The sequence below is a fragment of the Deltaproteobacteria bacterium genome, from assembly GCA_005879535.1.
In the GTDB taxonomy this organism is placed as follows: domain Bacteria; phylum Myxococcota; class Myxococcia; order Myxococcales; family 40CM-4-68-19; genus 40CM-4-68-19.
Map to the genome: position 1 here is coordinate 1 of VBKI01000063.1, position 56,534 is coordinate 56,534.

Below are 56,534 nucleotides of genomic sequence, written 5' to 3' on the forward strand. Positions count from 1 at the left end.
CGCTGCGCCTCGCCCTCGACCCCGCGACCCGGCGCGCCATCCCGGCGACGCTGGAGATTTTCTCGAAGGTCGCGATGGAGCGGGTGCGCGAGGAGCTGATCAAGCTGCTGGTGCGGGGCGCGCCGCCGAGTCGCGGGCTCCGGCTGTTGCACAGCACGGGTCTACTCGCGCGCATCGTCCCCGAGTTGCTCGAGTCGGTGAGGTTCGCGCAGAACCGGTATCACCGCTGGGACGTCTGGCAGCACACGCTGCGGTGCGTGGATTTCGCTCCGGCGGACCTGGTGGTACGGCTGGCGGCGCTGCTCCACGACGTCGCGAAGCCGCGCTGCGCCGCGCCGAAGGAGGGCGCTCCGGGCGAGCACACGTTCTACGATCACGAGAAGGTCGGCGCGCAGCTCGCCGCCGCGATTCTGCAGCGGCTGAAATTTCCGCGCCGCGAGACGGAGCGCGTGGCGCTGCTGGTGGCCGAGCACAACTGGCACTTCCTCCCCGAGTGGAACGACGCCACCGTCCGCCGCGTGCTGGCCCGCATCGGGCCCGCCGAGATACCCGCTCTCTGGGCGCTGCGAAGGGCGGATCTGAAGGCCCGCGGGCGTCTCGTCGAGGAAGGGCTGGCGAATCAGGCGGAAGCGGAAGTCCGCTTCCAACGGGAGATCGATCGCGCTGCGGCGCTGAAGGTGTCGGATCTCGCCATCCGCGGCGAGGACGTGATGCGCGAGCTCCACATCGGGCCCGGACGCGAGGTCGGCGAAGTGCTCGCGCGGCTGCTCGAGCGAGTGATCGACGACCCGGATCTGAACACCCGTGAGGCGCTACTCCGACTTCTGCCGGAGGTCACCGCAAGTTATCCACAGTGAATTCACAGTGATGCTTTCCTTCGGTGACGCTCTGCGGCGCAACGACGTGGTGCGACGATGTGGGCGTGAATGCGTGGCCGTCCAAAAACGTCCGAAGTCCAGAGAGGTAGGAGGTGACGCCAGCGCCGGGCCCCACCTCCATGCGCCCTGTTCAGGCGATGGCAAGATTGCGGCCGCGGGAGGAACGACCCTGTGGACAGGATGTGGACGAGGGAGGGCGGACAGGGCCTCCATGCGCACAGCGGGCGAGCAGAAAGCGGCCGGCGCGCTCCTTTCCGGGCAGTCGACCGGATGCTAGACTCCGCGCCGCGCGACCTACGGGCCCCCACGCAACCCGGACGTTCATCGATGGCCGAACAGGCACCCCCGCCCCATCCGCGCATCCTCTACATCGAGGACAACCCGGAAAGTCGGGCACTCGTCCGCAACGTCCTGGAAGCGCGAGGATTCGACGTTCTCGAGGCTTCCGATGGCATCGCCGGGATCGACCTCGCCATCTCGGCGCACCCCGACCTGATCCTCTGTGACATCGAGATGCCGGGGATCGACGGCTACGAGACCGCGACGCGGCTGCGCTCGTACCGCGGCCTCGATGGCTGCCCCATCGTGGTGCTCACCTCCCACGGGGATCGCGGGCTGTCGCTGAGCATCGGCTGCGACGGCTACATCGAGAAGCCCATCGACGTGGAGAAGTTCCCCGGTCAGCTCCGGGAGTTCCTCAAGGGCAAGCGGGAGAAGGTGAAGACCGCCGAGGAGCGCCGCTATCTGCGCGAGTACTCGCAGTCGCTGGTCGAGCGCCTGGAGGCCACCGTTCGCGAGTTGACCGCGGCCAACTCGCGCCTGCGGGCGGCGGCCCGGAGCAAGACCGAGTTCATGCAGAACCTCTCCCACGAGCTGGCGACGCCTCTCACGCCGATCACCGGGTACCTCAAGATCCTCAAGTCGGAGAAGACGGGCGCGCTCACCGAGCCGCAGCGGAAGATCCTCGACTCGATGCAGACGGCGTCCGAGCGCCTCTCCAGGACGATCGACAACCTGGTCGACTTCGCGACCCTGGAAAGCGGGGGATACGCGATCCACCGCGACACCTTCGATCCCCGTGCAGCCGCGAAGTCGGTGCTCGACGAGGAGAAGCCAAAGGCAAAGGCGCGCCGGATCACGCTCGAGCTTTCCGTCGATTCCCTTCCGGAGACGGGCTGGGGCGACGAGCGCAAGCTCAAGCAGGCGCTGGGGAACGTGATCGACAACGCGATCAAGTTCAGCCCCCACGGCAGCCACGTGCTGGTGCGGGTCGCCTCCGACAGCCAGCAGCTCTCTTTCGAGGTGTACGACCAGGGCGAAGGCATGCTCGCCGACGAGGCGGAGAAGGTCTTCGACCCGTTCTTCCATGCCGATCGCGTCGGGGAGGAGCGCGCGCCCGGAGCTGGTCTCGGGCTGCCGGTGGCGAAGCAGATCATCGAGGCGCACGGGGGAAGGATCTCCGCCGAGAGCCCGCCGAAGAACCAACCGGATTCCAAGGCGCACTTCTCCGGCACCAAGCTCTCGTTCTGGATCCCGCTGCGCGCGTTCGCGCCCAAGGAGCCGCACCCGACTCCTTTTCACGAGAGTGCGCCCGAGGGCGGAACGTCTTAAAGTCTCGCCGCCGTGATCTCGATGATCGCCATGTCGGGCGGGGTCGACTCCTCCGTCGCAGCGGCGCTGGCTGCGGACCTGCGCGGCAGCGATGCCTGCGCCGGTGTCGCCATGCGGCTGTATTCGACGGCCGACGATGCGGCGCGCACCGGCCGGACCTGCTGCGCGCCCGACGATTTGTACGACGCCCGTCGCGCGGCCGCGAAGGTCGGAATCCGCTTCTACGTCTACGATGCGGAGGAGCGATTCCGCGCTCAGGTGATCGAGCCGTTCATCGACTCCTATGCGCGCGGCGAGACGCCCAATCCCTGCGTGCGCTGCAACGATCACGTGAAGTTCGACTGGCTCCTCGACCGGGCCCGCAGGCTGGGAGCCGGGGAGCTCGTCACCGGCCACTACGCGCGCGTCGAGCGGCACGACGGCCGCTTCCGGCTGATGCGCGCGGCCGACGCGTCGAAGGACCAGAGCTACTTCCTCCACGGCCTGACGCAGGAGGAGCTGTCGATGGTGCAGTTCCCGCTCGGCGCGCTGACCAAGGTGCAAGTGCGCGGCATCGCGCGTCAGCGCGGACTTCCCAACGCCGACAAGGCGGAGAGCATGGAGGTCTGCTTCGTTGGCACCACGCCGCTGCGGGAGTTTCTCGAAAGGCACGGGGTCGAGCGGGCGCGCGGCGAGATCGTCGACATGGAGGGGAACGTGCTCGGAGCGCACGACGGCGTGCATCGGTTTACCGTCGGGCAGCGGCGGGGAATCGGCTCAGGCTTCAAGCTGCCGCTTTATGTCGCTGCCCTCGATGCTGGCCGCCAGCGGGTGGTGGTCGGGAGCCGCGAGGAGGCCCAGCGTCGCGATTTCCGTGCACTGGAGGCCTCGTGGGTCCAGGACCGGCCCCTGCCGGGGACGCGCTGCGAAGTCCAGATCCGGCACCGCGGCAAGCCTCTGCCGGCGGTCCTCGATCCCTCCGGCGCGCAAGTGGAGGTGAAGCTGCTCGAGCCGGCCCTCGGCGTCGCACCGGGGCAGAGCGCGGTCTTCTACCAGGGCGACGAAGTCCTGGGCGGCGCGACAATCGCCGGAAGCTGACTCTTCAGATCAACGCCAAGCAAGATCTTTCTTTTTCAGGCCAACGCGGGTGCGGTGTGGGCCGCGCTGCCGAACTGCAGCGCCTTCGCGGCGTAGCCCAGAGCGTCGACGAGCTGGACGCGCACGTTGCGCGCGAGCTTCCGCGGCTCCCGCAACACGCGCAGGCAGTCCAACGTCGAGGGCCTCTGCTCCAGCTTCGCCAGCACCAGCGAGCAGAGCACTGCGTGCGCGCGGGGGTCCACGGGCCATTCGCCGCGTTCCCAGTAGCCGATGAAGTCTTCGGAGACGTCGAGGATGTGCGCCAGCCCTTTGGGCTCGAGCGAGAGCGCCTTGCGCAGGTACGCGAAAGCTTCCTTGTCCCGGAGGCCCGCCTTGGCCAGCTCGACGGCGACGCGGAGCTCGAAGAGCCTCAGGTCGTGACCGTCGATGACGACCTGGCCGCATGCCTCGCATTTTTCCGCCGGAAGCTGGGCAGTGAAGGTGTGGCCGCAAGCCTCGATGTTGTCGTCCAGCGTGATGGCGACGATCTTCTGCCGCTCGCAACGCCCGCATGTCTTCATGCCCCGCCTCCCGCGCTCGCCCGGCTGTCTGGGAAAAGTTTGGGAACGGCCGTGGAAGGGAGCAAGGGCGATTGGCACGGCCGCTTGCAACCGGTTTCGCCGAACGTCAAGGAGCCGCCCCCGCACGAAGGGCGGGCATGCGGCTATGTTCTAGACTGTACACGCTTCGCCGTCGATCCACGGATCCGGTCCGCGCTGCTCCCGGATCGCGGCGCGGTCGAGGAGGTGCTCCGGCATCACGTTGCCCATCGCTCCCAGGATGGAGGCTCGGACTCCGGGATGCTCGCTTTCCAGCTCCGCGAGCAGTCGCTTCACCCGCTTGCGCTGGAGGTTCTCCTGCGAGCCGCAGAGGTCGCAGGGGATGATCGGAAACCTCATCTCCGCGGCGAAGGCGGCGATCTCGCTCTCCGCCGCATAACACAGCGGCCGGATGACCACGTTGAGGCCGTCGTCGCTCCGCAGGCGTGGCGGCATCGACCGCATCTTGCCTGAAAACAACATCGACAGTAGCAGCGACTCGATCAGGTCGTCCCGGTGGTGGCCGAGGGCGATCTTCGTGCAGCCGAGCTTCCGGGCAGCGCCATAGAGGATGCCGCGGCGCAGCCTGGAGCAGACGGAGCATGCGGTCTTCCCCTGAGGGACGAGCCGCTTGACCACCGAATACGTGTCCTCCCGCAGCATCAGCACTTCGGCTCCGGTCGAGCGCAGGTACCGCTGGAGGTCGGCGGCGGGAAACCCGGGGTGCCCTTGGTCGAGGTTGCAGGCGACCAGCGAGAAGTCGATCGGCGCGCTGGCCTTCAGGATCTGGAGCAGGTGGAGGAGGGTGAAGGAATCCTTGCCGCCCGAGACACCCACGAGAATCCGATCGCCGGCCTCGATCAGGTTGAAGTCGGCGATGGCGCGACCCACGTCGCGGAGCAGACGCTTCTCCAGCATGGACATGGGGCGCGCTTACACCGGAATCGCCAGGCGCGGCAACGGAAAGCGCGGCGGCGGCGCACCCGTTAGACACCCGTCATGGCGCGGCGCGAGCTCGCGGTCGCGGAGAATGTTCCGGGCGACCTGTTCGTCGATGAGACCTGCATCGAGTGCGACACCTGCCGCGAGCTTGCGCCCGAGGTCTTCGGCAGCCTGGAGTCCGGACAGTCGTTCGTCCAGCATCAGCCCTCCGATGATTCCACCTGGCGCCGGGCCTTGCACGCGGTCGTGAGCTGCCCGACCGCCTCCATCGGCGCCGAGCGCAGCGCGAAGGAAGCGGCGCGGGACCTCCCGGTCCAACTCGAAGGATCGATCCATCGCTGCGGATACTCGAGCGAGTCGTCCTATGGCGCGCAGAGCTACTTCATCCGCCGCGAGGACGGGAACGTCCTCGTCGACTCGCCGCGATTCGCCGGGCCGCTCGTGAGACGCATCGAGGAGCTGGGCGGAGTCCGGCGCATGTTCCTGACCCACCGCGATGACGTGGCGGACCACGCCCGGTTCCGGGAGCGCTTCCGCTGCGAGCGGATCATCCATCGCGACGACGCCGTGATCGACGCGGAAGTCCTGCTCGACGGCGATCGGGATCTCGCGCCCGGCTTGCAGGTCATCCATCTGCCTGGACACACCCGCGGAAGCTGCGCGCTGCTGGTCGACGAGCGGTATCTGTTCACCGGCGACCATCTCTGGGCCTGGGAAGGTCGGCTGGAGATGGGACGCAGCGTCTCCTGGTACTCGTGGACGGAGCAGAAGAAGTCGTTGCGCAAGCTGCTCGATTATCAGTTCGAGTGGGTCCTGCCGGGCCACGGGCGGAGCCTCCATCTTCCGCCGGACCGCATGCACGAGGCCGTCGCCGACCTACACCGCCGCCTTCGCTGAGGACATTCCCGCTCGGATCAACGCGCGGGACATGCGCGGCGTATTGCAGGCCCAGCCGAGGCGGCCGTCCCGGCCGGCGACGATGATGCCGCCCTCGCCGTGGGCGCGCGCCCGCAGAAGACCGACGGCGTCGATGGCCGCCCGGCGCGGAGAGACCCCATCCCGGACGAATGCGCACGCCTCGCGGGCCATCGTGACCTTGAGAATCGCCTCTCCCAGGCCCGTCGAGCTGGCCGCCGCTTCGTGATCGTCGGCGTAGGTGCCGGCGCCGATGATCGGCGTGTCGCCGACGCGGCCAGGCCGCTTGTACATGGTGCCGCCAGTCGAGGTGCAGGCCGCGACGTGGCCCTTGGCGTCCACGGCGACGGCGCCGATGGTGCCGATCTTGCGGCGCACGCTGTCGGCGCCTTCCTTGAGCGCCAGCGCGTGCAACTCCTCCCAGCGGGCGCGCTGCCGGGCCGTGATCAGCGACGAATTCGCAATCGCGGGGATTCCGCACTCGCGTGCAAACGCCTCCGCCCCGGTGCCGCAGAGAAGAACATGGGGCGTGTCGTCGCAGACGCGGCGCGCGGCGAGGATGGGGTTCTTCACCGTCTTCACGCAGGCGACGGCACCCGCCCGCAGCGTCGTCCCGTCCATGCAGCTCGCGTCCAGCTCCACTTCGCCTTCGCTGGTGAGCGCGGCGCCGGTGCCGGCGTTGAAGAAGGGATCGTCCTCCAGGACCACCGCTGCCGCCTGGGCGGCGTCCAGGGCGGAGCCTCCCTGAAGAAGCACGCGCAATCCCGCCTCGGTGGCCCGGCGCGTGCCCTCGAAGTAGGGCGACGGATCCACGTCCGGCCGCGTTCCGGCCCCGCCGTGGACCACCACCGCCGGGCCGCCCTTGCGGTCCAGCAGGGTGTCGAACTCCGCCTGCGTCAGATCTCCCGCGTAGGACATGGGGGCGCCGACATAACACAAGCCCGGCGGCTTGACAGCGCGCACCCGGTTATGAATGTTCCGCCCACTTTCAGGAGATGGACATGGCCGCAGAGCGGAAGGTGCAGGAAGTCGTGATCGTCGGCGCCGCCAGGACTCCCATCGGCGCGTTCCAGGGATCGTTGTCGAGCCTGCCCGCTCCCCGGTTGGGGGCGGTCGCCATCAAGGCGGCGCTGGAGCGCGCGGGCGTGAAGCCCGAAGAGGTGAAGACGGTCTTCATGGGCCATGTGCTGCAGGGCGGCGTCGGTCAGGCCCCCGCGCGGCAGGCCTCGCTGTACGCCGGCATCCCGAAGACCGTGCCCTGTGTGACGGTGAACAAGGTCTGCGGGTCGGGCCTCGAGGCGGTCATCGAGGCAGCGCGCGTCATCGCGCTAGGCGAGGCCGACGTGCTGGTCGCGGGCGGCATGGAGAGCATGTCGAACGCGCCGTACTTCACGCACTCGATGCGCAACGGCGCGCGCATGGGGAACGTGGAGATGAAGGATCTCATGATCCACGACGGTCTCTGGGACCCGTACAACGACATGCACATGGGAATGTGCGGCGAGAAATGCGCTGCCGACTTCCAGTTCTCCCGCAGCGCCCAGGACGAGTACGCGCGCGAGACCACGCTGCGCGCGCAGAAGGCGCAGAAGGAAGGCGCCTTCAAGGCGGAGATCGCGGCGGTCGAGATCGTCGACAAGAAGGGCGGCAAGACCGTCGTCGACGAGGACGAAGGCCCGAAGCTCGCCAAGCCGGACAAGATCGCGTCGCTCAAGCCCGCGTTCAAGAAGGACGGCACCGTCACCGCGGCAAACGCCTCGTCGATCAACGACGGAGCGGCGGCGGTGGTGCTCATGTCGGCTGAACGGGCGAAGCGGGAAAACCGTACCGTCCTCGCCCGGCTCGGCGACTTCGGTCACGCGGCGCGCGACCCGGTGGAGTTCACCATCGCCCCGGCCGACGCCATCAACCAGGCCCTCGGCCGCGCCCGGCTGAAGGCGACGGACATCGATCTCTGGGAGATCAACGAAGCGTTCGCCGTTGTAGCGATGGCGAACAACAAGCTGCTCGGGATCACGCCGGACAGGGTGAACGTCCGCGGTGGCGCGGTGGTCCTCGGACACCCCATCGGGGCGTCGGGGTGCCGCCTGCTGGTCACGTTGCTCTACGCGATGAAGGATCTGAACAAGAAGCGTGGCATCGCCTCGCTCTGCATCGGCGGCGGCGAAGGCATCGCGCTCATCGTCGAGCGGGATTGAGCCATGAACAAGGTCGTCGCCAACGCGGACGAGGCCATCCGGGACATGCAGGATGGCGCGGTCATCATGTCGGGTGGGTTCGGCCTCTGCGGGAATCCGGAGAACCTGATCAAGGCCATCCACCGCAAGGGCGTGAAGAACCTCACCATCATCTCCAACAACTGCGGCACCACCGACAAAGGCCTGGGAGTCCTGCTGCAGAGCAAGCAGGTCAGGAAGATGATCGCGAGCTACGTCGGCGAGAACAAGGAGTTCGAGCGCCAGTTCCTCCAGAAGGAGCTGGAGGTGGAGCTGAATCCGCAGGGCACGCTCGCGGAGCGCATCCGCGCCGGCGGCGCCGGGCTGGGGGGCTTCTTCACCCCCACCGGTGCCGGCACGCAGATCGCGCAAGGCAAGGAGAGCCGCGTCATCGACGGCAAGGAGATGATCCTGGAGAAGCCGCTCAAGGCCGACTACGCCATCGTCCGCGCCTGGAAGGGCGACAAGTGGGGCAACCTCGTCTTCCGCAAGACGGCGCGCAACTTCAGCCCGATGATGGCGACGGCCGCGCGGATCACCATCGCCGAGGTCGAGAACCTGGTCGAGATCGGCGAGATCGACGGCGACGAGGTCCATGTCCCCTCGGTCTACGTGAAGCGGATCTTCAAAGGGACGAGCTACGAGAAGCCGGTCGAGAAGCGCACGGTGAGGAAGGCCTGACATGCCGCTGACACGCGAGCAGATCGCGGCGCGCGCCGCGCAGGAGCTTCGGGACGGGTTCTACGTGAACCTTGGCATCGGCATCCCGACGCTGGTGGCGAACTACGTGCCCAAGGGAATGGACGTGATCCTGCAGTCGGAGAACGGCATGCTCGGCATCGGGCCGTATCCGACCGAGGACGAGATCGACCCCGACCTGATCAACGCCGGCAAGGAGACGGTGACCGAGCTGAGGGGAACCTCCTACTTCTCCAGCGCCGATTCGTTCGCCATGATCCGCGGTGGCCACATCGACGTGGCCATCCTCGGCGCCATGGAGGTGAGCGAGCAGGGCGACATCGCCAACTGGACCATCCCGGGCAAGGTGCTGAAGGGGATGGGTGGCGCCATGGACCTGGTCACCGGCGCGAAACGCGTGATCGTGGCGATGGAGCAGGTGGCGAAGGACGGCTCGAAGAAGCTGCTCAAGGAATGCCGCCTGCCGCTCACCGGCAAGAAGTGCGTCAACACCGTGATGAGCGAGCTGGCCGTCATCGACATCACGCCGCAGGGTCTGCTGCTGCGCGAGATCGCTCCCGGCGTCACCCCTGACGACGTCCAGAAGGTCACCGAGCCGAAGCTTCGGGTCTCCCCGGAGCTGCGGACCATCAAGGTCTAGAACGACGATTCTTGGCGTGCTTGGCGGTTGATCTGCAGCCGGCCATGTTATCCTCAGATGGATGACCAATGCATCCAAGCCTGCGTCGCCGACCCGCCGCAACGCGCGGGTCCATCACGAAGTGATGGTCGGGGTCACTTCGGAAGCAGGCACCTTCAGCGGGTGGGGCACCAACCTGTCCGTCGGGGGCGTCTTCGTGAATTCGCAGCACGCGGCTCCCGCCGGTACACGCGTCCAGATCCTCCTGCAGCTTCCCGGCCACGGTGAGTGCAAGCTGGCCGGGCGCGTCGCCTGGGCCCAGCCGAGCGGTCCCGGTGTGGACGAACCGGGGATGGGCGTCGAGTTCCTCGAGGTCGACGAAAAGACGCTGACGCTGGTCGGCAAAATGGTGGAAAAGCTCTCCCAGGATCTCTCGCGCGCGCCGGCGTGAAAGTCACGCTGAAGGCCGAGTCGGTGGTGCATGGCGGCGAGACGCTGGCCCGACACGACGGCCGCGTCGTCTTCCTGCGTGGCGCCGCGCCCGGGGACCGCGTCGAGGCAGAGCTGACCGGAGAAGGTCGTTTCGAACGGACGCGCGCGCTGCGCGTCGTCGAGCGGAGCACCTCTCACGTCGATCCGCCTTGTCCCATCGTCGAGCGCTGCGGCGGATGCCCGCTGCAGCACGTGACGTATGAAGCGCAGCTCGCCGCCAAGGAGGAGCTGACGGCCGACGCACTGGAGCGCATTGGCGGGTTTCCGCGCGGGAGCTACGAGCTCGAAGCCATCGTTCCCAGCCCGACACAGTTTCGTTACCGTCGGCGGGCGCGGCTGCATCGCGCGGCCGGCGGCGCCTGGGGATTCGCGCAGGCCGGCGCCGCGACCGTCGAGCCGGTCGACGAATGCCTGTTGTTCGAGCCTTTGCTGGAAGAGCTGGCGCAGGTCGCGCGGAGAGCGGGCGAGTTGCCCGGTGTCGTCGATCTCGGTCTCCTGACCGGCGAGAAGAAGGGAGCCATCGACCTTCGCATCGAGGGGCCCGCCGCTCCGGGCTTGCGCAGGCGGGCTGAAGAGCTCCTCCAGCACCCGCTGGTGCGAGGTGTGACGCTGGCGGGGAGCGCGATCGGCGATCCGGTGATCGTCGATGCTCCGCTGCCGAACGGCGCCCGGCTGCGCGCTCGACCGGATGCGTTCGCGCAAGCGAATCGGTCCATGCTTCCAGCGCTGCAGCGCGAGGCGCTCCGGGCAGTCGGCGATGCCGAGCGCGTGCTGGAGCTGTTCTGCGGCAGCGGCACGCTGACGTTGCCGCTGCTCGGACGAGGGCAGCAGGTCACCGCGGTCGAGAATGCAGGCCCGTCGCTGGCGCTGCTGCGCCGGAGCGCGGACGAGGCGCGACTCGCCGTCAAACTCATCGCGGGCGACGCTCCCGCCGTCGTTCGTGCGTTCGCCGACCTTGTGGACGTCGTCCTGCTCGATCCTCCGCGCTCCGGGGCCGTGGACGCGGTGCGCGCCCTCGCCTCTCTCGCGCCGCCGCGGATCGCCTACGTCAGCTGCGACGCGCCGACGCTCGCTCGCGACGGAAAGTTGCTCGCCCAATCCGGATACCGCCTGGTAAGGGCGGTGCCGCTCGATCTCTTTCCCCAGACTGCGCACTTCGAGGTGGTCGCAACCTTCCAACGATGATCCTGCTTTCCCTGCTGGCCGCCGCCGCCTTCGACCTCGCTCCGACCCGCGTCACATCCGACCAGATGAACCGGTGCCGCGTCGAGGAAACGTTGCCGCTCGGCCGCGGCAGGGTGGAGAAGGGAAGCTGCGGGCCGTCGCTCGACGCCGAGACAGCGCGCAGACGGTGCAAGGACGCCGCACGCCACAATTCGTTGGCGGCGGGGGTGACCGAGGAGAATTGCCTCTACGAATATACCCGCGGCCACTTCCTCTTCCGGGGCGAGGTGAAGGAGTTGATCGTCGCCCGCCGTCAGGATGGAACACCGGTGGTCGTCTTCAAGGTGCCGGAGGGCGATCAGCTCATCGCTTTCCAGCACTTCGCCGACGCGGTGCTGATCGGCGTCGGACGGGGCAAGTCGTTCCACTATGCGGTCGCGACGACGCGCGGCGTGCTCAAGGCGCCGCCGCTGGGCGATCCGGAGGACATCCGAGACGTCAGCGTGATCGGTGGGCGGATCCGTGTCACCGGCAGGGCGCGAGCGATGCACATCGACCTCGTCCCCGGCACGTACCGGCTGCTGATCCGCAAGTGACTCAATGGAAGGGACTGTCCGGCTTCCACTTCGGCCGCGGCCCCGCGAGCAGCGAGATCCCCACCAGCAGCTCGACGCGCGCCATCTGGGCGGCCGCTTCCCAGTCGTAGGTCGGCAGCCATTCGTCCGACGGCTGGTGGTAGCGGTTGGCGCGGAAATCCTTGAAGGCGGCCTCGCCTCGCGGTCCGGAAAACCCCTGCCACAGGCAGGCGGACGGCACGCCGATGCGCGCGAAGTTGAGCTGGTCGCTGCGGGCGAAGAAGTTCTGCTCGGGCACCGGGTCGGCGACGATCGCGATTGCAAGCTCGGCGGCCGCCGCGCGGACGTGATCCTCGAGCGTCGACAGCTCCGCGCCCCGCAGCACGAGCTCGCCCACCGGATACGCGGGCAGGAGCTGATCGAGATTCAGGTTGGCAATCATCCGCTCGCGCGGGATCGTCGGGTGCCGCGCGAACCAGGCCGAACCGAGCAGTCCGCGCTCCTCGCCGGTGACGGCGAGGAAGAGCACCGAACGTTCCCGTCGGGGCAGCGCCGCGAAGCCGCGCGCGATCCCACCCGTGGTGGTCCAGGTGCGCGGAGTAGACGACGGTGTCCGGCAAATCGCCGGGCAAAAGGCCGGCCACGTTGCCGGAGTCGAACGCCCGTGTCGTCTGCTTGAGGTGCAGTCTCGCGCGCGATCCCACGCGCTGCCGCAGCCGGTCGCTCTCCGCGAGATCGACGTACGCGACCGGCAAGGGCGGCAGGTCGTCGGTGACGTGCGCCTGCCCGTTGACGAAATTGCGCTGCAAGAGCGCCCAGGGCCGTCGCGCCTCCGCTTCCTGCGTGGTGAGCACGATTTCGGCGACGGCTCCCGCGGCGCGCAGCCGCTTCAGCTTGTCCTCGTTCGCCGAGGCGAGCGCGCGCTGCGTCGACGGCAGGCTGGCCGGCGCTCCGGCGAGGACCATGGCGATCTTGCCGCGGACGTCGCGGATCTCGGCGGGCTGTCCGTAGCCTGCGAAGGTGAGGTCGCCCTCGATGGCGCGATCCGGCGCGCCACAGTCTCCGCCGACGAGCACGTCCTTCACCGGGGCGCCGTCCACGGTCAACGTGCCTTCGGCCCGCGATTCGCAGAGCTTGACCCGCTGGAGGTATCCGCTCTCTCCGGCTGGACGGAGCCCGAGCGCCTGCATCCGGGATGCGACGTACTGCTCGGCGATGGCGTGCCCGCGGGTTCCCGTTCCGCGCCCTTCCAGCAGATCGTCGGAGAGGAACCGCACTGCCGAGGAGATGGATTGCGCTTGCACCGCGTCGAGCGCCGGCCGGCCGCGGTCCAGCAATGCGCCGGCGACCAGAACGAGCGTCCACATGGAGGCCACGCTACCATGCTCGAGGTGGACGAGCGCCTGCAGGACTTCGCCGGACTGTTGCGCCAGAACGGCCTGCGGATCTCTCCCGCCGAGGTGGCGGATGCCGCGCAGGCGACGCTGCTCGTCGGCTTGGAGGACCGCGCCGCCTTCCGCGGCGCGCTTCGCGCGACACTGGTCAAGCGCGGCCAGGACGCGCCTGTGTTCGACCGGCTCTTCGAGCTCTTTTTCACCGGCGTCAAGGATCTGCTGGAAGGTCTTCAAGGGTCGCTCCTGGACGCGCTCGAGCGCGAGAACCTGGGCGAGGCGGAGCTCGAGGAAGTGGCGCGGATGCTGGCGCAGATGTCGCCGCTGGCGCAGGCGCTCGCAGCCGGCCGCACCGACCAGCTCGCGCGCATCCTGCGGCAGGCGACGGTGGCCATCGATTTCCGAGGCCTGCAGAGCCCGCTGCAGCGCGGATTCTACGCGCGGCGTCTGCTGCAGGCGGCCGGCGGGTCGCAGGCGGAGAAGGATCTGCAGCACCTTCTGCAGATGCTGCAGCAGCGGGGCCTCGATCCCGCCCTGGTGGAGCTCGCCACGCGCAGGGTCTCGCAGACGCTGAAGGCGCTCGAGGATTCCGTCCGGCGCGTGGCCGATCGCGAGCAGAAGGCGCGGGATCCCGAAGCGCGCGGCGAGAAGTCGCTGCTGCACCGCAACCTCTCGTCGTTGACCGCCGACGAGGTGCAGCGCATGCGCGCGGTGGTCCGGCGGCTGGCGGAGCGGCTCAAGGCGCGTCTGTCGCGCCGGCGCAAGGTGAGACGCCGCGGGCATCTGAGCGTGCGCCGGACGTTACGCAAGAACCTCTCCACCGGAGGCGAGCCGTACAAGCTCGTGTTTCGCGCGCGCCGGCCGGAGCGGCCGGAGATCGTCGTACTCTGCGACGTGAGCGACTCGGTCCGCAACGTCTCGCGGTTGATGCTGCAGTTCGTGTACACGCTGCAGGAGCTTTACGCGCGCGTACGCAGCTTCGTCTTCGTCAGCGACATCGGCGAGGTCACGGACCTGTTCAAGAAGACGGACGTGAGCACCGCCGTCGACCTGGCCACCGCCGGCCGGGTCATCAACCTTTCCGCCAACTCCAACTACGGCCACGCCCTGAAGCTCTTCCACGGCACCTGGCTCGGCTCGATCACGCGGCGCACGACGGTGATCGTGATCGGGGATGGCCGCACCAACTACAACCCGCCCAATGCGTGGGTGCTCGGCGACCTGCGCCGCAAATGCCGCCGCCTGATCTGGCTTTGCCCCGAGGAGCAGCACTCCTGGGGATTCGGCGACAGCGAGATGCCCCTCTACGCCCGCCACTGCCATCGGGTGGAGAGCGTGCGCTCCGTGGACGACCTCGGCCGCGTGGCAGCGGAGCTGATGCCCTAGGAGGCCATGATGCGCTGGCGGCGGCGGGCAAGTAGGCGCAGGCTGCCGTGCGGAGGCGCTGGACTCATGCTACGAATCCGCGGACTTTGATGGGCTATCGCGACCCCAACGACTGGCAGGAGCAGCTCCAGGCATCCCTGCGCCGCGCGCAGGAGGCCATCGCGCGCGGCACCACCCAGCAGGACCAGATGGTCCGCGAGTGGACGGAGAACCTCCGCAATGCCTATCCCGACTGGGGCCGGGAGCGCTGGCAGCGAAGGCTCGAGCGCAAGCTGCGCCGCCGGGCGGAGCGCGAGGCGAAGGTCGCGAACGCCAGCCTGTTCGAGGGGTATCTGTGGCTGCTCGGGGCCATCGTTCTCTTCATCATTGCCCTCTCGTCGCTGCCGTTCCTGTGGTGGCTGATCTTCCCGGCGGCGGGATTGGGATCGCGCGGCACGCGCGTGATCGCGCGGCACAGCCGGATGACGCAGCCGATCCTCACCGAGCCGCACCCGGCGCGCGCCAGCAGCGCCACGGGCGCGACGGCGGAGCAGCAACGGGCGCAGCGGTTCGGGTCGCTGAGCGGAATCGGCAAGGTCTTCGACGGCGACCCGATCCAGCAACCCGCCCCCGTCCGCGGCGCCGCCGTGCAGCAGGATCCGCGCGACGTCCGGGTGGACGCGATCTGCGACCGGATCCTCGGCGAGCTGCGGACATCTCCCGACGCAGTCAAGGACATGTTCGTCAAGCCGGACGAGACCATCGCCGCGCTGCGCGCCACCTGCCGCAACCTGACCCGGCGGGAGCGCGACCTGCGCCGCTTCCTCTCTCCGCAGGACGACGAGCGCCTGATGCGCGAGCGGGAGGCGCTGCAGAAGCGCATCAGCGGCGAGTTGGACGACGTGACCAAGATGCGGCTGGCGGCCGCCCTGGCGGCGCTGGATGCGCAGCGGGACCAGCGGCTGGAGCTGACCCGGGCGGCGGCCCGCTTCGATGCGGAGCACACGCGCATCTCCTACACGCTGGAGAGCCTCTACACGCAGGTGGTCCGGATGCGCTCGGCGGACAGCTCCAGCGTCGACGTTGCCGGGGCCGGCTTGCGCCGCAGCCTCGACATGCTCTCGCACGAGGTGAACGCGCTGGCGGATGCGCTCGAGCGGGTGAACAGCGGCGAGGCCGAGCGCATGCGCAAGGTCTCTTCCGGGCCGGCCGGCGAGAACGGCGCGGTGCCGCCGGGGGCGCCAGGCAAGAGGGAAAAAGCGTGATCCGGCCGTTCGGGGGGAAGACGCCGCAGCTCGGCGACGGCGTCTTCGTCGCGCCGAGCGCCAGCGTCATCGGCGACGTCGCCATCGGCGCGCGCAGCACCATCTGGTACGGCGCCGTGCTTCGGGGCGACGTGGAGAGCATCCGGATCGGCAGCGAGACCAGCATCCAGGACAACACCGTCATCCACGTCGATTCCAGCGGCTTCTCCACCGTCGTCGGCGACCGCGTGACCGTGGGGCACAGCGTCGTCTTGCACGGCTGCCGCATCGGGGACGACGCGTTGATCGGCATCGGCAGCATCGTCCTCAACGGCGCCGAGGTCGGCGATGGGGCGATGGTCGGCGCGGGCAGCCTGGTCACGCCCGGGACGAAGATTCCCGCCGGCATGCTCGCGGTCGGGTCCCCCGCCCGGGTGAAGCGGGCGCTCACCGACGAGGAAAAGCGCCACGTGCAGGAGGGGGTCGAGCGCTACGTCCGGCTGGGACGGGAGCATCGCTGATGGCGCAGGTGCCCGCCCGCGTGGACAAGCCGGTGGCGCTGCGCGGCTCGCAGCTCTTGCGCGACTTCACCGACGTCGGCGTGAAGATCCTCGCGGAAATCGTCGAGCAGCGCAGCGTGGGGAAGGGCACCTACGCATTCAAGGCGGGCGAGAGCTCGGAAAAGCTCGCCTTCGTAGCCAAGGGCACGCTCCAGCTCCTGCCGGGTGACGGGGGCGGTGCGCTCGGCGAGGTAGTCTCCGGCGATACCGTCGGCGGCATGGCGCTGCTGGTCGTCGGAGAGCACGTCGTTTCCGCGCTGGCCGCGACCGACGTCGAGTTGCTCGAGCTCAATCGCGATGCCTTCGACGAGATGAAGCGCACCCACCCGCGAACAGCGCTCAACCTGACGCTCGCCCTGGCACACGACCTCGCCGAGCGGCTGCGCGAGGCGAAGGTGCCCCTGCGCGAGTTCCTCGTCTGGCAGATCGGCAAACGGCAGACCTAGTTTTGGGGGCGCGAGCGGCGGTGGCGCTCGAGCGATGAAGAAGAATGCCCGGGATCCACCGTGTGTTAGGCTGCGACGAACGTCGCAACTCCGGGGTGTGGCCTGAAAGACTGGCTCTTTCACTTCCTCACGAACTTCCACGGGCCTGCCGCGTACATCGGCGTTCTCTTCGTTCTCATTACTTGTGGCCTGGGAGTGCCGCTGCCGGAGGACGTGCCGCTCATCGCCGGCGGGTGGCTGATCGGGCGCAACGGGTCGCTGCCGCTGATGATGATCACGGGACTGGCCGGGATCCTGATCGGCGACAGCATCATCTTCCACGCGGGACAGACCTACGGGGAGCGGCTTCTGGATACGCGGCTCGGCCGCCATATCCCCGGTGAGCGAGTCCAGCGCGCCATCGCCCTCTTCGACAAGCACGGGGCGAAGTTCATCGTGGCCGCGCGCTTCGTTCCCGGGTTGCGCGCGGTGACCTATTTCGTGGCCGGGTCCACCGGCGTGCCGTACTGGAAGTTCATCACCTTCGACGGCATCGCCGCCTGCGTGTCCGCTCCGGCCTGGGTGTACCTGGGTTGGTACGCGCGCAAACACGGCCGCAAGATGCTGGACAAGGTGATGGCCTGGTCGGCGCAGGCGCAGCTGGTCGCGTTTGCCGTGATCATCGGCCTGACGGTGATCTACCTGGCGTACCTCACGCTGCGCCGGCGGTGGCGGCGCAAGCGCGGGCTGCCGGTGAGCACGCCCCCGATTCCGCTGCAGAGGGTCGAAGGCGGCCTGGAGCGGCCGGCCCAGCTCCGGCGTCGTTGAGGCCGGAGACTGGCATTGCCGCAGAGTGTCGTCGCCGTTACACTCGGCGGCTTACCGGAGAGAGGATGATCGATCCCAACGTGCCGCTGGCCCTCACGTTCGACGACGTTCTCCTGCTGCCTGCCGAGAGCGACATCCTTCCGCGGCAGGTCGATGTAAGTGCTCAACTCACCCGCAACGTCCGGCTCCGAATCCCGCTCGTCAGCTCGGCGATGGACACCGTCACCGAGGCGCGGACGGCCATCGCCATGGCGCAGGAGGGCGGCCTCGGGTTCATCCACAAGAACCTGACCATCCAGCAGCAGGCGCTGGAGGTGACCAAGGTCAAGAAGTACGAGAGCGGGATGGTGGTGGACCCGGTCACCATCGAGCCCGACGCGCCCGTCCACAAGGCCGTCGCGCTCATGCGGCAGCATGAAATCAGCGGCATCCCGGTGACGAAGAACGGCCGCCTGGTCGGCATCCTCACCAACCGCGATCTCCGCTTCGAGAAGAACCTCGACCAGAAGGTCGAGGCGATGATGACCCGCGAGCTGGTCACCTGCCGGGAAGGGATCACGCAGGACGAAGCGAAGGAGCTGCTCCACCGCAACCGCATCGAGAAGCTCCTGGTGGTCGACGACAAGTACCAGCTCAGGGGCCTCATCACCATCAAGGACATCGAAAAGACGCGGGCCCATCCCAACGCGGCGAAGGACGAAAAGGGCAGCCTGCTGGTGGGCGCGGCCGTCGGCGTGGGACCCGACCGCGACGAGCGGGTGCACGCGCTGCTGCAGGCAGGCGCCGACATCATCGCGGTGGACACCGCGCACGGGCATTCGCGCGCCGTGCTCGACGCCGTGCGCGACCTGAAGCGGAATTTCAAGGGTATCGAGATCGTCGCCGGCAACGTGGCGACGGGCGACGCGGCGTCGGCGCTGTGCGAGGCCGGAGCGGACGCGGTGAAGGTCGGCATCGGTCCGGGCTCCATCTGCACCACCCGGGTGGTCGCCGGCGTCGGCGTTCCGCAGATCACCGCCATCGACAGCTGCGTGCGCGCCGCCTCCCGTCACGGCGTTCCCTGCATCTCCGACGGCGGGATCAAGTACTCGGGCGACATCGTGAAAGCGCTCGCGGCGGGCGCGCACACCGTCATGATCGGGTCGCTGTTCGCCGGGACCGAGGAGGCTCCGGGCGAAGTGATCCTCTTCCAGGGCCGGTCCTACAAGTCGTATCGCGGGATGGGATCGATGGGCGCCATGAAGAAGGGCTCCCGCGACCGCTATTTCCAGGACGAGACCGAGGACATGAAGCTGGTCCCCGAGGGCATCGAGGGGCGCGTCCCGTACAAGGGCCCTCTCGCGATGAACGTCTTCCAGCTGGTGGGCGGGCTCCGCAGCGGCATGGGGTACACCGGCTGCCACAGCATCGAGGAGCTGCGGACCAAGGCGAAGTTCGTGCGGATCACCGCGGCGGGCCTGCGCGAGAGCCACGTCCACGACGTGCAGGTGACGCAGGAAGCCCCGAACTACCGGATCGAGAACTGAAGCCGCGCGCGCTGGCGCTGATCATCCTCGGCGCTCCCGTCCTCCTCTTTCTCTTGAGCGGAATCCGGGCGGTGCAGCTTGCCCGCGAGGGCGAGGTGCCGGAGGCCTGGCGCGACTTGAACTGCGACGGGAAGGTGTCCTGGGCGGAGTGGCTGCGCGGCGGGATCGATTTCCGGCTGCGGCCGTCGCAGCTCGTCCCGGGGTGCCAGGATGTCTATGCGGTAAAGACGGGCAAGGCGCTGGTCGTGCGGTGCGAAGCGGCGCCGCAGTGCCGGCTCGCCCGCGGTCTTCCCAAGTGACACTCCCTCACCCGAAGGGAACGCACCGCTCGCGAAGAAAGACCGCAGTCTCGGGCTTTCCAATCTCGCCCCGCGCGACCTTCAGGACCATTTCCAACAGCTCCTCGGAGGGCGACTCGAGCCAGACGTCGTTGAGACCCAGAAAGGCAATGGTAGCGGCGAGGCCGATGCGCTCGTTGCCGTCGATGAAGGGATGGTTCTGGACGAGATGGAACAGGCACGCTGCCGCCATTTCGTGCAAGCTGGGATGCAGATACTGGCCGCCGAACGACGCGCGCGGCATCGCGAGCGCGGAGGAGAGCAAGCCGACGTCGCGGATCCCGCCCGATCCGCCGTATTGGCGAACCTGGTCGGAATGGATGGCGAGCACTTCGTCGAGCGTGAGAAATCGCGGATCTTTCATTCCGCAAGCTTACGGAAGACGCCGCCATACCTCTCATGGGCGCGCGCCATGACTTTCTTCAGACGCTCATCCACCCGCCGGGGACGAACGGGCGAAACCACCATGACGTCGCCGTCCGTCGAAAGCTCCAGGAGAGTATCGGCCTCGATGCCAAGTTCGTCCAACAGCTCCTTGTCGAGGACGAGAGCGAGGCTGTTGCCGGTCCTGACGAGCTTCTTCCGCATGGACGACTCCGTTCGTACGTAGACTTTACTTGGTACGAACGCATGGAGCAAGCGGTCGAGGCCGCGGTGGATGTCTCAGGCGAAGGCGGCTTCCGGGACGCGGCGGGCGTCGCGGGTCTCGAGCCACTCTGCCACCCCCCACGCGGCCGCGAAGCCGAGCTGCGCCAACCCGTTCAACAGATATACCCGCGAGATCCGCCGGCGGGCTCCCGCGTACCAGAGGTCCATGGCCGCGAAGCTGACCGCCGTGCTCATGCCGAGGATGCGCAATTCGCGGGCTACCTTTCCGCGCGCGCCCGCAGCACCGAGGGCGGCGCCAATGTTCGCGAGGCACGCGCCGACGCCCTTCGTCAACCAGACTTCCAGCTTTGGCCCGGTCACCTTCTTGAAGCTGCGAAGGTCGACGAGAGGCCAGAGCCCCGCCGCCAGCAGGTACCCGCCATGCATGAGGGCCACGCGAGCGGCAGGCGGGCGGCGCATGCGCGCCGGCAACGGGCGTGCTTCCCTCGGCCCCGGCGTCGCCGGGCGCTCGCTCGCCTGCTCGATGGTCGCTTCGGCCATGCACCGCCCCCGTCGCATGGGAAGTTAGGGCGCAGGCGGGCCCGTGGCGAGTCCGGTACAATGCGCAAAACGCCATGAGAGAGCTCCGCAAAACCGTCTGCAACCGCGATTGCCCGGACGCCTGCTCGGTCGTCGCCCACGTCGAGGACGGGCGCGTGGTCGCATTGGGCGGCGACCCTTCGCACCCCGTCACGAACGGCTTCCTCTGCTGGCGAACCAACAACTTCCTCCCGCTGCAGTACTCGCCGGAGCGCCTCACCTCGCCGCTGCTCCGCGGCAAACCCGTCTCCTGGGACGAGGCGCTCGATTTCGCCGCCCGTGAGCTGTTGCGCATCCGCGCCGAATCCGGGCCCGCGGCGATCTTCCATTACCGAAGCGGCGGCAGTCTCGGCGCGCTCAAGCACCTGAGCGATTACTTCTTCGAGAAGCTCGGACCGGTGACCACCAAGCGAGGCGACATCTGCTCTGGCGCGGGCGACGCGGCGCAGATGCTCGACTTCGGCGAAGAGGACTCGCACGACATCTTCGACCTGCTCAACTCGCGCAACATCATCCTCTGGGGAAAGAACCCGGTCATCTCCTCGCCGCACCTGGTGCCGGTGCTCAACGATGCGTCCGCATCGAAGCTCCTGATCGACCCGGTCTGGCACAAGACGGCGCGGCTCTGCGACGCATTCCTGCAGCCGCGGCCGGGCGGGGATTTCTCCCTCGCGATGGCGGTGGCGCGTCTCCTCTTCGAGCGTGAGTGGACCGAGCCCGGGTTCGAGACGTACTGCGACAACGTCCCGGAGCTCCGCTCCCTCGCTTTCGCGCACTCGGTGGCCGGCTGGTGCGAGGACGCCGACGTCTCGCCGGCAGCCGCCGAGGACATCGCGCGCCGTCTGCACGAGGGACCGACGGCGATCCTCGTTGGCTGGGGCATGGCGCGCCGGGTGAACGGCGGCGCCATCGTCCGTGCCCTCGACGCGCTGACGGCCATCTCCGGGAATCTCGGCGTCCCCGGCGGCGGCGTGTCGTACTACTTCTGGCGGCGAAAAACGTTCGACCACACGTTCATCAAAGGCATCCCGGGAGCCCCGCGCACCGTGCTGGAGCCGCTTTTCGGCCCCGAGGTTCTCGCCTTCAAGGACCCGCCGATCCGCGCGGTGTGGGTTACCGCGGGCAATCCCGTCGCCATGCTGCCCGAATCGGCGACGGTGGATCGCGCGCTGCGCTCCCGCGATTTCGTCTGCGTGGTCGACTCCTGGCCGACCGACACCACTCGCGCGGCGACGCTCGTGCTTCCCACCACCACGCTGCTCGAGGCCGACGACCTTCTCGGCGCGTACGGCCACCACTGGGTCGGAGCCGCACGGCCAGTGGTCCTGCCGCCGCCGGGTGTGAAGTCCGATCTGCAGATCCTGCAGGAGCTCTCCGCGCTCGTCGGCCTCGACGGAGTGCTGGACGGCACCGCGCGCGACTGGAAGGAGCGCATCCTCCGCAAAGACGCCGGCTTCACGGTCGCGCAAGTCGAGTCCGACGGTCCGCAGCGCAGCGGGCTGTCACCGAAGGTGCTCTTCGCGGATCGGAAGTTCCGGACCAGGACGGGCAGGGTGAACCTGATCGCCTCGGCTCCGGCGCGCTCCCAGGTCTCGGCCGAGTTCCCGCTGTATCTGATGGCGCTCGCCACCGACAAGTCGCAGAGCTCGCAGTGGTCGAAGGGCCAGCCGCCCGGACCGGCCGTGGTCACCGTGCACCCGGACTCCGCTCGCGGCATCCCGGACGGCGGATTCGGCCACCTGGAGTCGGCGCTCGGAACACTGCCCATTCAAGTTCGTCACGATCCGCGCCAGCGCCGCGACGTCGCGCTTCTCGCCAAGGGCGGGCACCTGCGCGAAAACCGCAACGCCAACGTGCTGTCCAGAGCCCGCGCCACCGACATCGGCGGCGGCGGCGCACTGTACGACGAACCCGTCCGACTGAAGGGCTAACCGCAGCGTCGACTTCGCTTCCCACCGAGCCGGCGAGCCACTACACTGCGCCGCCTCGATGGCGGACATCCACGCAGAAAAAATCCTCGTCCTGGACTTCGGCTCCCAGTACACCCAGCTCATCGCCCGCCGGATTCGCGAGCTGCACGTCTACTGCGAGATCCACCCCTGCACGATGCCGTTCGCCGAGGTCCGCGCCTTCGCGGCGAAGGGCATCGTGCTCTCCGGTGGGCCGGCGAGCGTCGAGGAGCCCGGCGCGCCCATGGTGGACCCGAGGATCTTCGAGCTCGGCGTCCCGGTGCTCGGCGTCTGCTACGGCCTGCAGCTCATGGCCAAGCTGCTGGGCGGCGCCATCGATCGGACCGCCCACCGCGAGTACGGCCCGGCCCGCGTCGAAGTGACCGAGGCCGTCGGGCCGTTCCGGGACATGACGGTGGGCGAGCACCTCGACGTCTGGATGTCCCACGGCGACAAGGTCTCCGCACCGCCGAAGGGCTTCCGCACCATCGCGAAAAATCCGAGCTCGCCGTTCTGCGCCGTCGCCGATCCACACCGGAAGCTCTACGCCATCCAGTTCCATCCCGAGGTCGCGCATACTCCGCGTGGCCGCGAGCTCTACGAGGCATTCCTCGAGGAGTGCGGCGTCTCCTTCAACTTCAGGATGGGCGCGTTCGCGGAGGATGCGTCGAAGCAGATCCGCGAGCGGGTGGGAAAGGAGCGCGTCATCTGCGCGCTCTCCGGCGGCGTGGACAGCGCCGTGGTCGCGCTGCTGTTGCACAAGGCCATCGGGCCGCAGCTCCAGTGCATCTTCGTCGACAACGGCGTGCTGCGCGAAGGCGAGGCCGCCCAGGTCGAGCAGACGTTCAAGGACCGCTTCCACGTTCCGCTCCGGGTGGTGAACGCGCGCCGGCGCTTCCTCGAAGCGCTCCGGGGCGTCACCGATCCCGAGCAGAAGCGGAAGATCATCGGGCGCGAGTTCATCGCGGTCTTCGAAGACGAAGTGGGGAAGGACCGCCGCGAGCACGGCGACGCCCGCTTCCTCGCCCAGGGCACGCTGTACCCGGACGTGATCGAGAGCGTTTCGTTCAAGGGCCCGAGCGCGGTGATCAAGAGCCATCACAACGTCGGCGGGCTGCCCGAGCGGATGAAGATGCAGCTCGTGGAGCCGCTGCGCGAGCTGTTCAAGGACGAGGTGCGCGCGCTCGGGCGCGAGCTCGGGCTCCCCGAAGCCATCGTCTCGCGGCAGCCGTTCCCCGGGCCGGGGCTCGCCATTCGCGTGCTCGGCGAGGTGACGGAGGAGCGGCTGGCGCTCATCCGCAAGGCCGACGCCATCGTGCAGGAGGAGGTCGCGAACGCGGGCCTGCGCGAGAAGCTCTGGCAGGCCTTCGCGGTGCTCTTGCCGGTGAAGTCCGTCGGGGTGATGGGGGACGAGCGCACCTACGAATCCGCCTGCGTGCTCCGCGCCGTGGAGAGCCTCGACGGCATGACGGCGGACTGGGCGCGCCTGCCCTGGGACCTGGTGGCGAGGATCTCCAGTCGGATCACCAACGAAGTCCGGGGAATCAACCGGGTGGTCCTCGACGTCAGCAGCAAACCGCCCGCAACCATCGAATGGGAGTAGGGGCACCGGATTGACGGAATGCGCCGCGCCATCGCGCTGACCTTCCTCGCCGTGGCGGCGGCGGCGCGCGCGGACAGCGTGACCAACCAGATCCTCGTCAGCTCGACCCATGCAACCGAGGCCAATCCGCGGTCCAGCGTCTTCACTGATTTCCTGAACGCGAGCTTCAACGCCGGCGAGGACTGGACGCTGAGCGCCGGCGCCAGCCTCACGTTGCAGGGCAAGACGCCGGCGGCGACCCGCAGCCAATTCGGCGAGAGCAGCAGCGCGGTGACGTTCTTCACCGTGGCGGCGGATTGGTCAGTGACCGACAGCTTCACCGTGGGTGCCAGCGTCGACCTCTCCCCGAAGAGCACGCAGTTCGCGGGAACGACGATCCACGTCGTGCTGCCGCAACCGATCGGCAGGGCCACCGCCGATGCGCAGGTGCGCTCCGAGACGTCCCAAGTCGATGCCGGCGTCGACGTGTCGTGGGACTCGCTCGGCCGTTCCGACCTCGAATGGTCCTTCACCGGCGGCCTGCACGTCTCGCATTACGACATCAACCAGAGCATCCCGCGCGCCCGCGCCAATGGCACGGCCCTGACGCAGGCCCAGATCGAGCAGGGCACGACGAATTACTGCGCCTCGAACCCGCAACTGGCGACCTATTGCCGGGAACTGCTCGGCACCGTGAGCGGCATTCCCACGCCGCTGGATTTCGAGCGCCTCTCCGCCGGCGCCACCGCCACATTGTACCGGGACACCGACGTCTCCTTGTTCGGCGACGTCTACCTCTACAACCAGGACCCGACGGGCAGCTTTTTCGGCTTGGCGGCGGCGGGACGCGGCCCGGGCCTGCCCATCGCGCCGCTGCGGTTCCTGCTCCGGCCCGAAGTGCTGCATCGCTTCGGCGATTTCTCCGCGCGGCTCTGGCTGGAAGGCGGCGAGTACGTCTCGGGCACCGGCGGCACGACCGCCGGCGTCGGCCTCAGGCTGCAGTACCGCTTCACCAAAGCCTGGCGCGCATGGCTCACGTTATCCGGGCAGCGCGACGTCGACGCCGCCAACAACATCACACGGTCGGGGAGCCTCGCCGCCGGCGCAGGGTACCGCTGGTGAGCACCTGCAAGTCTTGGTGTTTCTGGGCTTGCCTTGACGCGGCGCACATCGGTACGTATCATTGGTATATATCATGTCGAGACCGAAGCCGAAGCGAGCCAAGGTGTTCTGGACGGGTCGGAGCCAGGCGGTCCGCCTACCCAAGGAGTTTCGCTTCGACAGCGACACCGTTCTCGTCCGCCGCGAGGGAGATGCCGTCGTCCTGGAGCCTGCCGACGAGTGGCCCGAGGGATACGTCGAATCCTTTGCCGGCGCGCCAAAGGACTTCGCCAGGCCGCCGCAAGGTGAACCGGACGAGCGAGAGAAGCTCGAGTGAAATATCTGGTCGACACCGATACGTGCATCTACGCCCTGAAGCAGCAAACGGCCGTCCTGGAACGATTGCTCTCGCGGAGCCGCGCGGATGTGGCAGTCAGCGTCGTCACCGAGGGCGAGCTCCGCACCGGTGCGGCCAAGAGCTCCTCGCCGGTCAAGACCATGCGCACGGTCGAGAACTTCCTTCGGCCACTGACAGTCGTCGAATTCACCTCGGACGACGCCGCGTCGTATGCAGACGTGCGTGCGAAACTGGAGCGCGCCGGCACGCCCATCGGTCCGCTCGACACGCTGATCGCTGCACAGGCCGTCGGCCGGAAGCTGATCCTCGTCTCCAACAACCAGAGCGAGTTCGGCAGGGTCGCGGGTCTTCGCTTGGAAAACTGGTCGCGGCCGTAGACCGCTGCTAGTTGACGGAATCTTCCTTATCAGACGTTGGGATCTCGCCGGGAAGTCGGGGCGGATTCGCTGGCGCGGGCGGTCTACGTAGCCGGTGGGACGGTTCAAATCGTCGAAGAACTTCGCTGGATCGAACCCCCGGGCTATGGGATTCTCCGCGCGCCGCGAAGTCCGCGCTGCCCTTGGACTGGAGGGAATGGTGAGCAAGAGAGCCAGCTTGGCCGTGGTCGCTGCAGAAGCGCAGGAAACGGAACCCGCAGAGACGACTCCCGAGCCCTCTCCGGCCGCTTTCCGGCGGATCGCGAGCCTCGGCGAGCTCGAGCCCTACGGCCAGTTCTCCAAGTGGGTGGACGACCACGACATCCTCGTCTTCCGCCGGAACGGCGCGATCAAGGCGCTCTCCAACATCTGCCCACACTTCGGCGGTCCCGTCGGGTACCACCAGATGAAGGAAGGCGTCTTCACCTGCCTCTGGCACAACTACCGCTACGAGGCCGCCACCGGCCGGTGCCTGACCAACGAGCACCTCTGCCTGCGCTCCTACAAGGTCAAGATCGAGGACGGCGGCATCTGGGTGCAGCTGGTCGAGAATCCGGAACCGGAAAGGAAAGCCCGCTGATGGCCACACTGAGCGCGAAGTGCTCGATGGACATGGACTGCCCCAAGGAGGTGGTGGTCTGGAACTACTACGACCACGAGCACGTCGTCGGCACGCACTACAAGTACTACAGCGAGTTCCGGATCCTCGCCGAGCGCGACGACTGGTGCCTGGTGGAGCGCTTCTACAAGCTGCCCATCGTCAACCTGCGCGCCTCTTCCCTCGGCTTCATGTACATGGAGTCGCCGAACCTGATCCGCTCCATCCAGCACGGAAAGCTGGGACTGGTGCTCGACCAGGAGATCCAGCTCGAGGATCTCGGACCGGACCGCTGCCGCGTCACCTGCACGTACCGGATGGAGGTGCCGGGGTTCGTGCGGACCCTGCAGCCGCTGTTCCAGCGCGTGATCACGCGCTGGTTCCACGACACCTGGGTGGAGGATGCGCCGATGCGCGTGCGCCGCTGGAAGGTCTGGAAGCTCGGCTTCCGCGACTTCCGCGGACTGGATTACGTCAACCAGAAGACCGCCAAGCCCGCCGGCGCAGGCGAGCACCGTCCGCATCCGGTCCGGTTGCCGGTGGCGAAGACGCCGGAGAGCCCACCGGGCTCCGGCTACAAGCGGCCGTTCGACGAGAGCGTCGAGGTCGGGTACTGACCGCGGAGGTCCGCTTGCAATGCCCCGTCTGCGGTGGCGCGCTTTCCCGGAAGGTCCACCGCCGGGTGCGCGACTTCGAGCATGGGCTCCCGGTGCTCGCCGATTTCGACGCCTGCCCTTCCTGCGGCCTGATCGCGCAAGTGCCGCCCCCCAACGCCGCCGCCCTCGCCACTTACTACCCGCGCGACTACCGTCCCCACGCCGCGGCCGCCGTCACCAACGGCGTCTCGCTGATGACGCGGCTCAAGAACGTGCAGGCGTCGCTGCAGATCCGGCGGCTCGCGAAGTTCCTCCCGCCGCGCGACCAACCCATCCTCGAGCTCGGCTGCGGAGGCGGTCATTTCCTGCGGGCGCTCGATCGCCACGGCTACACCAATCTCACCGGCATCGATCGCACGCCGGAGCTGGGCCGGGCGTTGGAGGGAACGCGCATCCGCTACCGCGCGCTCGACCTCGACCGTTCCCTCGACCTCGGCGGCCCGTACCAGGCGATCGTGATGAACTATGTGATCGAGCACTTCGTCAGCCCGGAGGCGGTCCTGCGCGCCTGCCGCAAGGCGCTGGCTCCCGGCGGCCGCGTCCTGCTCCTGACGCCGAACAGCCGCGCGATCAGCCATCGCGTGTTCGGCCGCTACTGGTCGGGCCTGCATGCGCCGAGGCATACGCAGCTCTTCCATCCCGGGAACCTGCGCCTGCTCGCGGAGAAGATTGGCTTCGGCAACCTGGAGATGGTGTACCCGACGGACCCGGCTTCCTGGACGCTCTCGTTCCAGAACCTCATCCAGGGGATGAAGCGGACCGGCAGGCCGCCACGAGCCGGCACCGCCTGGTACAGCCTCGCGCTGCTGCCGGCCTGGTATCCGTTCGCGCTGATCGAGACGCTGGCGCGCCGCGCGTCGTCGATGTTCGCTGTCCTGACCGCCTGACGCGGGCCTCAGCGCTCGCCGCGCGCCTGCGCGGCCGGCTCGTCGCGCCTGCGGTAGACCGGCGCACCGCCCGGGCGAGCCACCTCGACGTAATGCTCCTCGCGGTATCGGGCGAGCTCGGGGAACGCCGAGAGTGGAATCCGGTCCCAGAGATGGATGCCCGCCGGCGAAGTGTCGACGAACCACGACGGCCTGCGCTTCTCGAGGTCCTCGAGTGTCGCCTCGACGTCGGCGCGCGCCCGGTGCTGCGCCGGATCGAAACCGGCCGGCAGATGCGCCGGATCGAAGTTGCCCATGTGCGGCGACGTGTTGACGTAGCGCGTGCCGGGAAGGCGATCCGACATCGTGTAGATCGGCGAATAGTGGCCCCAGACGAACAAGGCATCGCCCGGCGCGGTATTCGATCGCAGCCATTGCGCCAGCGCGCGTGTCCGCGGCTCCTGCTCCGGGTACGCGCCCGCGATGCCGCGACCCCACGAGAACGCCAGCCAGACCGCGAGCGGCACGGCGACCCCGGCGAGCGCGAAACCACGCACCCTCGGCGCGATGCCGTGCCAGCGCGCAGCGAGCGCGGCAGCGCCCGGAGCCGCCAGCATCGACAGCGGAGGGACGAACTGCAGGAAGTAGTGCTCGTAAAACCTTCCGCCCGCGGCGACCGGGAGCCAGGTCAGCCAGAGCATCACCGATAGGGCGCGCCACACCACGTCCGCGCGCGTCCGCACACTCTCTCGCGCTGCGAGCACCCACGGAACGCACGCCGCCGCCAGGCAGAGCGCGATCTCCGCCGCGCCGCGGCCCAGCGCCGAGCCCGCGCTTCCCGCGGACGCGTACTTGAAATTGCGCGCAATCGTCCATTCGAAGAACGCGGGGAGCTGGCCGAGCGCCGCATAGCCCGCGGCAACGGCCACCCATGGAACAATCCCGCCCGCCGCCAGCGCCGCGACGCCCGCCAGTGCGCGCCGCCAACCATCGGCCGGGCGCACCAGAAGCGCTACCGCGAACGCCACCGCGGCGATGACGGCATGGTGGCGGTACAGCGTGGCGAGCCCGACGCAGATGCCGCAGAGGAGCAACCCGCCTGCCCGGCGGGACCGGGCGAAAAAGTAGATCGACGCCGCGACCGGCAGGTTCATCATCACTTCGCCGCCGAACGCCGGCACTTCCACGAGGCCGGCGAGCAGCGACATCCAGGCCGCCGCCCATCCCGCTTCCTCGCTGCCTGTCCATCGCCGGGCAGCGCCGCGAAGCAGGAGCGCCGTGCAGAACACCCAGAGGACGCCGAGGATCCGGATCGGCCAGAGATTCAGACCGCCGGCCAGCGTATACGTGAGATATCCGAGAGGAGGCTTGATCTCGACCAGGTCGCGGTACGGCAGGAGCCCCTTCAGGATGCCCGCGCCGTAGACGAGGTAATCGGACTCGTCGATGTTGAGCACGCCGAACGCGAATCCCGGCGACCGCAGCAGCGCGATCACAGCGAGCAGCGTCCATGGGGAGGTGAGAAGCTTTCTCATCCTGTCGACGATGCCCTCACCCCTTCATTTCCCGGCGAAAGAGGTCGGGAAACCCTATGCAAGAACGCCGGTGGTGACAAGGAAGATGTCGCTCACTCCGAAATGCCGGGCCAAGCGGATGGGGTTCGGTTGGGAACGTGCGCCGCCGGTGTTCCGCTCAGAAGCATCGGCACCCCAATCGATAGTGCCAGTATCGATTTCATGACTGCGAGTCTTCGAACCGCTATCCTGACCGATGATGCGTTGGCTGATATCGCTGGCGGGACTGATCTGCGCCTGCTCACCCATCATTGAACTCGCCCGGCTTCCGTTCACGAGCGAAGGCGCGCCTCTCGCCGTCGACGCAACCAACGTTTATTCCGGAGCAGGTGGCGTTTTCGCCGTGCCGATCGCCGGAGGCGACCCGGTACTCGTCGGGTACCCGCGCCCAGAGGGTGACCTCACTCTGCCACGCATCACAGCTATCGCAGTCGATGACCAATTCGTCTATGCGACTTCGCAATTTGGAATGTGGCGCTTTTCGAAAAACGGGGCCGTGCCGCCAATGCGATTGGTTCCGGATACCTCACGTTTGATGGCGACGGATGGGCAATTCGTCTATTGGGGCACCTACCAGTACCGTGGCGACATCGTGGACCTGATCCAGGCGATCGACGTGAACGGCGCAGGACCGGTGATCCCGGTCTTGTCGATCAACGTTACGACCCCGCCGCCCTATGGTGGATTGGTCGCAGCGCTGTCGCTCGACGGGAATGATCTTGTCTTCTTGGCAGGCGCGCGCGTGGCGCGCATGCCCAAGCAGGGCGGTCCGGTCGAAGAGCTTTTCGCAACGACTGGCGATCCGCTCGCGATGGCCGTCGACTCGCAGCACATTGTCTTCGCGACAAGGCCTGAGCCGTCGAAGACGCGGATTTTCATGCTGCCCAAACAGTCGCCCTTTCGCGTCGTCCAGCTGATGCAAACGTCGCTCTGGGTGAAGTCGATGGCCGCCGCGAGCGGCCGGGCCTGGTGGACAGGATGGGAGAGCGCAGGCGGCGGTTCTCCCGAAGACAATTCTCCTGGAGTGGTTTTCGGCTGCTTGCGCGAGGTGAACATCCCGACCGGCAGTGGCCGCACTGTAAGCGAGGACGGCACCGTCTTTCCGGCTGTCGCCGTCAACGACAGCGGTGTGTACTGGACGGAGGCCAACAAGGTGTTGATGGTGCGGCGATGAAATTCTGCCTCGCTGTCCTCGCCGTAATGGCGCCATCGGCGGTGCGTGCGGACGTCGCGAAGGCGTCTTTCTTGGAGCGGGCCCTTGTCTTGCCCGAGCACGTCGTTCAGATCCACACGGCATATGATCTCCGCTTCGATGACGTCGGAACGACCGTACATCAGGTCCTTCTCGGCTTCGAAGTCGGCGTCCCCGGAGGCCTCCAACTCGGTTTGTCCCTGGTGCAGCGGGTCACTCCGAACCTCGGCTTTGACCGCCTGGCTGTTCGCGCCGCGTACCTCGCGCACGACCAAATCGCGGTCCGCGTCGATGGCGGCGTGTACGACACGAAAATCTACGGGCAGACACCGGGGTTCTCCGGTGGCATGGGTGTTTCCCTGCGGATCCCGCTGATCTCGGACCTCATTGTGCTGACCAGCGGCCGGTTCACCGGCCTTCCGCCCATCGGCCCGCGCTTCTCGCCGTGGCCGTCCTTTTCATTCGCCGACGATCTGATCACAGTCGACGTGAACGCCCTCGGGCTGACCGGCTCCGTCGGAGTGCCCATCGGCGTGCTGGTGCAGCTTGCTCCAGGCGTGGCGGCAGGTTTGCGCGTCGGGTACCGGCATACGTTCGGCGCGTATGCGACGGCCGATTACGTGCCAGTCGGCGTGGACCTGCTCGCTTCGGGGGCAATCGACGTCATCGTCTCAGCCGAGATGCCACGGAAACTACAGTCCGCTGCGGCTGTATACGAGGGCCGGGTCTTACTACAAGCGCGATACTAGTACCGTCGCAAATTCGGAACCGGTCGCTCGAACCCCTATGCAAGATCGCCGGCCTGACAAGGAAACTGCGCTACTGCGCTCACGGGTGCCATGTCGTCCGGGAGCGGCGGCGATAGACCCGGGACCCCGCAACGTCCGCAACGAGCGCGTAGTGCTCGTGGAGGTATCGGTCGAGCGCGGGGACCACGGAAAGTGGAACTCTCTCCCAATGGTGGATGCCCGCGGGTGCGGTGTCCACGAAGACGGGCACCCGGTTCGTTTCGAGATCGCGGAGCGTGAATGCGACGTCTCGGTCCGAGCGGAATGGCGCCAGATCGATGCCGTCCGGCAGGTGCGCCGGGTCGAAGTTGCCGACGTGGACGGAGGTGGTCACGTAACGCGTCCCGGGCAATCGTCCGGCGAGAAAATAGATCGGCGAGTAGTGGCCCCAGATGAACAGCCGCTCGTCTGCCGTCGTATTGCGGGCGAGCCAACTGGCGAGCGCACGGGCGCGCGGTTCCTGATCGGGATACCTGCCTGCCATCCCGCGCCCGAAGGAGAAGGCCATGAGGATCAGCGCCGGAAACGCACAGGCCACCAAGGCGAGCCTGCGCCGGCGCCGTGAGAAAGCCGGCCATCTCTGGACGAGCGAGGCGGCCTGCGGCGAGGCAAGAAGAGCCAAGGGTGCGACGAACTGCAGGAAGTAGTGTTCGTAGAAGCGGCCGCCGGCGCTGACGGCAATCCAGGTGAGCCATAGCGCGAGCACGACGCCGGTGCGCGCGGGGCCGCGGACGGTTGGCTGGACCGTTTCCCGCGTCGCGAGTACCCAGGGAATGATCGCGCCACCGACACAGAGTGGAATTGACTGCGCGGCGAGAAGAAACGCGTCGCGCGCCGTGCCCACGGCGTAATGCATGTTTCGGGCGATCACCCAATCCCAGAACTCCGGGAGCGCACCGATCCTCGAGAAGGCGAAGACCGTCATTACCCAAGGGAGCGCAAAGCCTGCTGCGAGCGCGAGCGGCCTGAGCAGCCGGCGAAGATCCTTGTTTCGAAGCGCGTGCCAGCAAAGCGCCAGGCCAAACGCCGCCAGCAGGATGCCGGCTTGCTGGCGAATGAGAGAGGCGACGCCGACACAGATGCCGGCGAGAAGCCCGTCAGCGAGCCCTCCTCCGGTCTCGGCCCGGACATAGAACAACAGCGCGCCGGCCGCCGGGAGAGCCATGAGCACCTCGGTGGAAACCGAAGGCACCTCGCATTGCGAAGCGAGCAGCGCGAGCCAAGGCGCCGCAGCCGCAGCCACCTCGTTCCTCGTCAGGCGCCGCGCCGCCCGACCCAGGACGAGGCACGTCGCCAGGACCCAGAAGACGCCGAGGACGTGCACCGGCAGGATGGACAAGCGGCCGAACAAAGCCGCGGGAGCAAACGGAAGGTACGCCAGCGGCGGCTTGATGTCGGCGATCTCGGCGAACGGCACGGCACCCTGGAGCATGCGCTTGGCGATGACGGCGAAATCCGATTCGTCGATGTTGAGCATCCCGAAGACGAATCCGGCGCTGCGCAGGACGACGATCGCGGCGAAGAGCGCGGGGACGGCCCACCGCCGCGGCGGAGCGCGGGCCGTGCCGAGAGCACGGCGTTGTGAAAGCGCAAACCGGATGCGCGCGAGCTCGAGCCCGAGCCGCGGGAACTGCGTGAATCGCAGCTTGGAGTCGGGCACGTCCGTCCACATCCGGAGCGGCATCTCGACCATGTCCGTAGCCCGCAGTCCGGGAATTCCGGGTGCGCCTGCCAGCAGGCGCCCGATCAGCTCCACGTCGAAAGCCCAGCGCGCGTGGAACGGTTCCTCCAGCGCTGCCGCGAGCAGTGGCGAGACTTGGAAGGCCTTCGCGCCACACTGGGTATCGTAGACGCGCAGGTCGAGGATGAGTGAGGCTGCGGTCGCGAAGACGCGGCCCAGATAGTGGCGCGCCGCACAGCCTGCGTGCGAGAGGCTCGCAGCGTAGAGACCAGGCGCAGCATCTCCCTTGCCGGCGTCGCGAGATCCGCGTCGAGAAACCCGACGATGCGCGCGCCCATCTGGATTGCCCGCAGAAGTCCGTGCCGGACTGCCTCTGCCTTCCCCTGGTTCCTCGGAAGATCGAGGCGCAAGGCGCGCGGTCCGAGCTCCGCGCAGATGGCGGCCAGGACGTCTTGCGTGTCGTCGCGAGAACCGTCGTCGACGAACAGAATGCGGGTCCCCGGCTCCGAAAGAAGCGGCCGAAACCCTTCCGCCCGCAGCCGCCGGCCCTCGTTGAAACAGGGGACCACGACGACGAGCTCGAGCGTGTCCTCTTCGGCGTCTACCATCGCGTTCCGAGTCGCACGAGGGAGCCCTTGGCATAGACCTCGATGCGGGTGAACCGCTCACATCCGCTTCGCAGCGCAAAAGGCGCTTCGGCCGCGGGGCTTGTGGTACTGAGCGCTTGTGAACGCTCCCCCGCAGCGGCGCGGAGTCGTCGCTGTGTTGACCAGGGCCGGCCTGAACCGCCCGGTGCCGGTGTTGCTCCTCTCCGCGCTCGCGGTCGCCGTCTGCGTCAAGCTCGCGTCCGGACTGGAGATCCGCTCCAGCTTCCAGGAGCTCTTGCCCGAGGACGTTCCCTCCGTCCGAGAGATCAAGCAGCTCATCCAGCGGGTCGGCGGCGATGGAACGGTGCTGGTAGTGGTCGAGTCGATGGACGGTCCCGCGGGCCTTCCCAAGGCGGAGGCGCTCGCGCCGGCCCTCGCGCGTGATTTCATCGCGATGGGTCCCAGCCAGATCCGCAGTGTCCAGTCGAGCATGGCGCCGATCCGCGACTGGTACGAGGGCCACTGGCCGCTCTTCGTTCCGGTCGAGGAGCTGCGCAAGGCGCGCGACGCCGTGCGGAACGAGATCAAACGGCGCACCGTGGCCGCCAATCCGCTGGCGGTATCGCTCGACGACGAGGAGGAAACGGCCCCGCCGGCGTTGCCGCAAGCCGCCGACTTCCTCGACCCGAAGAAACCGCTGCCGCGCGAGCGCGTCGCGGAGCGATTCGCCCGCTACGTGGACGGCTTCATGGTCTCGCCCGACCACCGATCGCTCACGATGATTGTCCGGCCCGCCGGGACGAGCCTAGGGGTAACGGAAGCGCGCGCCATGGTCGACAAGATGCAAGCGGTGGTCGCCAGGCACAAGGCGGAGCTCGATCGCGACCACCTCCGCGTCGGCCTCGCCGGCACCTTCCCGCTCTTCATCGCCGAGTACGAAGCGATCATCAACGACGTGGCGAGCACCGCCCTGATCTGCGTCTCGCTGGTGCTGATCTCCATTCTCCTCTTTTTCCGCGACGCGCGCTCCGTCTTCTCGCTCGGGCTAGCGGTGCTGATGGCCGTCGCGGTCACCTTCGGGCTCACCCGGATTGTGATCGGCTACCTCAACACGCAGACCGCTTTCCTCGGCGCCATCGTGGTGGGCAATGGCATCAACTACGGTCTCATCTACCTCGCCCGTCTCAAACAGCTGCGCTGGCAGGGAATGGGCTTGCGCGAGGCGTGCCTGGAGAGTGCGGAGACCACGGCGCGAGCCACCCTGCTCGCCTCTGCCGCAACCAGCGTCTCCTTCGGCGTGTTGGTGGTGGCCGCGAACCGGGGATTCCGCCATTTCGGCTTCATCGGCGGGATCGGCATGCTGCTTTGCTGGCTCTGCACCTTCCTGCTGGTGCCTGCGCTCCTGACCCTGTACGAGAAGCTGCGCGGCGCTCCCAAGGTCCGTCCCGACACGACGCAGGAGAAGCTGCGCCCGGTCGTCGCGCGCATCGTCGAGCAGCGCCGTCCGATCATCGTCGCCTTCGCCGTGCTGACGGTGATCTCCGCGGCGCTCTTCATCCGGCAGATCCCGACTGCGATGGAGCGCAACCTCGACAATCTCACCAACGACCTGAAGGGCCACGATCAGCTGAAGGCCGATCACGATCGAGCCAACTCGGCGCTCGGGAGGTCCATCTCCGGCGCAATCGCGCTGCTCGATTCTTGGCCCGAAGCGGATCAATTCTGCGCCATCATCGGCGAACGGATGAAGCAATCGCCCTACGACCGCTTGATCGACTCCTGCGACACGCTCTCCTCGGTGGTGCCCCGCGATCAGGACGAGAAGTTGAAGGTGATCCGGGAGATCGTCGCCGAGTTGCCCGACCGGGTCATCAGAAGGCTCGACGCTGTCCAGCGGGACCGCGTGCGCCAGGTCCGCGATCAACTCGCCGCGCAAAAGCCGGTCACGGTGGAGCAGGCCGATCCGGCGCTGGTTGATCGTTTCCGCGAGCGCGACGGCACCGTCGGCCGGCTCGCGGCGGTGACCGCCAAGCCCCAGGCGAGGCTCGAGCTGGCTCAGAACCTCGAGGACTTCGTCCGCGGCGTCCGCGACGTGCAGATCGGCGGCAAGACCTTCGACGCGACGGGAGAAAACGTCATCTTCGCCGACCTGCTCACGAATATCGATCGCGAGGGTCCCCGCACCACCTTCTTCTCCTTCGCCGGCGTCTGCGCACTGGTGCTCGTCTTCTTCCGCAGGCTGCGGACCGCCACCGAGGTGATGGGCTCCCTCTTCATCGGCGTGGTGCTGATGTGCGGGATCGCCGCGGCGGTGGATCTCAAGATCAACTTCTTCAACTTCATCGTCTACCCGATCACCTTCGGGATCGCCGTCGACTACGGCGCGAACATCGCCGCCCGCAACCGCGAGCGGGGCGGCGACGTGATCGGATCGGTGTCGGAAGTCGGACCGGCGGTGATGCTCTGCTCCTGGACGTCGATCATCGGCTACGGCTCGCTGCTGTTCTCGCTCAACCGCGCGCTGCGCAGCTTCGGGTGGTACGCGATGGCCGGTGAAGTCACCACCATCCTGACCGCCGTCATCCTCCTCCCCGCGCTCCTGGCGCTGGCGCGCCCGAGAGAGCCGGAAACGGAATCCCTCGTCCGCCGGCGCTCCGCCGCCGGCGCTCCTCCTGATACACTCGAAGGGTGACGCGGCCCTCCAGACCTTTCGTCGTGCTCCTCCTGCTGGCGACGGGACTGCTGTTGTACGTGGCCTGGCCGTTCCGCACCCCGCTCTTCCTCGCGGTGGTGATCGCCGCCGTGCTTCACGATCCCCTGGAGCGTCTGACCATCGCGATGCGCGGACGGCGCACCGTCGCCAGCGGGGTGGTGACGCTCGCGGTGCTCATCCTGATCGTGGCCCCCTTTGCCGCGCTGGTCGGCTTCGTCACGCGGGAGTTCGCCTCGGGACTGTCGTATCTGCGCGGGACGCTCGGCGTCACATCCGTGTCCCAGCTGCAAGGCGCGGAGCTGCCGATGCCGCTGCAACGGATGCTCGAGATGCTCCACGTCAGCCGCGAGCAGGTGTTCGATCTGGTCACCAGGGTCGTGGAGATCGTTCAGGACGCTCTCCCGGAAATCGTCGCCTCGGGAAGCAAGGCCGTGCTGTCCACCGCGATCATGCTCATCGCGCTGTACTTCCTGCTCGTCGACGGAGCGCGCGTCGTGCAGTGGGCATGGCGCGTGTCCCCCCTCGATGCCCGCCAGACCGAGGAGCTGACCGCCGAGATGCGGCGGGTGACCCGGGCGACCGTAATCGGCATCCTCGCCACCGCCGTCTTCCAGGGCATGGCTGCGGCCGGCGGCTACCTCGCGGTTGGCATTCCACACGCGGCCTTCTTCGGCCTGCTCACCGCGATGGTCTCCTTCGTTCCGGGCGTCGGCACGAGCCTGGTCTGGGCGCCAGCGGCTACCTCTCTCTGGATCGGAGGTCGCCCCATCGCGGCGGTGGCGCTGGCGTTGTTCTGCCTCATCGTCGTGGTCGGCGCCGAGCAAGTGGGCAAACCGCTGCTGATGCGCGGCCAGGTGCAGATGCACACCGGGCTCATCTTCCTCTCGCTGCTCGGCGGCCTCGCGATGTTCGGCCTGCTGGGCATCCTCCTGGGTCCGCTGATCGTCGCCTTCTTCCTGGCCATGGTGCGCATCTACGAGCGCGACTTCCGCCACTCCGGAGCTCCGCCCGTAGCCTCCGACAGGGCGGCGTGAATCAGGGGCACGCGGCGGCCACGGCGCGGCTGACGTCGTAGAGCATCGCACCGCGGTCGCTCACGGGCATCGGCCCCGCTGGCATGCGCGTGCGCTGCAGGAGGCGGTTGTAGCCGAGCTCCGCCAGCGGCCGGAGATGGAAGACGTCGTAAAGATTGTACTCGACCAGCCGGCGCAGCGCGGCCGGGTCACCCTCCCTCTGCGCATGCCAGAGCGCCACCGCGTCGGCGCCACAGAGGGAAGCAAGGTGCGGCGGACGGAAGAAGCCGACCCGCACTTCGAGCTGCTTCAGGCCTCCCTTGTCCCGCAACCGCTGGTACACGTGGCGCAGATCGACGTGCACCGCCGGTGGCTCCCACCCGGGCAGGGCGCGGCGCAGGATCGGCACGTCGAAGATCGTCCCGTTGAACGTCACCAGGGCGCGCCAGCGGCGCGATCGCTCGAGGAATCGGGAGAGGTCTCCGCGAAAGCTGGCCAGGCCATCCGCGTCGAGGACGCCGGCGACGGTGACCTTGTCGCCCGCCGCCTCGATGTCGAGGAACGCTGCCTCCTCGATGACCTGCGGCAGCAGCCGCCAGTGCTCCGTCTGAGGCAGGGCGCGGCCAAAGAACTCGAGATCGCGCTCGGCCAACCTCCGCACCGACGCGGCAACTCCTGCGCGCAGCTTTTCGTCGAGCCGTGGCGAGAGGATGTCTCCCTCCGCCGGTACCTCCGCCCAACTGCGCACGCCAGACAGCCAGAGCTGCCGCTCGCGCAGCGGACCGATTCCGCCGATGTGGCGGAACGAGGCGGTGATCACGGGAGCTCCTCTTCGGCCAGCCGCGTGAGGAGCGGAATGTCCGCTTCGCAGAACGGCAACCCCGGGAGATCGCGCCGCGACACCCATTTGATCTCCTCGCAGGCGAGCGGCCGCGGCTCCTCGCCCGCGTGCAACGCGCAGCGATAGAGAGCCAATTCCACCTGCAGGTCGGGGTAGATGTGCTCGACGCGCGCGTACTCCTCACCGATCGACGCGCGCACTCCCAGCTCCTCGCGGAGCTCGCGCGCAAGCGCCGCGCGCTCGCCTTCGCCCGGTTCCACCTTCCCGCCGGGGAACTCCCACAGGGATGCACGCTCGCCCTTGGGACGGCGCAGCGACACGAGCACCTTGCCCTTGCGCTCGATCACCGCCGCGACCACCAGCACGCGGCGGAGCGCCGTCATGGAAGGAGGCCCAGGGAGAACAGCGTCCCGGCGTTGGAGAGCACATACGCGACGCCCGGCAACGCGTATACCGGCTGGGAGAATCCGCTCCCCGGATCGAAGGCGCCGCGCGCTTCGCCCGTTTCCAGATCCACGCCGAAGAGGGGACCGCGATCGAGGGCAACGATGATCATTCCGCCCACCGCAACGGGCTGCGTGGGATAGCGGTCCTTGCCCAGCTGGAGCGTCCACAGCTTCATGCCGGTCGAGCGATCGAGCCCCACCAGCTCGCCGCGGCCGCCGCCCACCACCCGGGCGCCCTCGACGACAACGTGATTCGCCCCGGCGAGCGCGTACGTCCAGGCGGGCTCGCCGCTCGTCGCGTCGAGGGCGACGATTCCAGCCTTGGCGCTGGCCACATAGATGCGCGTATCCGCCTCGGGCGCGTCGATCGCGTCGATGTCCAGGTAGTCGCCGGTACCGCTCACCTGGCGCGTCCAACGCGCGACGCCGTTGTCAGGCTGTATCGCCGCCACGGTGCCGTCCGCGAAGGCGGCGAAGAGAGACCCGCGCGCGATCTTCGGTTGCGCGTCGCCGCGAATCGTGAAACCGCCGGGAGCGTCGCGGTGGAACTTCCACAGCCGCTTGCCGTCCTTGAGGGCGAGCGCGGTGACGGACTGCTCGCTCGACATCACGAAAAGCCGGCCCTCGGAAGCCGTCGGCTGCGTGGTCAACTCCTCGCGGAGATCGGCCCGCCAGCGCAAGGCGCCGGAGAAGCGGTTGAGCGCGTAGACGACGCCGTCGCCGCCGGCCACGTAGAGCGTTTCGCCGTCGACCAAGGGCGCCGCGAGGATGGCGCCACCCGCCTGGAACGTCCATGCCGTCTTGCCGCGGAAGAGGCAGCGCACCGCACCATTGCGTGTCCCCACGTAGAGTCGCGTCTGTGCGCTGTCGAGGACCGGGGTGGCGGTCTCCGCGGGTGAGAACGGCAACTTCTCCTGGGGCACGATGTGCTGCATCTCGCCGACGAAGAATGGAGGATCGAGCGCTGCGCCGCGATTCGACGGACGCGCAGAATGCTCGAGAGGCGTCCAGGAGAAGGCCAAAAGGGCGAGCAGGATCACTTCTGCTTCTTCCCTTGCGGCTTCTCCGCCTGTGCCTTCGGGGGAGACGGCGGAAGCGAAGCCAGCTCCAGCCGTTCGTTCGCGTCGCGGACCACGTCCGCTTCCTTCGGGTGATCCTTCGCCACCCTCTCGAGCTGCTGGCGCGCATCCGGCTTGCCCTGCACCAGCGCGAGCCGGGCGACCTGGTAATCGGCGCGGGCCGGAAGATCGAGCTCGCGGAGCTTCTCGAACGCCGCTCGCGCATCATCGAGATGGTTCTGCGCTTCCAGGGCGTATCCGAGCGACTCCTGCGCGAACGGGCGCAGCGGATGATCCTTCGCGGCGCTGGCGAGGAATGCCTCCAGATCTTTCTGCGCACCGGCCCCGTCGCCGGACTTCAGCTTGTGGAACCCGATCTCGGCGGCTGCTGTCCGCGCCGCAGTCGTGCCACCGTGATCCGCCCGCACCTTATCCAGCGCGGCGATCATCGCCTTTTCCCGCTCTTCCTTGGTCGCGAACGTCTGCTGGCCTGGCTCGGAGGCTGTGTCACCGGAGATGGGCCGCGACTGCAGCTCGAGCGCCTCCGCGAGCTCTCCGCCGGCCTTGGCCTCGCGCGAGGATCGCCAGGCCGTCACTCCCCAGGCGATCAGCACGATCGCGATCACCGCTCCGGCCGCGCCCAGCACGGGCCCGCGGTTCGCGACCATCCAGCTCATCGCCCGCCCGGCGACGACCTGGAATTCGTCCGGTCGCTTCAGCTGCTTGCGATCGATCTTCTCGGCCACTCGAATGCCTCCTGCAGGACGCGCTTTTCTCGCGGAACTCCCCCGCGAAGTCAATCGGCGTGTAAGGTGCATGCCGTGCGCCTGCTCGTCGCGCTTCTGTTCGCATTCCCGGCAGGGGCCGCGCCGCTGAGGGCGGGGACCCCACAGCTCCAGCTGCGGCTGGAAGGACTTTTCGGCCAACCGACCACGCAGCTCGGCGCCCGCGGCGGCCTCGGGGTCGGCGTCGGGTGGCGGATGACCGATCAGCTCTGGATCGTTGGCGACGCCGCGCAGCGCGCAGCGCCAGGCGGCGGCATCGGGTCTCTGGCCTTCGGCCTGCAGGCCACACTGGACGCGACGCCGATCTCTCCCTATCTGGAGGTCGCCGTGGTCGATCTCTCCAATCGCAAGGCGCTCGGCTATTCGCTCGCGACGCGCACCGGCCTCGGGGCGGACTGGATGTTCTCGCGCGGCGCCGGCATTGGAGTCGTGGTGCGGACCTACACCGCCCTCGATCCGGAGAACGACATCCCAACCGTGGCGGGCCTGGAAGCCGCGTTCCGGCTCGTCCTCACCCCCGGAGCACTGTGATGCGCGCTGTTCGCTGCGAGCGGCAGGGGCCGCCGGAAGAGATGAAGCTGATCGAGCTCCCGGATCCGAAGCCCGCGAATGGCGAGGCCGTGGTGCGGCTCCACTTCTGTGGGCTCAATCACCGGGACGTCTGGATCCGGCAGGGCCTGTATGCCCGCATCCAGCTGCCCTCCGTGCTCGGATCCGACGGCGCTGGAGTGGTGGAGTCGGTAGGCGCGGACGTCGATTCAAAGCTGGTGGGGAAGCGCGCGGTGATCATCCCCTGCGAGAGGTGGGGGCCCGACCCGGCGGTCCAGAGCAAGGACTTCCTCATCCTGGGGATGCCGCGGCAGGGGACGATGGCGGAGAAGATCGCCGTTCCTGCCTCGATGATCGTCGACCTCCCGGAGAGCATCTCCTTCGAGGACGCCGCCGCCCTCCCCGTCGCGGGAATCACGGCGTATCGCTCACTCGTTACGCGCGGCGGCCTCAAGCGCGGTGAGCACGTGTGGGTCACCGGAATCGGCGGCGGCGTCGCCACGCTCGCGATGCTGTTTGCCAAGGCGCTCGGCGCACAAGTCTCGGTGACGTCGGGAAGCGACGAGAAGCTGGCGAAGGCCCGCGAGCTCGGCGCGATCGCCGCCGCGAACTACAAGGCCAAGGGCTGGGAAAAGGATCTCGTTGCGCAGGCGGGTCGTCCGCCGTCGCTGGTCATCGATGGAGCGGGCGGAGATGGCCTGAACAGCCTGATCGGCGCCATCGCACCTGCGGGACGAATCGTCATGTACGGCGCGACCCGGATGTCGCCGAGCAAGCTCGACATGGCGAAGATCTTCTTCAAGCAGATCGACCTGCGCGGCACGACCATGGGGACCGACGACGAGTTCCGCGCGATGGTCAAGCTCGTCGCGGAGCATCGGATCAAGCCGGTGATCGACCGGATCTTTCCCCTCTCGCAAGCGGTGGAAGCGAACCGGCTGCTCGAGGAATCGGCGCAGATGGGGAAGATCCTGCTCGATTGCCGCAGCTAGGGAGTCAAATCCCCCGCAGCGAGGTGCGCGCAACGCCCAGGGCCAGCCCGAAACGCGCATCGGGCGACTCGATCCACCGTTCCGGCGTGAACCCGGCCGAGTCGATCATCCGGAGCACTTGTTCGCGGGTGAACCGGCGCGAGATCTCGGTGCGGATGCCTTCGCCGCGGGCGAGCCGGAGCGTCGAGCCCAGCCGCCCGAGATCGACGTCCATCGCCTCGCGCGCCACCAGCCACATCTCGATCCGCTGCTTCTCGACGACGTACGGGGCATAGTGAGCGAACTTTTCCGCGTCGAAATTGCTGCGGACGAACGAGTTCACGTTGCGCAGGACGTTCCGGTTGAAGGCGGCCGTGATCCCCTGCGGGTCGTTGTACGCAAGATGGAGCGCGGCTGGATCGGTGATCAGGTTGGCGCCGAGCAGCAACAGATCGTCCTGCTCCATGTGCTCGCGGACGCGGGAGAGGAACTTTACGGCCGCTTCGTCCTCGTCGTTGCCGATGGTCCCGCCGAGGAAGAGCACCAGCCTCCGTCCGCCGGCGGGCTTCGGCGGCAACTGCAGCGCCTGCGTGTAATCGGCGAGAACGTGCTCGACCGGAATCTCCGGCCGCGCCGCGGCGAGGATCTCCTTCGTCCGCTGCAGCGCGTGCGCGCTGATGTCGACGGCGACGTACTTCGGACGTCCGCCGGCGGCCAGCGCGGCGTCGAGCAGCGCAACCGTCTTGGAGGCGGCGCCGCTGCCCAACTCCACCACGTCGGTGAGCTTCCGGCCTCCCGCCGATTCGACGAGCGCAGCCGCGCGCGCCTCCAGCAGCGCACGCTCGGTGGCGGTGGGGAAATACTCGGGCAGCCGCGTGATCTGCTCGAAGAGCGCGCTACCAGCGTCGTCGTAGAAGTACTTGGAGGGAATCTCGCGCGGCGCGCGCGACAGCGCCTCGCGCAACTCGCGCAGCGCAGCGCTCTCCGCGTCGAGGCTGACCAGCGTGGCGGTCCGGGGCGAGCGCGCTCCAGGCAGGAGGCCGCGCCGCACGCGACGCGCCGGCGATCTCCGTTGCATCACATCCCCCCCGCGCAGCGGAATCCGCTGGGTATCTCGCGGACGCCTGGTTCGTACCAGTTCCGGAGGGTTGGACGCAAAAGCTCCGGGGACGTTGCCCAGGACCCGCCCCGAAGAACGCGATGGGTGCCGAACCACGGCACCGAGTACCCTTCATAGGGGTACGAACGGAATTCCGGGTACGGCAAGAACCAGCTCGAGGTCCATTCCCAGACGCCCGCGGCCTCGATCCGCGCTGCCTCGAGCTCATGTTCCGTCGGCAGCCGTGCTCCCCGCCAGCGCGCGTAGGCGTCCGCCTCGTACCAGGAGACGCAGGTCACCGGAGCGTCCGTGTGCTGCTCCCGAAACCCGAGTGGCGCCCGCACGTTGTGCTTCGTGCGCCATTCCCAGCCTTGCGGGTTCCAATGCGCTGCCTCGCGATAGCCGCCGGCCGCCACGAACGGCGCATATTCGCCCGCGGTGACGGGTACCCGATCGATCCACCATGGTTCCAGCTCGACCTCGTGCGGCGGCCGCTCGTTGTCGTAGGCGCGCGCCGCGTCCGCGTAGCCGACCACCACGCGCCCCCCGGCGAATTCGAGTCGCCCCGCGGACCGGACGTGCAGCGGCGGCGGCATCCGGTGCAGCCTCTTTTCGAAGAGGGCCGCGATCACCTGGACGTGCTCCGCGTGCTGCAGCTCGTGTTGCGCGACGTGCTGGACGAGGAAGCTCTCCGGCAGCCCGAGCACGCCAGGAACGCGCCCAGCCCGCAGTCCTGCGCAGACGCGCTCCAGCACGTCGTCGAGGAGACAGCGCAGCTCGGACGGCTTCGGGAGCTTCCCGCGCGCCGCCTTCGCGATCGCGGCGGGATCGAAGAGCCGCCCATACTCGTGACGCTCTCCCGGAAGGAGCCAGCGCGCCTGCACCGATGCGACGTGGCCCAGATGCCAGCCGATGGGGCTGTAAGCTGGACTCGGCTGCCGCATCCAGCGCCCTTCCGCAACGGGATCGACGGCCTGTTGCAGGAAGCGGCGCGCGGATTCCAGCTCGGCGATCAGCGGATCGCGGGCAGTGGCGCGCGCTCTCACCGCAAAGCCTCGAGATGCAGGTCATGTCCTGCCCGCGCGATGGCCAGATGGTCCGCGGGGATCTCCTTCCAGCGCCCGCCGTCGAGCGGCTCGGAGGCCAGGCAGACTCCTTGCTGGAACGGCGCCCAGTAGAGGCTCGCGGGCTTCAGCCCGCGCGCCCAACGGACACCCACGAGCTGCTCTCCGTCACCGAGAAGCACCGTCGCGACCGCCGTGCGATCGAGTCCGGCGCAGATGGCATCGAGGCGGCCGATGGCTGTGCGCACTGCCTCGGGCAGCGGTTGCGCCGCGTCGAGGACGAGCGCAAAGATGTGCTCCGAGTCGCTGCTACCCTCGATCGATTCGTAAGCCTCGGTCCCCAGCCCTTCGCGAATCGCGCGCTGCACACCGCGGCTGAACCCAGTGATGAATCCGTTGTGGGCGAATGCGATCCTGCCGCGCGCGAACGGCTGCACGTTGGCGAGCTCGAACCCGATCCCCGGCGTGGCCGAGCGCACGGCGCCGATGAGCGAGCGAACCACCAGGCGCTCGTTCATCCACCTCTGGTTCGGGTCGGCCCAGATCGGCGCAGCGGTGCGGTACAGCGCAGGCTCCGGATTGGCGTCATCGAGCCAGAGCGCGGCGCCGTAACCGTCGGCGTTGACCGTTCCGCTCTGCATCTCGCGTGGCCGGTAGCTCTGGACGAGCAGGGAGTGCGGCGGCGCGGAGACAATCTCCCCCACCCGGAGCGGCCGCCCCACGTAGCCCGCCATGCGACACATTGCTTACAGGCTGCGCTCTGAGCCGACCTGTTGCAAGCGCCGGTCCTCGGGGGTGTCGCAAAGCGAAGCGGTGCGGGCCGCGAAGTGATTCGTCACCACCCGATCCCCGTCCTCGGCGAGCAACACTCGGCCGCGCCGCTAGGGGACAGAAGAGTCTCAGCCTTGCTCGTCCGCCGGCGGGCGACGCAGCCAGGAGGCCAGCAGCGCAACGGCGAGGATCCCCGCGATGATCATGAGGGATGTCCCGGTCGGAAGGTCGACCCACTTGTAGAGCAGCATCTTCAGGCCGACGAAGATGAGGATCGCCGCGAGCCCAGGCTTGAGGTAGCGCAGCCGCGTCAGCGCCCCCCGTACGACGAAGTAGAGGGCCCGCAGACCGAGCAGCGCGCAGATGTTGCTGGAAAAGACCAGGAACGGGTCGTCGGTGACGGCAAAGACGGCGGGGATGGAGTCGAGAGCAAAAACGAGGTCCGTAGTCTCGGCGGCGACGAGCGCAAGCAGGAGCGGCGTCGCGCAGGTGGTCTTGCCGCGACGGACAAAGAAATGGGAACCCTCGAGGTTCTTCGTCATCGGGAACTTCTTCGCCACCCAGCGGACGACGGCGCTGTCGGCGGGCTGCGCGTCTTCCTCGTCCTTGTGGAAGAGGATCTTCCATGCCGTGTAGACGAGGATGGCCCCGAAGACCGCGATCACCCAGTGGAAGGTGCGCACCAGCGCGACGCCGGCGAGGATGAGGGTGCCGCGCAGCACGATGGCGCCGAGGACACCCCAGAAGAGGACGCGGTGCTGGTGCCGCGGCGGAATGGCGAAGCTGCGGAAGAGAAGGACGAAAACGAACAGGTTGTCGACGGAGAGCGACTTCTCCAGCAGGTACCCGGCGAAGTACTCGAGCCCCTGCTCCCCGCCGTATTTGAACCAGACGAAGAAACCGAAGCCGACCGAGAGCACGATCCAGAACACGCTCCACCAGACGGCTTCCTTGAACGTCGAGGACTGGTCGCGCGAGGAGATTCTCAGGTCCACGGCGAGAACGACGAGGACGCCGACCAGGAAGGTCGCCCACAACAGCGGGCTGCCGATGTTGCGCGCCCCGAGGTCGACGGCGACGTTCACCGCCCCGCTCTCCGGGACCCGCGGGGCGTCGCGCGACTCTTCTGCCGGAAGATCAGGCGGACGGGAACACGCAGCTTGAATTCCTCGCGCAAGCGGTTGACCAGGAACCGGCGGTAGGAGTCGTCGACCGCCTGCGGCCGGTTGCACTGGATAGCGATGGTTACCGGCTGCGTGCCGATCTGCCACGCATAGCTGAAGCGTACGGGGAACCCGCGAAAGAGCGGCGCCGGGTGCTCGTCCTGCATGGCCTGCACCCATTCGTTGAGCCGCGGGGTGGGGATCCGTGTGGCAGCCTCGTCGTGCAGCTCGGCGGCAATCTCGAGAATGTGCTGGACGCGGGTCCCCTGCAGCGCGCTCACGAAGAGCAGGGGCGCGAAGCCGACGTGCTGCAGGTGACGTTGCGCCTCGTCGCGCAGGCGGCGCGCTTCGCCTTCCTTGTCCTGCACCAGGTCCCACTTGTTGACGGCCAGGATGACCGCGCGCCCGCGCTCCTCGGCCTGTGCGGCGATGCGAGCGTCCTGATCGACCCCGAGCTGCGTCGCGTCCGTGAGCACGACCACCACGTCGGCGTGCTCCACCGCGCGCAACGCCCGCTGCGCCGAGAACACTTCCACCTTGTCGACCACGTGCCGCTTCTTGCGCAGTCCCGCGGTGTCGGTGAGCACGTACCGCCGGCCCTTCCAGACCAGCTCCTCATCCACGGCATCCCGCGTCGTCCCTGGCGAGGCGGACGCCACGAAGCGCTCCTCGCCGAGGAGCCGGTTCAAGAGCGTGCTCTTGCCGACGTTCGGCCGGCCCAGGACCGCCAGACGGATGGTCTTCTCCGTTTCCCGGGCATCCTCGCCCGCCGCTTCCGGTAGCTTCTGCACCACGGCGTCGAGCAGGTCGCCCACACCGCGCCCGTGCTCGGCGCTCAGCGGAAAGACGTCGAAGCCCATCCCATGGAGCTCGCCCAGGTCGAGCGACTCCTCCCGCCGGTTGGAATCGACTTTGTTGGCGGCGAGGAATACCGGCTTGCCACCCCGGCGCAGGAGCTGTGCCAGCTCGCGGTCGGGCGCGGCGAGCCCCTCGACGGCGTCGACGACGAGGACGATGGCGTCGGCCTCGCGCATCGCGGCTTCCGCCTGTTCGCGCACGGCGCGAACCAGCTGCTCGTCGGTCCTCAGCGTGAACCCGCCCGTATCCACGACGCGGAAGCGCCGGTTGCCTTGCTGGGCCTCGGCGTATTGCCGATCGCGCGTGACGCCGGGCACGTCCTCGACGATGGCCAGACGCCTGCCAACGATGCGGTTGAACAAGGTTGACTTTCCCACGTTCGGGCGGCCGACGAGAGCGACGAGCGGGAGCACTACGCAGACACCACCGCCAGGCGCCGTCTCGCGGGAAGCTCGACGCGAAGCGCGCGGTCGATGACGTCGATCTGGACGCCGCGAAGCGCCACCAGGCTCGCGCTCTCGACGCGGACGTTCACCAGGTCCCCGGTTCCCGCCTCGCCGTTGAAGTGCACGGTCCAATTCTCCCGCGAGCGACCGAAGCCCGGTTCTTCGACGAGGACCTCCACGATTGCGCCGACGCGTGCGCGATGCCGGCGGAGCGTGCGTTCCATCTGCAGCGCCTGCACCTCCTCGAGGCGGCGGATGGCGACGCCGCGCGGGACCTCCCCCCACTCGCGGAGCTTGAGGATGGCCCCGGTATGCGGCCGCGGACTGTAGATGAACGAGAAGAGATTGTCGTACCCGGTCCTTCGCAAAAACTCGACGTTTTGCCGGTGCTCGTCGTCGGTTTCGCCGGGGAACCCGCAGATGATGTCGCTGGTGAGCGCGACGTGCGCCGGGAGCGCCGCGATACGCCGCTCGTATTCGGCGATGGTGTACCGGCGCCGCATGCGCTCGAGCACGCTGTCGGCGCCGTGCTGCACCGGCAGATGGAAGTGCGGCATCAGTTGCGGCACCTCGGCGAAGCAGCGGACGAGATCGTCCGACAGGTCCATCGGATGCGAGGTGGTGAACCGGATCCGCAGCAAGCCGGGGACGGCCGCGACACGCCGGATGAGACCCGCGAAGGTGCATCCGCCGGCGTACGAGTTCACGTTCTGGCCGATCAGCGTGATCTCGCGGACGCCGACGGCGACCAGGGAGGCCACCTCACCTACGATCTCCGCGTAGGACCGCGACACTTCTCGTCCGCGCGTGTAGGGAACCACGCAGAACGAGCAAACGTTGTCGCAGCCTTTCATCGCGGTGACGAAGGCGGTGGTCTTTCCCCGGCTGGTCTCCGGATCGGCCTGCGGAAACAGGTAATGCTCCGTATCGACGAAATCGGTCTCCACGCCGCCCGTGTCGACCAGCTCCGGGACCTTTTCCAGATGATCCGGACCAAGGACGAAATCCACGAACGGCGCCCGAGAGAGGAGCCTTTTCTTCTCCTGTTGCGCGACGCAACCGGCCACGCCGATGCGCGTGCCGCGCTGCGCCTTCAGGAGCCGATAGCGCCCGAGCGCGGAGTAGAGCTTGTCCTCGGCCTTTTCCCGGATCGCGCAAGTATTCACCAACACGAGATCCGCGCCGTCGGGCGTTCCGACCGGCCGCCAGCCCGCCCGCGCCAGGGCTTCGCCCATGCGCTGCGAATCGGACTCGTTCATCTGGCAGCCGAACGTGTGAATGAAGTAGCTGCGCGCCACGGGAGAGCGGGGATATGTCATCGCGTCCGTTTGACGTCAACGGTATCGCTCTTGACTCGGAACCTTCCTACGCGCCACTCTGCCGCGCCATGCGCTCCCTCGCCGCCGTGCTCCTCGCTTTCGCCTCCTCCGCGTATGCCCAGGGCCTCGACCGCGACACCCTGCTGACCGATGCACCCGCGGTCCCCGCCGTCGGGACGGTCCGCATCGCCGGCGCTGGCGTAGCCACGGAAAAGTCCGACAGCTCCTCCTCCAGCCTCACCGGCAGCATCGGCTGGACGCCCATCGCCAACCTCCACGCCGACGTCGGCGCGTACTTCCAGTCCGGGGCGCAGGGGCCGGCGGCGCGCGTTCGCTACCAGCTGCTGAACCAATTGTCCCACGGCCTCGATCTCGCGACCGGCGTGCGGTTCAAGACGGTCGGGTTCCATCCGGACCAGGGCGAAGTGGAGTTCCTGCTCGCAGCGGGCCGCCGCTTCGGACGTTTCGAAGTCGTCGTGAACGGCGTGTTCGGCGTCGAGACCGGCGGCGAGAACGGCAAGGACGTCGAGGCGAAGGCATTCGCGGGCTGGCGCTTCAACGATGCGGTGCGCGCGGGAATCGACAGCCGCCTGCAGGCCGAGGTAGCGGACGAGGCGCAGACGGCGCCCCCCATCGGACAACCCCTCGTTTCCACCGGACGCGACTACGATCTGACCGCCGGGCCGTCCATCGCCTGGATGGTGACGCGGACGATTCAGGTCCAGGGGCTGTTCGGTGTGGCGCAGCCGAAGAAGACCGACATCACTTCTCCCATCGGCGTGGTGTACGCGAGCATAGACTTTTAGGCGCTCCCCGCGCCTCCGGCGCGGGGTATGCGCCTACGCCTTGGGCTGAGAACATTTGTTCGTCCTCGGGCATGTCGGCATCGGGACGCGCCTCCTCTTCGGGCTTCGCCAGCGGCTTCCTCCGCGTTGGCTCGTCTTGGGATGCCTGCTCCCCGACCTCATCGACAAGCCGCTGTTCTATGGTCTGCTCTGGACGCGAGGCCATCCCGACGCGCTGATCAGTGGTTCGCGCAGCATCGCGCACAGCGGACTGTTTCTGCTCGCGCTGCTGGCGCTCGCGCTCGCGTTGCGCCGTCCTGGACCCTGGGCCGTCTTCTCCGGCGTCGCGACCCACCTCGTGCTCGACATCGGCGGTGAGCTCGTCACCGGCGCGGTGCCGGATGCGTCGATCTGGATCGCGGTCTTGTTTCCTGCCTTGGGATGGCGTTTCCCCCGGGCGCATTTCGGCTCGCTTCTCGAGCACCTGCGACTGAGCGTGGAAAACGTGTATGCCCTCGGCGGAGAGATCGTGGGCGGAGCGATCCTGCTCCGAGCCTGGTGGCAGAAGCGGAAGACTCAGTCTTCGTAACCGGCCCTGCGAAGCCCCTTCGCAGTTCGCGTCCACCCCGGCTCCACGCGGACGTGGAGCTGGAGGAACACCTTGGCGCCGAGCAGCCGCTCCATCTCGCGCCGGGCACCCGTTCCAATCTCCTTCAGCCGCGAGCCTCCCTTGCCGATCACGATCGCCTTCTGGCTGTCGCGCTCCACGAGAATGGTGGCGGCGATGCGGACGAGCCCGCGGGCGCCGGTCTCGCGCTCGGATTCGTCGAACAGGTCGATCAGGACCGCCGTGCTGTAGGGAACCTCCTGCCCGGTGTGGCGCAGGAGCTGCTCGCGGACCAGCTCGGCGCAGAGATCGCGCTCTTGCATGTCCGTCCACTGCTCCGCGGGAAACATCGCCGGTCCCTCCGGCAGGTGCGCAATCAGCGCATCGACGAAGCCGTCGACGTTGTCACCCCTGAGCGCCGACAGCGGGTACACGTCGGTCCAGGCGTGCAGGTCCTTCCAGCGATCGATCAACGGAAGAAGCTGCGCCCGTGGCACCGCATCGATCTTGTTGATCACCAGCAGCGTCGGTTTCCCGGCCGCTTTCACCTGATCGAGCGCCTTGCGGGCCGCGGCGTCGACGGCCGGCGGCCCTGCCTCGATGAGGAAGAGAGCGAGATCCGCGTCGGCGAGCGACTGCAGTGCCCGCTGGACCATGCGGGCATTCAGGCCACCCTTGGCGGTGTGGAGGCCAGGCGTGTCTAGCAGCGCGACCTGGGCATCCGGCCGCGTGATCACCCCGAGAATACGGCCGCGGGTGGTCTGCGGCTTGGGGCTGATGATGGCGAGTTTCTGGCCGATCAGGCGGTTGAGCAGCGTGCTCTTGCCGACATTGGGGCGGCCGACGATTGCGACGAAGCCTGCCCGCATCTATTGCCTGTACACGCCACAACGTAGACGCATACCCGCACCCTCCGGGTGCGGGAGCGTCTAGGGCACCTTCTCGCTGCGGACGATCTCGATGTGGTCCAGCTTCGTCTGCGCGTTGCCGGCGCGTGCGATCTGCGGCACCAGATCCTGCCCTTTCACCACCTCGCCGAAGATGGTGTGCCGGTTGTTCAGGTGCGGCGTCGGCACCTCGGTGATGAAGAACTGCGACCCGTTGGTATTCGACCCCGAATTGGCCATGGCGAGCAGTCCAGGGCGATCGAACTTCTTCCCGCTCTGGAACTCGTCCTCGAAGCGGTAACCGGGGCCACCGGTTCCCGTCCCCAGCGGATCTCCGCCCTGGATCATGAACTGCGGGATCACCCGGTGGAAGACGGTTCCGTCATAAAGCTTCGCCTTGCTCTTCTGACCGTTGCGCGGATCCACCCACTCCTGCTTGCCGGTTGCCAGACCGACGAAGTTCGCCACCGTCTTGGGCGCCTCCTTCTCGAACAGCTTGACGACGATGTTGCCGCGGCTGGTCTGGAACACGGCGTAGAGGTCGCCGGGACCCTGGGGAATGTTCGCCATCGAGATCACGTCCTTTGCTTGGAGCTCACGCGGAGCCGCCTTGGGCTGCAGGGGAGTGGGTGTGGATGCCGGCGCGGCGTTGTCCTTGCACGATGCCAGGGCGACGGCGAGGAAGAGCGCAGTGCGTAGGCGCATAGGGCCGCGCAAAATAGCGAAGCGGAGGGAACTCGACAAGCGCGGATTCAGCCCGGGGCCCAGCGCCGGGCGCGCTCCAGCAGGCCCTCGACCAGCGCCGCCTTCGCGTCCGAGTAGCGCAAGAGCGTCGTCGCTCCCGATGCGATCGCTTCCCGCTTGCCGGACGCGTACCGGCCGCGCTCTTCCGGGTGGGCGCGGAGATAGTCGCGGAGCACGAGCGCGTCTCGCCACAGCGGGCCACCCCGCTCCACGACCTGCGCGTTGAACGATACGGGTCCACGCTTGCGAAAGTACAGGCGGCCGGGTACTCCGGCCTCGCCGAAGGCCTCGTAATCGGGAATGCGCAGCGAAGGCGCCAGCTCCCGGACGCCGATCAGCAGGTCGATGATGGCCTTGCCGTCGAGGCCGGGAACGGCCGTGCTGCCGATGTGCTCGATGTCGGCGTCCACCAGGGCGGCGCGCAGGCGCGCGCTCTCCTCCGCCGCGAGGTCCGGCCAGGCGGAGTCGCTCGGGACGAGGGAAATTGCCTCGTCGAGCAGCGCGCGCTCCAGCGCCTGGGGCGTCTCGAGCGCTGCCCGGGCCGCGGCCTGTTCCGCCTCCTTCTTGCTGCGTCCGCTGCCGCGGCCGAGAGGAAACCCATCGAGCCGCACCTCCACTTCGAAGGAGCGCGCGTGGTCGGGGCCGGCGACGGAGAGCACCTTGTACTGCGGCGTCCGGCGCCGGCTCTGGAAGAGCTGCTGCAGCTCCGTCTTCGGATCGCGAGCCAGGAGCCCTTGATCGAAGAGCGGCGCCAGCAGCCGGTCCACCACCTCCTGGGTGCGCTCCAGGCCGCAGGAAAGCAGGACTGCGGCAACCACCGCCTCCAGCGCGTCGGCGAGACGCGCCGCATTCTCCCGGCCGCCGCTGCGCTGCTCGCCGCGACCGAGCAGCAGGAGATCTCCGAGGCCGAGACCTCGAGCGACGATGGCCAGAGATTCCTCCCGGACGAGGCCGGCCCGAAGCCGGGTCAGCTCGCCCTCGGACGCCTCCCGAAACCGCTCGTAGACCCGGCGCGCGATGAGAAACCCGAGGATGGCGTCGCCGAGGAATTCCAGCCGCTCGTTCGAGCGCAGCACCGGGCGGCCCGCCGACAGCGACCTCTCGTGCGCGTAGCTTCCGTGGCGCAGCGCCTCCAGGGCGAGCTGGGGATCGAGCGATCCTTCGGGAAGACCGAGCCGGACGTTGAGCAGCGCCACCCGCTGCTGGTCGTTCAGCTCGGCCATCGGAGAAGACTACAGCCGCGCCGCTTCGTCCGCCACGCTGTAGGGATCGGTCTCGCGGCGGGCGATGCGCAGCGCGAGATCGTCGAGATGGGCGCCTTCCTGCGTCAGCTTCTCCACCGCGACCTTGAGCAGGCGGTCGCGGAGCACCTCGACCAGCTCGTTCTTCGCCCTCCGCGTCTCGCGCTGCAAAAGGCCTGGGCCGGACTTGAGGAACCGGTAGTGCGCCTCGATCGCGCTCCATACCTCGGCGACTCCCTCGTTGCGCGAAGCGACGCACTTGACGATGGCGATCTCGTGACCCGCGTCCTTCCCGACGACGTGGTTCAGCTCGAGCATCGAGCGCAAATCGCGGACGGTGCGGTCGGCGCCTTCCCGATCGCTCTTGTTGACCGCGAAGAGGTCGGCGACCTCGAGGATGCCGGCCTTGATGGCCTGGATGTCGTCGCCGAGCCCCGGCACCACGACCACCACCGTCGTGTGCGCCAGGCGGCAGACCTCCACCTCGTCCTGTCCGACGCCCACCGTCTCGATCAGGATCACGTCCTTGCCCATCGCATCCAGCACGCGGGTGCAATCGGACGTCGCCCGGGAAAGTCCGCCGAGCTGACCGCGGGTCGCCAGCGAACGGATGAACACGCCCGGATCGAGCGCATGGTCCTGCATGCGGATGCGATCGCCCAGGATCGCCCCTCCGGTGAACGGGCTCGTGGGATCGACGGCGAGGACGCCCACCGTCTTTCCCGCCGCGCGCAGGAGCGCGACCAGCCGATCGACCAGGGTGCTCTTGCCCGCACCGGGATTACCTGTGATGCCGACGATCTGCGCGCGACCGGTGCGCGGCCAGATCTCGCGGAGGACAGCTTCCGCCTCGGGTTGCGCGTCGTCGATCTGCCGCATCAGCCGCGCGGCGGCGCGGACGTCCCCGGAGACGATGCGTTCGGCGACGGCGCTCATGCCTTGAGCAGCTCTCGTGCGATCACCATCCGCTGGATCTCGCTCGTGCCCTCGCCGATGGTGCACAGCTTGACGTCGCGGTAGATGCGCTCCACCAGGAACTCCTTGGTGAACCCGTAGCCGCCGTGGATCTGGACTCCCTGTGCGGCGGCGCGGCAAGCGGCCTCGCTTGCGAACAGCTTCGCCATCGCCGCCTCGCGGGTGTAGGGCTTGCCCGCATCGCAGAGGTACGCCGCGCGCCAGACGAGCAGGCGCGACGCGTCCAGCTCGGTGGCCATGTCTGCCATCATCCAGCGCAGCCCCTGGAAGTCCGCGATGGGCTTGCCGAACGCCTTTCGCTCGCCCGCGTAGAGGATGCTTTCCTCGAGGGCCCCCCGCCCCAGGCCCACGCTCAGCGCGCCGATGGTGATGCGTCCCTTGTCGAGGATCTTGAGCGTGTCGACGAAGCCGCCGCCCACTTCGCCGATGCGGCGCCAATCCTCGACGTACACGTCCTCCATGACCAGCTCGGCGGTGTCGCTCGAGCGCATCCCCAGCTTTCCGTGCAGGGCGCGCTGGGAGAATCCCTTCATCCCTTTTTCCAGCAGGAAGGCGGTCACGCCCTTCTGCCGTTTCTCGGGCTCGGTGAGAGCGAGCACGACGAAGACGTCGCCGACGGTGCCCTGGGTGATGAACATCTTGGCGCCGTTCAGGATCCAGCCCTTGTCCTTGCGCACCGCGAGCGAGCGCATGCCGGCGGCATCCGAACCGCTGCCGGGCTCGGTCAGGCCCCAGGCGGCGAGCTTCCTGCCGGCGGCAATCTCCGGGATGTACCGGCCGCGCAGCTCTTCGCTGCCGAACCGCAGCAGATGGGACGTGCCGAGGCCGTTGTGCGAGGCGACGGTGAGCGCCAGCGATCCGTCCCATCGCGCGATCTCCTCCACCACGCAGGCGACGGACAGCGTATCCAGCGCCGATCCCCCCAGCTCCTCGGGAACGGTCATGCCGAGGAGACCGAGCTCGCCGAGCTGGTCGACCACCTCGCGCGGGAAGTGCTCTTCGCGGTCCCATTCCTGCGCGTGCGGCTTCACCTCGCGCACGCAGAAGTCGCGGACCATCGCCACCAGCTTGTGCTGGCTCTCGTTCAGTTCGAAGTTCATACTCCAACGTGTACAGCCTCAGAGCATAGCCGCAAAGCCGCACCTCCGGTGCCGCAGCGGCTAGCAGAGCGGCGTCACTTGCGCACCACCAGCTCGCCCGCAGCCAGCGGCACCGGATTGTGGGCATCATCGACCCGCCGGTAAATCCAGACGTCGACGGTATGCTGCCCACTCGACAGCTCGCGCAGACGCGCCGCGTGGCGCTCGCTCAGCGGCAGGGTGAGCTGGTCATCGTTCGGAGTGAGCGCAGGATCGAAGATGACGTGGGCGCGCTTGCGTCCGTCGACGAAGAGCTCCTCCCAGATCTCTCCCGTCCGGTTGTCGCCCACCGGCTGGGCGAAGTAGCAGCGGGCATGGATCGAATCCGCCGCGGAAAGGACGGCGGTCACCTCCGCAGGATCGCTGCGGAAGAACACGCAGTTTCCGTAACCGCCGGCGCTCTGGACCTTGCGCAGGCCACCCTGCGCGACCCACCCGGCGGCGGGAACGCGCCCCCGCGATGCCGTGCCGAAGCGCATCCAGCCGATCGCAGCGGCGGCGAGCACCAGCACGGCGGCTGTGGCGCCCGCCGCCACTCCGAGCCAGGGGCTTGATTTCGCGGGGGGCGATGGACGGGATCGACGTGCCGCCGGCGACACGCCGCGTGGCGGTGGCGACAACAGACGCGTCTTTTCCGCCTGTGCCGCGGCGTCTGGCTGCCCGCCGCCGATCGAGCGCGGCAGGGAATCGATCGCCGCAATCAGGTCGTCGCAGCTCTGGTATCGCTCCGCGGGCTTCTTGGCGCACATCTTCCCGACGATGGCGGCGATGCGGACGTCGCAGGGGACGATCTGCGTCAGATCCGGCAGAGGCGCCTTCACCTGCATCAGCATCACGTCGACCTTGTTCTTCGCCTCGAACGGCTTGCGCCCCGTCAAAAGATGGAACGCGGTGATCCCGAGGGAATAGATGTCGCTGCGCGCGTCGATCGCGTACCCCGTCGCCTGCTCCGGGCTCATGTAGTACGGGGTCCCGAGGACCGTCTCGCCGGTGAGATCCTTCTTCGCGTCGCGCAGCTTGGCGATTCCGAAGTCGAGGATCTTCACCTCGCCCGACGACGACATCATGATGTTCGCCGGCT

Annotated in this window: 59 protein-coding genes (1 of these 59 running past the window's edge); 33 read left to right on the plus strand and 26 right to left on the minus strand. The window is 68.1% G+C overall.

What is annotated here, in order from left to right; all coding sequences use genetic code 11:
* The 3 genes from E6J58_10975 to mnmA all read left to right on the plus strand — a co-directional run.
* A partial coding sequence (locus E6J58_10975; GenBank protein TMB37522.1) for an HD domain-containing protein occupies positions 1–857 on the plus strand: 857 nt, incomplete at its 5' end.
* Between the two features lie 192 nt (positions 858–1,049).
* Positions 1,050–2,489: a hybrid sensor histidine kinase/response regulator gene (locus E6J58_10980; protein TMB37523.1), complete on the plus strand. Its 1,440-nt coding sequence runs from the start codon at positions 1,050–1,052 to the stop codon at positions 2,487–2,489.
* Positions 2,490–2,501: 12 nt separating this feature from the next.
* Complete coding sequence (mnmA, locus tag E6J58_10985; protein TMB37524.1) at positions 2,502–3,566, plus strand: tRNA 2-thiouridine(34) synthase MnmA; 1,065 nt, start codon at positions 2,502–2,504, stop codon at positions 3,564–3,566.
* Positions 3,567–3,601: 35 nt separating this feature from the next.
* On the opposite strand, the gene E6J58_10990 is transcribed toward mnmA, so the two are convergent.
* Both E6J58_10990 and ttcA read right to left on the minus strand, forming a co-directional pair.
* Positions 3,602–4,126, minus strand: a complete 525-nt coding sequence (locus E6J58_10990) for a hypothetical protein (protein TMB37525.1) — start codon at positions 4,124–4,126, stop codon at positions 3,602–3,604.
* Between the two features lie 150 nt (positions 4,127–4,276).
* Entirely contained in the window at positions 4,277–5,068 is a 792-nt protein-coding gene (ttcA, locus tag E6J58_10995; GenBank protein ID TMB37526.1) for a tRNA 2-thiocytidine(32) synthetase TtcA, read from the minus strand.
* 75 nt (positions 5,069–5,143) lie between these two features.
* Here ttcA and E6J58_11000 point away from each other — a divergent pair, with 75 nt between their 5' ends.
* Complete coding sequence (locus E6J58_11000; GenBank protein TMB37527.1) at positions 5,144–5,983, plus strand: MBL fold metallo-hydrolase; 840 nt, start codon at positions 5,144–5,146, stop codon at positions 5,981–5,983.
* On the opposite strand, the gene E6J58_11005 is transcribed toward E6J58_11000, so the two are convergent.
* Positions 5,963–6,919 (minus strand): isoaspartyl peptidase/L-asparaginase, encoded by a 957-nt coding sequence (locus tag E6J58_11005; protein TMB37528.1) that lies wholly within the window; start codon positions 6,917–6,919, stop codon positions 5,963–5,965. The genes E6J58_11000 and E6J58_11005 overlap by 21 nt on opposite strands.
* A gap of 77 nt (positions 6,920–6,996) precedes the next feature.
* Here E6J58_11005 and E6J58_11010 point away from each other — a divergent pair, with 77 nt between their 5' ends.
* The 6 genes from E6J58_11010 (at position 6,997) to E6J58_11035 (ending at position 11,787) form a co-directional block, all read left to right on the plus strand.
* A complete protein-coding gene (locus E6J58_11010) occupies positions 6,997–8,199 on the plus strand; it encodes an acetyl-CoA C-acetyltransferase (GenBank protein TMB37529.1) in 1,203 nt (400 codons plus the stop codon).
* 3 nt (positions 8,200–8,202) lie between these two features.
* Positions 8,203–8,898 carry a CoA transferase subunit A gene (locus tag E6J58_11015; protein ID TMB37530.1) on the plus strand — a complete coding sequence of 232 codons (696 nt, stop codon included), beginning with the start codon at positions 8,203–8,205 and terminating at the stop codon, positions 8,896–8,898.
* A gap of 1 nt (position 8,899) precedes the next feature.
* Complete coding sequence (locus E6J58_11020; GenBank protein TMB37531.1) at positions 8,900–9,556, plus strand: CoA transferase subunit B; 657 nt, start codon at positions 8,900–8,902, stop codon at positions 9,554–9,556.
* Positions 9,557–9,617: 61 nt separating this feature from the next.
* Positions 9,618–9,986, plus strand: coding sequence for a TIGR02266 family protein (locus E6J58_11025; GenBank protein ID TMB37532.1), 369 nt, complete (start codon positions 9,618–9,620; stop codon positions 9,984–9,986).
* Positions 9,983–11,212: a class I SAM-dependent RNA methyltransferase gene (locus tag E6J58_11030; protein ID TMB37533.1), complete on the plus strand. Its 1,230-nt coding sequence runs from the start codon at positions 9,983–9,985 to the stop codon at positions 11,210–11,212. The genes E6J58_11025 and E6J58_11030 overlap by 4 nt, the downstream gene beginning before the upstream one ends.
* Positions 11,209–11,787, plus strand: a complete 579-nt coding sequence (locus tag E6J58_11035; protein ID TMB37534.1) for a hypothetical protein — start codon at positions 11,209–11,211, stop codon at positions 11,785–11,787. The genes E6J58_11030 and E6J58_11035 overlap by 4 nt, the downstream gene beginning before the upstream one ends.
* A 1-nt stretch (position 11,788) precedes the next feature.
* Here E6J58_11035 and E6J58_11040 read toward each other — a convergent pair whose 3' ends face one another.
* Entirely contained in the window at positions 11,789–12,565 is a 777-nt protein-coding gene (locus E6J58_11040) for a M28 family peptidase (protein ID TMB37535.1), read from the minus strand.
* Positions 12,566–13,157: 592 nt separating this feature from the next.
* Between E6J58_11040 and E6J58_11045 the strand changes: the two genes are divergently transcribed.
* The 7 genes from E6J58_11045 to E6J58_11075 all read left to right on the plus strand — a co-directional run bounded on the left by E6J58_11045 (position 13,158) and on the right by E6J58_11075 (position 19,404).
* Positions 13,158–14,543, plus strand: a complete 1,386-nt coding sequence (locus E6J58_11045) for a VWA domain-containing protein (GenBank protein ID TMB37601.1) — start codon at positions 13,158–13,160, stop codon at positions 14,541–14,543.
* Positions 14,544–14,632: 89 nt separating this feature from the next.
* Positions 14,633–15,787, plus strand: a complete 1,155-nt coding sequence (locus tag E6J58_11050; GenBank protein ID TMB37536.1) for a hypothetical protein — start codon at positions 14,633–14,635, stop codon at positions 15,785–15,787.
* On the plus strand, positions 15,784–16,287 hold the full coding sequence (locus tag E6J58_11055; protein TMB37537.1) for a gamma carbonic anhydrase family protein: 504 nt from the start codon (positions 15,784–15,786) through the stop codon (positions 16,285–16,287). Before E6J58_11050 ends, E6J58_11055 begins: the two co-directional genes overlap by 4 nt.
* Positions 16,287–16,772, plus strand: coding sequence for a Crp/Fnr family transcriptional regulator (locus E6J58_11060; protein ID TMB37538.1), 486 nt, complete (start codon positions 16,287–16,289; stop codon positions 16,770–16,772). The genes E6J58_11055 and E6J58_11060 overlap by 1 nt, the downstream gene beginning before the upstream one ends.
* A gap of 102 nt (positions 16,773–16,874) precedes the next feature.
* Entirely contained in the window at positions 16,875–17,579 is a 705-nt protein-coding gene (locus E6J58_11065; protein ID TMB37539.1) for a DedA family protein, read from the plus strand.
* A 65-nt stretch (positions 17,580–17,644) separates the two neighbouring features.
* Entirely contained in the window at positions 17,645–19,105 is a 1,461-nt protein-coding gene (gene guaB / locus E6J58_11070; GenBank protein ID TMB37540.1) for an IMP dehydrogenase, read from the plus strand.
* A 53-nt stretch (positions 19,106–19,158) separates the two neighbouring features.
* Positions 19,159–19,404 carry a hypothetical protein gene (locus E6J58_11075; GenBank protein ID TMB37541.1) on the plus strand — a complete coding sequence of 82 codons (246 nt, stop codon included), beginning with the start codon at positions 19,159–19,161 and terminating at the stop codon, positions 19,402–19,404.
* A 7-nt stretch (positions 19,405–19,411) separates the two neighbouring features.
* On the opposite strand, the gene E6J58_11080 is transcribed toward E6J58_11075, so the two are convergent.
* The 3 genes from E6J58_11080 to E6J58_11090 form a co-directional block, all read right to left on the minus strand.
* Positions 19,412–19,807, minus strand: a complete 396-nt coding sequence (locus E6J58_11080) for a type II toxin-antitoxin system death-on-curing family toxin (protein TMB37542.1) — start codon at positions 19,805–19,807, stop codon at positions 19,412–19,414.
* Positions 19,804–20,031, minus strand: coding sequence for an AbrB/MazE/SpoVT family DNA-binding domain-containing protein (locus E6J58_11085; GenBank protein TMB37543.1), 228 nt, complete (start codon positions 20,029–20,031; stop codon positions 19,804–19,806). Before E6J58_11085 ends, E6J58_11080 begins: the two co-directional genes overlap by 4 nt.
* Positions 20,032–20,106: 75 nt before the next feature.
* Positions 20,107–20,592: a hypothetical protein gene (locus E6J58_11090; GenBank protein ID TMB37544.1), complete on the minus strand. Its 486-nt coding sequence runs from the start codon at positions 20,590–20,592 to the stop codon at positions 20,107–20,109.
* 74 nt (positions 20,593–20,666) lie between these two features.
* Between E6J58_11090 and E6J58_11095 the strand changes: the two genes are divergently transcribed.
* The 8 genes from E6J58_11095 (at position 20,667) to E6J58_11130 (ending at position 28,178) form a co-directional block, all read left to right on the plus strand.
* Positions 20,667–22,562, plus strand: a complete 1,896-nt coding sequence (locus E6J58_11095) for a molybdopterin-containing oxidoreductase catalytic subunit (protein TMB37545.1) — start codon at positions 20,667–20,669, stop codon at positions 22,560–22,562.
* A 58-nt stretch (positions 22,563–22,620) separates the two neighbouring features.
* Positions 22,621–24,183, plus strand: a complete 1,563-nt coding sequence (guaA, locus tag E6J58_11100; protein TMB37546.1) for a glutamine-hydrolyzing GMP synthase — start codon at positions 22,621–22,623, stop codon at positions 24,181–24,183.
* Positions 24,184–24,201: 18 nt separating this feature from the next.
* On the plus strand, positions 24,202–25,284 hold the full coding sequence (locus E6J58_11105) for a hypothetical protein (GenBank protein TMB37547.1): 1,083 nt from the start codon (positions 24,202–24,204) through the stop codon (positions 25,282–25,284).
* Positions 25,285–25,357: 73 nt separating this feature from the next.
* Positions 25,358–25,600, plus strand: a complete 243-nt coding sequence (locus E6J58_11110) for an AbrB/MazE/SpoVT family DNA-binding domain-containing protein (protein ID TMB37548.1) — start codon at positions 25,358–25,360, stop codon at positions 25,598–25,600.
* Positions 25,597–25,998 carry a type II toxin-antitoxin system VapC family toxin gene (locus tag E6J58_11115; protein TMB37549.1) on the plus strand — a complete coding sequence of 134 codons (402 nt, stop codon included), beginning with the start codon at positions 25,597–25,599 and terminating at the stop codon, positions 25,996–25,998. The genes E6J58_11110 and E6J58_11115 overlap by 4 nt, the downstream gene beginning before the upstream one ends.
* 145 nt (positions 25,999–26,143) lie before the next feature.
* Complete coding sequence (locus E6J58_11120) at positions 26,144–26,617, plus strand: Rieske (2Fe-2S) protein (protein ID TMB37550.1); 474 nt, start codon at positions 26,144–26,146, stop codon at positions 26,615–26,617.
* The gene (locus tag E6J58_11125; GenBank protein ID TMB37551.1) at positions 26,617–27,252 is read left to right on the plus strand and encodes a hypothetical protein; all 636 of its coding nucleotides are present in this window, start codon (positions 26,617–26,619) and stop codon (positions 27,250–27,252) included. Before E6J58_11120 ends, E6J58_11125 begins: the two co-directional genes overlap by 1 nt.
* Before the next feature lie 14 nt (positions 27,253–27,266).
* Positions 27,267–28,178: a class I SAM-dependent methyltransferase gene (locus E6J58_11130; GenBank protein TMB37552.1), complete on the plus strand. Its 912-nt coding sequence runs from the start codon at positions 27,267–27,269 to the stop codon at positions 28,176–28,178.
* Positions 28,179–28,186: 8 nt separating this feature from the next.
* Here the strand turns inward: E6J58_11130 and E6J58_11135 are convergent, their stop codons facing one another.
* The gene (locus tag E6J58_11135; protein ID TMB37553.1) at positions 28,187–29,692 is read right to left on the minus strand and encodes a hypothetical protein; all 1,506 of its coding nucleotides are present in this window, start codon (positions 29,690–29,692) and stop codon (positions 28,187–28,189) included.
* Between the two features lie 235 nt (positions 29,693–29,927).
* Between E6J58_11135 and E6J58_11140 the strand changes: the two genes are divergently transcribed.
* Entirely contained in the window at positions 29,928–30,905 is a 978-nt protein-coding gene (locus E6J58_11140) for a hypothetical protein (protein ID TMB37554.1), read from the plus strand.
* Positions 30,906–30,976: 71 nt separating this feature from the next.
* Positions 30,977–31,672, plus strand: a complete 696-nt coding sequence (locus E6J58_11145) for a hypothetical protein (GenBank protein ID TMB37555.1) — start codon at positions 30,977–30,979, stop codon at positions 31,670–31,672.
* Positions 31,673–31,751: 79 nt separating this feature from the next.
* Here E6J58_11145 and E6J58_11150 read toward each other — a convergent pair whose 3' ends face one another.
* Positions 31,752–33,467 (minus strand): hypothetical protein, encoded by a 1,716-nt coding sequence (locus E6J58_11150; protein TMB37556.1) that lies wholly within the window; start codon positions 33,465–33,467, stop codon positions 31,752–31,754.
* Complete coding sequence (locus tag E6J58_11155) at positions 33,458–34,000, minus strand: glycosyltransferase (GenBank protein TMB37557.1); 543 nt, start codon at positions 33,998–34,000, stop codon at positions 33,458–33,460. Before E6J58_11155 ends, E6J58_11150 begins: the two co-directional genes overlap by 10 nt.
* A gap of 118 nt (positions 34,001–34,118) precedes the next feature.
* Here E6J58_11155 and E6J58_11160 point away from each other — a divergent pair, with 118 nt between their 5' ends.
* Complete coding sequence (locus tag E6J58_11160; protein ID TMB37558.1) at positions 34,119–36,671, plus strand: hypothetical protein; 2,553 nt, start codon at positions 34,119–34,121, stop codon at positions 36,669–36,671.
* A complete protein-coding gene (locus tag E6J58_11165; GenBank protein TMB37559.1) occupies positions 36,668–37,726 on the plus strand; it encodes an AI-2E family transporter in 1,059 nt (352 codons plus the stop codon). The genes E6J58_11160 and E6J58_11165 overlap by 4 nt, the downstream gene beginning before the upstream one ends.
* Position 37,727: 1 nt before the next feature.
* Here the strand turns inward: E6J58_11165 and E6J58_11170 are convergent, their stop codons facing one another.
* Genes E6J58_11170 through E6J58_11185 form a run of 4 tightly spaced genes read right to left on the minus strand, consistent with a single transcriptional unit; the run spans position 37,728 to position 40,796 of the window.
* On the minus strand, positions 37,728–38,612 hold the full coding sequence (locus E6J58_11170; GenBank protein ID TMB37560.1) for a hypothetical protein: 885 nt from the start codon (positions 38,610–38,612) through the stop codon (positions 37,728–37,730).
* Positions 38,522–38,929 carry a (deoxy)nucleoside triphosphate pyrophosphohydrolase gene (locus E6J58_11175; GenBank protein ID TMB37561.1) on the minus strand — a complete coding sequence of 136 codons (408 nt, stop codon included), beginning with the start codon at positions 38,927–38,929 and terminating at the stop codon, positions 38,522–38,524. Before E6J58_11175 ends, E6J58_11170 begins: the two co-directional genes overlap by 91 nt.
* A complete protein-coding gene (locus E6J58_11180) occupies positions 38,926–40,032 on the minus strand; it encodes a hypothetical protein (GenBank protein TMB37562.1) in 1,107 nt (368 codons plus the stop codon). The genes E6J58_11175 and E6J58_11180 overlap by 4 nt, the downstream gene beginning before the upstream one ends.
* Positions 40,029–40,796 (minus strand): hypothetical protein, encoded by a 768-nt coding sequence (locus E6J58_11185; protein TMB37563.1) that lies wholly within the window; start codon positions 40,794–40,796, stop codon positions 40,029–40,031. Before E6J58_11185 ends, E6J58_11180 begins: the two co-directional genes overlap by 4 nt.
* A 75-nt stretch (positions 40,797–40,871) precedes the next feature.
* On the opposite strand from E6J58_11185, the gene E6J58_11190 reads away from it, so the two are divergent.
* Both E6J58_11190 and E6J58_11195 read left to right on the plus strand, forming a co-directional pair.
* A complete protein-coding gene (locus E6J58_11190) occupies positions 40,872–41,366 on the plus strand; it encodes a hypothetical protein (protein ID TMB37564.1) in 495 nt (164 codons plus the stop codon).
* Positions 41,366–42,376 (plus strand): zinc-binding dehydrogenase, encoded by a 1,011-nt coding sequence (locus E6J58_11195; GenBank protein ID TMB37565.1) that lies wholly within the window; start codon positions 41,366–41,368, stop codon positions 42,374–42,376. The genes E6J58_11190 and E6J58_11195 overlap by 1 nt, the downstream gene beginning before the upstream one ends.
* Positions 42,377–42,380: 4 nt before the next feature.
* Here E6J58_11195 and egtD read toward each other — a convergent pair whose 3' ends face one another.
* The 6 genes from egtD to miaB all read right to left on the minus strand — a co-directional run bounded on the left by egtD (position 42,381) and on the right by miaB (position 49,075).
* The gene (gene egtD / locus E6J58_11200; GenBank protein TMB37566.1) at positions 42,381–43,433 is read right to left on the minus strand and encodes an L-histidine N(alpha)-methyltransferase; all 1,053 of its coding nucleotides are present in this window, start codon (positions 43,431–43,433) and stop codon (positions 42,381–42,383) included.
* Positions 43,433–44,500, minus strand: a complete 1,068-nt coding sequence (egtB, locus tag E6J58_11205; protein TMB37567.1) for an ergothioneine biosynthesis protein EgtB — start codon at positions 44,498–44,500, stop codon at positions 43,433–43,435. The genes egtD and egtB overlap by 1 nt, the downstream gene beginning before the upstream one ends.
* On the minus strand, positions 44,497–45,261 hold the full coding sequence (gene egtC, locus E6J58_11210; protein ID TMB37568.1) for an ergothioneine biosynthesis protein EgtC: 765 nt from the start codon (positions 45,259–45,261) through the stop codon (positions 44,497–44,499). The genes egtB and egtC overlap by 4 nt, the downstream gene beginning before the upstream one ends.
* 156 nt (positions 45,262–45,417) lie before the next feature.
* Positions 45,418–46,341, minus strand: coding sequence for a TerC family protein (locus E6J58_11215; protein TMB37602.1), 924 nt, complete (start codon positions 46,339–46,341; stop codon positions 45,418–45,420).
* Positions 46,342–46,370: 29 nt separating this feature from the next.
* Positions 46,371–47,723, minus strand: coding sequence for a ribosome biogenesis GTPase Der (der, locus tag E6J58_11220; protein ID TMB37569.1), 1,353 nt, complete (start codon positions 47,721–47,723; stop codon positions 46,371–46,373).
* On the minus strand, positions 47,723–49,075 hold the full coding sequence (miaB, locus tag E6J58_11225) for a tRNA (N6-isopentenyl adenosine(37)-C2)-methylthiotransferase MiaB (protein TMB37570.1): 1,353 nt from the start codon (positions 49,073–49,075) through the stop codon (positions 47,723–47,725). Before miaB ends, der begins: the two co-directional genes overlap by 1 nt.
* 68 nt (positions 49,076–49,143) lie before the next feature.
* On the opposite strand from miaB, the gene E6J58_11230 reads away from it, so the two are divergent.
* The gene (locus tag E6J58_11230) at positions 49,144–49,881 is read left to right on the plus strand and encodes a hypothetical protein (protein ID TMB37571.1); all 738 of its coding nucleotides are present in this window, start codon (positions 49,144–49,146) and stop codon (positions 49,879–49,881) included.
* A 55-nt stretch (positions 49,882–49,936) separates the two neighbouring features.
* Entirely contained in the window at positions 49,937–50,449 is a 513-nt protein-coding gene (locus E6J58_11235) for a hypothetical protein (GenBank protein ID TMB37572.1), read from the plus strand.
* Here E6J58_11235 and E6J58_11240 read toward each other — a convergent pair.
* The 6 genes from E6J58_11240 to E6J58_11265 all read right to left on the minus strand — a co-directional run.
* A complete protein-coding gene (locus tag E6J58_11240) occupies positions 50,437–51,336 on the minus strand; it encodes a GTPase Era (protein ID TMB37573.1) in 900 nt (299 codons plus the stop codon). The two genes, E6J58_11235 and E6J58_11240, sit on opposite strands and share 13 nt — an antisense overlap.
* 60 nt (positions 51,337–51,396) lie before the next feature.
* Positions 51,397–52,059, minus strand: coding sequence for a peptidylprolyl isomerase (locus E6J58_11245; protein TMB37574.1), 663 nt, complete (start codon positions 52,057–52,059; stop codon positions 51,397–51,399).
* A gap of 47 nt (positions 52,060–52,106) precedes the next feature.
* Complete coding sequence (gene rnc / locus E6J58_11250) at positions 52,107–53,321, minus strand: ribonuclease III (protein TMB37575.1); 1,215 nt, start codon at positions 53,319–53,321, stop codon at positions 52,107–52,109.
* A gap of 9 nt (positions 53,322–53,330) precedes the next feature.
* Entirely contained in the window at positions 53,331–54,275 is a 945-nt protein-coding gene (gene meaB, locus E6J58_11255; GenBank protein TMB37576.1) for a methylmalonyl Co-A mutase-associated GTPase MeaB, read from the minus strand.
* Entirely contained in the window at positions 54,272–55,414 is a 1,143-nt protein-coding gene (locus tag E6J58_11260; protein TMB37577.1) for an acyl-CoA dehydrogenase, read from the minus strand. Before E6J58_11260 ends, meaB begins: the two co-directional genes overlap by 4 nt.
* A gap of 74 nt (positions 55,415–55,488) precedes the next feature.
* Positions 55,489–56,534 carry the 3' portion of a serine/threonine protein kinase gene (locus tag E6J58_11265; GenBank protein TMB37578.1) on the minus strand. 409 nt of this gene lie beyond the right edge of the window, so only the last 1,046 of its 1,455 coding nucleotides appear in the window; the start codon falls outside the window, past its right edge — the gene reads right to left on this strand; the stop codon is at positions 55,489–55,491.

Bases quoted from the DNA above. Each gene is read 5' to 3' on its own strand.
- E6J58_10990 (TMB37525.1), bottom strand. From the start codon at position 4,126: ATGAAGACATGCGGGCGTTGCGAGCGGCAGAAGATCGTCGCCATCACG.
- ttcA (TMB37526.1), bottom strand. From the start codon at position 5,068: ATGTCCATGCTGGAGAAGCGTCTGCTCCGCGACGTGGGTCGCGCCATC.
- E6J58_11000 (TMB37527.1), top strand. From the start codon at position 5,144: ATGGCGCGGCGCGAGCTCGCGGTCGCGGAGAATGTTCCGGGCGACCTG.
- E6J58_11005 (TMB37528.1), bottom strand. From the start codon at position 6,919: ATGTCCTACGCGGGAGATCTGACGCAGGCGGAGTTCGACACCCTGCTG.
- E6J58_11010 (TMB37529.1), top strand. From the start codon at position 6,997: ATGGACATGGCCGCAGAGCGGAAGGTGCAGGAAGTCGTGATCGTCGGC.
- E6J58_11015 (TMB37530.1), top strand. From the start codon at position 8,203: ATGAACAAGGTCGTCGCCAACGCGGACGAGGCCATCCGGGACATGCAG.
- E6J58_11020 (TMB37531.1), top strand. From the start codon at position 8,900: ATGCCGCTGACACGCGAGCAGATCGCGGCGCGCGCCGCGCAGGAGCTT.
- E6J58_11025 (TMB37532.1), top strand. From the start codon at position 9,618: ATGACCAATGCATCCAAGCCTGCGTCGCCGACCCGCCGCAACGCGCGG.
- E6J58_11035 (TMB37534.1), top strand. From the start codon at position 11,209: ATGATCCTGCTTTCCCTGCTGGCCGCCGCCGCCTTCGACCTCGCTCCG.
- E6J58_11050 (TMB37536.1), top strand. From the start codon at position 14,633: ATGGGCTATCGCGACCCCAACGACTGGCAGGAGCAGCTCCAGGCATCC.
- E6J58_11060 (TMB37538.1), top strand. From the start codon at position 16,287: ATGGCGCAGGTGCCCGCCCGCGTGGACAAGCCGGTGGCGCTGCGCGGC.
- guaB (TMB37540.1), top strand. From the start codon at position 17,645: ATGATCGATCCCAACGTGCCGCTGGCCCTCACGTTCGACGACGTTCTC.
- E6J58_11080 (TMB37542.1), bottom strand. From the start codon at position 19,807: ATGAAAGATCCGCGATTTCTCACGCTCGACGAAGTGCTCGCCATCCAT.
- E6J58_11085 (TMB37543.1), bottom strand. From the start codon at position 20,031: ATGCGGAAGAAGCTCGTCAGGACCGGCAACAGCCTCGCTCTCGTCCTC.
- E6J58_11090 (TMB37544.1), bottom strand. From the start codon at position 20,592: ATGGCCGAAGCGACCATCGAGCAGGCGAGCGAGCGCCCGGCGACGCCG.
- E6J58_11095 (TMB37545.1), top strand. From the start codon at position 20,667: ATGAGAGAGCTCCGCAAAACCGTCTGCAACCGCGATTGCCCGGACGCC.
- guaA (TMB37546.1), top strand. From the start codon at position 22,621: ATGGCGGACATCCACGCAGAAAAAATCCTCGTCCTGGACTTCGGCTCC.
- E6J58_11105 (TMB37547.1), top strand. From the start codon at position 24,202: ATGCGCCGCGCCATCGCGCTGACCTTCCTCGCCGTGGCGGCGGCGGCG.
- E6J58_11110 (TMB37548.1), top strand. From the start codon at position 25,358: ATGTCGAGACCGAAGCCGAAGCGAGCCAAGGTGTTCTGGACGGGTCGG.
- E6J58_11120 (TMB37550.1), top strand. From the start codon at position 26,144: ATGGGATTCTCCGCGCGCCGCGAAGTCCGCGCTGCCCTTGGACTGGAG.
- E6J58_11125 (TMB37551.1), top strand. From the start codon at position 26,617: ATGGCCACACTGAGCGCGAAGTGCTCGATGGACATGGACTGCCCCAAG.
- E6J58_11135 (TMB37553.1), bottom strand. From the start codon at position 29,692: ATGAGAAAGCTTCTCACCTCCCCATGGACGCTGCTCGCTGTGATCGCG.
- E6J58_11140 (TMB37554.1), top strand. From the start codon at position 29,928: ATGATGCGTTGGCTGATATCGCTGGCGGGACTGATCTGCGCCTGCTCA.
- E6J58_11155 (TMB37557.1), bottom strand. From the start codon at position 34,000: ATGGTAGACGCCGAAGAGGACACGCTCGAGCTCGTCGTCGTGGTCCCC.
- E6J58_11170 (TMB37560.1), bottom strand. From the start codon at position 38,612: ATGGGTGTCGCGGCGCGATCTCCCGGGGTTGCCGTTCTGCGAAGCGGA.
- E6J58_11175 (TMB37561.1), bottom strand. From the start codon at position 38,929: ATGACGGCGCTCCGCCGCGTGCTGGTGGTCGCGGCGGTGATCGAGCGC.
- E6J58_11195 (TMB37565.1), top strand. From the start codon at position 41,366: ATGCGCGCTGTTCGCTGCGAGCGGCAGGGGCCGCCGGAAGAGATGAAG.
- egtD (TMB37566.1), bottom strand. From the start codon at position 43,433: ATGCAACGGAGATCGCCGGCGCGTCGCGTGCGGCGCGGCCTCCTGCCT.
- egtC (TMB37568.1), bottom strand. From the start codon at position 45,261: ATGTGTCGCATGGCGGGCTACGTGGGGCGGCCGCTCCGGGTGGGGGAG.
- miaB (TMB37570.1), bottom strand. From the start codon at position 49,075: ATGACATATCCCCGCTCTCCCGTGGCGCGCAGCTACTTCATTCACACG.
- E6J58_11230 (TMB37571.1), top strand. From the start codon at position 49,144: ATGCGCTCCCTCGCCGCCGTGCTCCTCGCTTTCGCCTCCTCCGCGTAT.
- E6J58_11240 (TMB37573.1), bottom strand. From the start codon at position 51,336: ATGCGGGCAGGCTTCGTCGCAATCGTCGGCCGCCCCAATGTCGGCAAG.
- E6J58_11245 (TMB37574.1), bottom strand. From the start codon at position 52,059: ATGCGCCTACGCACTGCGCTCTTCCTCGCCGTCGCCCTGGCATCGTGC.
- rnc (TMB37575.1), bottom strand. From the start codon at position 53,321: ATGGCCGAGCTGAACGACCAGCAGCGGGTGGCGCTGCTCAACGTCCGG.
- meaB (TMB37576.1), bottom strand. From the start codon at position 54,275: ATGAGCGCCGTCGCCGAACGCATCGTCTCCGGGGACGTCCGCGCCGCC.
- E6J58_11260 (TMB37577.1), bottom strand. From the start codon at position 55,414: ATGAACTTCGAACTGAACGAGAGCCAGCACAAGCTGGTGGCGATGGTC.